Source organism: Streptomyces griseoruber (assembly GCF_001514205.1).
GTDB lineage: Bacteria > Actinomycetota > Actinomycetes > Streptomycetales > Streptomycetaceae > Streptomyces > Streptomyces griseoruber.
The window spans coordinates 57435-113660 of record NZ_KQ948776.1 but is presented as its reverse complement, the minus strand read 5'-3'; the positions used below and the strand labels follow the sequence as shown (position 1 = coordinate 113660).

Here is a 56226-nt window from a genome sequence, read left to right as displayed (position 1 = left end):
GCACCCACGCTGCACCGGCTCGGCGGCGCCGACTGGACGAAGACCAAGGCGCGCGCGAAGAAGGCCGTCAAGGAGATCGCGGCCGACCTGATCAAGCTGTACTCCGCGCGCATGGCCGCCCCCGGGCACGCGTTCGGCACGGACACACCGTGGCAGCGCGAGCTGGAGGACGCGTTCCCGTACGCGGAGACCCCCGACCAGCTCACCACCATCGCCGAGGTCAAGGACGACATGGAGAAGACGGTCCCCATGGACCGCCTGATCTGCGGTGACGTCGGCTACGGCAAGACGGAGATCGCGGTCCGCGCCGCCTTCAAGGCCGTCCAGGACGGCAAGCAGGTCGCGGTCCTCGTCCCGACGACCCTGCTCGTCCAGCAGCACTTCGGCACGTTCAGCGAGCGGTACGCGCAGTTCCCGGTCAACGTCAGGGCGCTGTCCCGGTTCCAGACCGACACCGAGGCGAAGGCGGTCCTGGAGGGCCTGCGCGAGGGCGCGGTGGACGTCGTCATCGGCACCCATCGCCTGTTCTCCTCGGAGACGAAGTTCAAGGACCTCGGCCTGGTCGTCGTCGACGAGGAGCAGCGCTTCGGCGTCGAGCACAAGGAGCAGCTGAAGAAGCTCCGCGCGAACGTCGACGTACTGACGATGTCCGCGACCCCGATCCCGCGCACCCTGGAGATGGCGGTCACCGGCATCCGCGAGATGTCGACGATCACCACCCCGCCGGAGGAGCGCCACCCGGTGCTCACCTTCGTCGGCCCGTACGAGGAGAAGCAGATCGGCGCCGCCATCCGCCGTGAACTGCTGCGCGAGGGCCAGGTCTTCTACATCCACAACCGGGTCGAGTCGATCGACCGCGCGGCGGCCCGGCTGCGCGAGATCGTCCCGGAGGCGCGGATCGCCACGGCCCACGGCCAGATGTCCGAGTCGGCTCTCGAACAGGTCGTCGTCGACTTCTGGGAGAAGAAGTTCGACGTGCTCGTGTCGACGACGATCGTCGAGTCCGGCATCGACATCTCCAACGCCAACACCCTGATCGTGGAGCGCGGCGACACCTTCGGTCTCTCCCAGCTGCACCAGCTGCGCGGCCGGGTGGGCCGCGGCCGCGAGCGCGGGTACGCGTACTTCCTGTACCCGCCGGAGAAGCCGCTGACGGAGACCGCGCACGAGCGTCTCGCCACGATCGCCCAGCACACCGAGATGGGCGCGGGCATGTACGTGGCGATGAAGGACCTGGAGATCCGAGGGGCCGGAAACCTGCTCGGCGGCGAGCAGTCCGGGCACATCGCGGGCGTCGGCTTCGACCTGTACGTCCGGATGGTCGGCGAGGCGGTCGCGGACTACCGGCGTCAGCTGGAGACCGGTGAGATCGAGGAGGAGCCGCCGCTCGAGGTCAAGATCGAGCTGCCGGTCGACGCGCACGTCCCGCACGACTACGCCCCCGGCGAGCGGCTGCGCCTGCAGGCCTACCGTGCCATCGCCTCGGCCGACTCCGAGGACGACATCAAGGCCGTACGCGAGGAACTCGTCGACCGCTACGGCAAGCTGCCCGAGCCGGTGGAGAACCTGCTCCTCGTCGCCGGGCTGCGCATGCTGGCCCGCGCGTGCGGGGTCGGTGAGATCGTCCTCCAGGGCACCAACATCCGCTTCGCACCGGTGGAGTTGCGCGAGTCGCAGGAACTGCGCCTGAAGCGCCTCTACCCCGGCTCCGTCATCAAGCCGGCCGTCCACCAGATCCTCGTACCCCGCCCGAAGACGGCGAAGGTCGGCGGCAAGCCGCTGGTCGGCCGGGAACTGCTGGGCTGGGTGGGGGAGTTCCTGGCGTCCGTGCTGGGGTCGTAGGACGAGGGCGGCGAGGTCAGGCCACCGGCCGGATCCGTACGGGTCCGGCCGGTGGCCTCGGCCGGTGCCGCCGCCAGCCGGTCACGGACCGCGGCCTGGGCCGTGATCCGCTCGTCCATCACCGCGAGCCGCCGCAGCGCGACGCCGAGGGTCCGCGCGGTCGGCGGGGACGTGGCCAGGTCCCCGTGCAGACACGCCAGGAACACCCGTACGTCGTCCAGGGTGAGCCCCGCGCGGACGAGGTCGCGGATGGTGCGGACCCGGACGGCGGTGGCGGGGTCGTGGAGCCGGTAGCCGTCGGCGGCGCGCTCGGAGGCGATGAGTCCCGCCTGCTCGTAGTGCCGCAGGGCGCGCGCGGAGACGCCGGTGACCCGGGCGAGCTCGCCGATCCGCAGGTGGGTGCCGGTGCCGGTGCCGGTGCCGCGGCTGGCCGGCCGAGCGGTGGGCGGCGGCCCGGGAGCGCCTGGTCGCCCGCCCGGGGCCCCGTCGAGCCGGACGGTACGGCGACGCAGGCGGGCCGCGACCTGCGCCGTCCGGCTGGCCGGCCTCCTCGGTGACTACTGGCTCACACCTTGCCCATCCCCCAGGTGGATTCCGAGGGCAGCAGGCCGGAGCCGATGACCGGCAGGGGGCGGTGCCGGCGAGTGGCGAGGCCGGGCGCCGGGGTGTGCGGGAAGCCGCCCGCGGGAGGTGAGGCTGCGCGGACGGCTTCTCGTTTCAGGTGGTGTGCGGGGTCCGGCGCGCGCGCCGGACGTTCCTCCGTGGTCTCTTCGGCGATCGCGTCAGCGCCGTTGGGGGGTCATTGCCCCTCGGGCCGGTCGGGCCGTTCGCGGTCCATGCCGAGCGAGCCCTCGATCCGCTGCTGGGCTTCGTCGGTCTGGCCCTCGTACTTGTTGCCCGTCCTCTCGTTGACCTTCCGTTCGGCGGCGTCGGACGTGTCCTTGGCCTTGTCCTGTGCCGCCCGGTTGTGCCTGAACCTGTCGAGGATGCCCATGCAGAGCTCCTTCCGGAGGTGATTCACCATCGACGATATTCCCGAGATGTGGGACATGCCCACTTGAGGCCGTGGTGGTCTGGACCTCCCGGATGCCGCGGAGTGCCCCATCGGTACGGTGTGCACCGACGTCCGCCGGGGAAACCGCCCTGTGCGGGGTTGGCAGCGGGCAGGCAAGGGGAGGGGCGCACGGGATGCGTCTGAGGGGTGGGGCGGCGACCGCCGCCATGCTGATGAGCGCGGTGACCGTCGCGGCGGTGGCCGGCTGTGCCGGCCAGGGCACGGGAGACGGCCTCGGATCCGGGTCGGGTTCCGGTTCGGGACCGAAGGCGGGCGGGGGAGCGGCTCTCGCGGCCGCCGGGGAGCTCACGGTGAAGGGGCGCGCGCCCCAGACCGGCTACGAGCGGGACAGGTTCGGCACCGCGTGGGCCGACACGGACTCCAACGGCTGTGACACACGCGTTATCTCTATGGTTCGCGCTGTGGTGAGGCTTTTCTCGCAGCGTATGCAGGGTGTGGTCGGCTGTGCGTAGTGAGAGGCACATGAGTCACAGGACGCTGTCTCCTCGCGGGAAGAGGGTCGTCCTTACGGTCGCCGTTGCCGCCGCGCTCGTCGCGGGCTGTGATGACCTGGAGCCGGGCGGAACCTCCGCAGGATCCGGACCGGACGCCGCTGCCGGGCGGGCGGCGAGCCCGCTGACGAATCCGAACGGAACGAAGCCGGGGCTCGGCGCGCTCACGTCGGAGGCGGACAAGGTGAACGCGCGCAAGCTCGTCGAAGGACTCACAGTCAAGGGGCGTGGGCCGAAGACGGGCTACGAGCGGGACAAGTTCGGCCATGCGTGGATGGACACGGCGGATGGGGTGCCGCTGGCGAGGAACGGTTGTGACACGCGGAACGACTTGCTGAAACTCCATGGACGGGACGTCCAGTTCCGTAAGGGTTCCGACTGCGTGGTCGTGTCGATGGACCTGTACGACCCGTACACCGGCAAGGACATCGCCTGGAAGAAGGCGAAGGCCACCGAGGTGCAGATAGACCACGTGGTGCCGTTGTCGTACGCCTGGCAGATGGGTGCCTCGCGTTGGAGCAAGGAGAAGCGGGAGCAGCTGGCCAACGACGTGCTGAACCTTCTGCCGGTCTCGGGCTCCACGAACTCCGCCAAGCGGGACTCGGGCCCGGCGTCCTGGCTGCCCCCGAACAAGTCGATCCGGTGCTCGTACGCGGTGCGGTTCGCGCAGGTCGCGGAAAAGTACGGGCTCCCGGTGACAGCCCCGGACAAGAGCATGATGCTCAAGCAGTGCGGGACCTGAGGACTGCGGTGAACTGGGAAAATGCCCTCGCCTTCGGACTGCGGGGCGCATAGGCTCCATTGCCGTGGTCGACCGCATACAGAAGATCGTGACGAAGCTGCCCGGCATGAAGAGCGTCACCGACGTGTGGAAGACGGCTGACCGCAGTCTCGGGCAGGGAGACGCTGCTTTCGTCGCGGATCTCGCTATCGCGCTCGCCGGGGTCTATGCCTCTGACGCCGGGCGGATATGGCAGTACAGGAGCGTCTTCGACTACCTGCTTCGGCTGCTGGCCACCACGCCCGGTCCCGGCAGCGTCGCCCAAGCACTGCGGCTGGTTTCTTCCACGGAGGCCGCTGACAGGAAGCTGGACCGCTATACCGCCTCCCTGCTGGCCTCCAGCCAACCGGCCGAGGAACTCGCAGTGGCGTTCACTGGACACGCCTCTGAGGAACTTCGGGCGTGCCTGGTCCATGAGCTGGTTCTCAGAGGCGTCGACGTCACGGAGTCACCGGGGATCGCCGGGTGGGCGACGTCGTCGCACTGGAGGCTCCATCCGCTGGGATGGCTGCCGTTGGCGCTGTCGGAGCTGGAAGGCCGGCCGGATCTGCCGATCTACAGCACGCGCGGTGGCAGCCACTCGATGCCGTATGGGCCGCCGGCGAACCGCGAGGTGCCGCGTGATGACCGGGCACCCGTGCCGCCGGTCGAGGAGACGACGACCGAAGCCGTTGCCGAGGCCACCGGTGTTGCTGTGACGAACTGGGCCGAGGAGTCGAACGGCCGGATCGAAGCACGAGTCTTCGATCTGGCAGCTCCTCTGGGGGCCGAGTCGGTGCCGAGGACGCTGTTGGCACTCGGGCTGAAGTGCCTGGAAGGCGCGGGGACGAAGAAGGCCGCCCTGTCGGTTGCGGCCTGCCCGCCGGAGCACCCATGGCGGGTTCTCTTCGCTGCCGCGTCCACAGGCGGTGCCTACAACTCCGGCGCCCGTGGTGCCTACGGCCGGCTGGCCGCCTGGCAGTCCGTGGCCGGCCTCTCCGGTACGGCGCAGGGCTGCCTCATGGAAGAGGTCGAGGCGAGGGCACGGGCATGCACTTGGTATGCCTTTGGCGCCGACACCAAGTGGTTCGAGCGTGTGGCCTGGGACATCGGCCTCGTCGCGATCTCTCCAGAACGCCGACGGCTGGCGATGCTGGCCGCGACGGACACCGACTGAGCGCGGTCCTGACCGGTGCGTGGGGTCAAGTCCTGCCCACTTCGCCGACCTTCCTCGCGGCTGTCCGGAAGACGGCATGAAAGCCGGACAGCCGAGAGTGGGCGGTATCGCGAGGGCTATGGAGACGGCACAGCCCGCATGGCACGGCGGAGACTGGCTCGTGCCGCGGTGAGGTTGTCCTCCGCCTCACGCAGTTGGCCCTCCAAGGCGGCGACCTGATCCCTGGCCTCTGACAACGCTTGCTCCAGCGCGGTATTCCGCTGCTCGATCTGCTGCACCCGCTCGATCAGCTCGTGCTGGTTCACGCCCTCCAACTCGGCGCCGAGAGACAGCCTGACCCGGTCACGGAGCCGATCGCGCTCCTTCTTGAGGTCCTTGATCTCTTCGCGGGCCAATGCAAGGTCCGTCCGCAACCCGGCCGGGGACACCTGAGGCTCCTCGGAAGCGTGGGAGTTCTGGCGTCCCCGCGTTCGCTGGGCGGTGATGCCGTCCTGAACGGCTTGGTGCACCTGGTGCTGGTTGTAGACGAACCACGTGGACACCGAGGCTTCCCGGGCTACTTGGGCGACGGTGAGCCGTCGTCCCGAGCGGAGAAGGGCGTCCACGGCGTCGAGCGCACGCCTCGTCTTGTCTTCGCTGTCCTTGGAGCGGCTGACGCGCAGCCGCTCGACCCGGGCGTTCCGGTCGTTGCCACCGGAAGTAGCAGGGATTTTCATTCGGAGCTCCGTGTCGTCAGCCTCTGCAGAGGGATGAAGGCCGCTGCCGAACGTGCCTTGCGCAACTCGCGTGAGGCGGATTCGACAACGGCCCGCTCCTCGGCGGGCAGCGCGTCGAGTTTCCGCCGCATCTCGCCGGCCGACTTCGAGTAGGCGCGGATCTGGTCATCGAGATTGCGCACGACCCAGTCGGCGGCCTCCATCGCGAGGGCGGATTCCTTGTCGGCGCGCAGGTCCGCGATCTGCTGTTCCAGGGCGGGGAGGTAGGAGGGATCGGGGCGGTAGAAGTCGCATCCGGCGCACTGGAAGCGGATGCGGCAGTGCCCGCCGCCGGCCTTGACGTTGCTCGGCTCGGTGCAGCCGCCGTAGGGAACCCCGACGCTTTCCACCTCGTAGGCGAGGGGATCGCCGAATCCGCGGGCTGCTCCGTGTCGGTCGACGGCGAGTGCCGCGACCGTTCGCACGGCCTCCTGCTTTCGGCTGAGGGAGACCTTGTAGTAGCCCATGGTCACGTCTAGCGAACGGTGGTCCATGAGTTCCCGCAAGACGTCGGGGCGAGTGCCCGCGTCCGCATGACGCTGGGCGTAAGCATGGCGGAAGCCGTACGGGACGACCTGGGTCCGGTCGTAGGCGAGAGGGGCGCCGTCCTCGTCGAGCCGGTCGTCCACAAGGTCTGGGATCAGTTCGTCGACCCAGTTCCGGAAGATCCGGTTGCAGAAGTGCGCAGTGTTCAGATGCCTGCGGCGCGGACGGTTGCGCTGTCCCGGCGAGGGAAAGAGCCACTGGGCGCAGGCTGGTACGGCCGGTAGCGCATTGAGCTCTTTCTGCCAGGTTTCGATCAGTTGGGCGGTGCTCTCCGAGATGGGCAGCCGACGGCCGTGGCGTCGCCGCTTGTGGTTGTCGTAGATCAGCGTCGGTTTGCCGTCGACCCGCTCCAGGCAGTCGCGGCGCAGGCTGGTGACCTCGCCCGGACGGCGGCCGGTGTCCCGGAGGACCGCATAGACCACCTGGTACATCCGTGCGAAGTCGGCGGCCGTCCAGCCGCCGCTCGCGTACCCCGTCGAGGTGCCCAGTAGACCGAGATGCACGTCGAGCTGGGCGATGATGTGTTCGGGGATCGCACGGCCGAGATCTTCCTCGGCCACTTCCACGGCGGCGATGCTGTGGAAGCGGGGATTGAGCGCGAACCCGCCGGGCACGTGGTCCATCATCCCGGCCTGACGGGCGTAGTCCAGGAACGTGCGCCAGTGGCGGAGCAGGGCTCTGCGGTGGCTGGTGGAGTAGTCGTGACCGTCCTCGGGACGCTTGGTGATCCGGAACAGGTCCACTACGGCATTCATGTCGGCCATGGCGAGGAGCCCCGGCTCATCCCCGTGGGGGCGACCTGCCAGCGCGGAGGACGCGATGGTCGCTGCGTAGACGGTCTGCCGCAGGTCCATGACGTTGGGGCGTGCCGTGCGGCCGTACTCCTTGACCAGTTCTCGCAGCCAACGCTGCCGTACCGGACGGAAGTCGATGTCACCGTGGACAGCGGCGTACTTGCGACCGTGCCCTGCCGTCAGCCCGATGAGAGCGCACTCCCATACGTCGCCCAAGGTCGGATCGGTGCCCTCGAACTCAACGCGTGCGCGTCGGACGTGCAGGAGAACACCGTTCAGGACGCCGGAGGCCGCAGCCGGAAGCCCGGAGGAGAAGGAGGCGTCCAGGTCGAGGAGCGAGCCGAGTCCAGCGGGGAGGCCGGCCACAATGCGGCGTACCCGCTGGGGGACCAGGCTGATTCCGGCATCGTCGCGCTGCTGGAGCCCGTACAAGAGCTCCTGGCGGACCGCGGGGCTTACACCGGCGAGCGAGAACTGGGAGACGCCCGGCATGGCCCCGTTCGCGGAGGTGTTGGGCCGACGGCGGGACGGGTCCGGGATGTGCATGGCGTCGAAGTCCGCGGGATTGCCCAGAAGGTAGCGGGCTTTACGGCAGGCGTCGCAGCGGGATCCGTTACTTGCTACATGGGTGCAACAGGCTCCTACGGAGCATACGAACACGCTGGTCGTAGGGTTGCCGGGATCGGCGGTGAAGAGCGCCTGAACGGGGTCCCACTCACCCGTGCGCCAGCCCGACGGCAGGCGTGCCGCGAGCCACGACGGCCACTCCGGGGCACCGGGGACGGCAGGAAGGGCAGGGGAGCGGAGGAGCGCAAGGGTCATCGCAGCAACTCCGACGCGAGACTTTCGACGGCCTCAACGGCCGCGCGGAGATCCTCGTCCTGGGCGTGCACGTAGACGGCGGTACTCGCCGAGGAGGCGTGCCCCAGCAGGGCCTGTACGACGTCCGGGGCGACCCCGTTACGGATCCAGCGAGTGGCGGCTGTGTGCCGCATCATGTGCGGTCGGGCGGTGAATCCGCAGCGCTTCCCGATGCGTTCGATCACCTGCTTGGTGTTGGAGTAGGAGAGCGGGCGCCCCGCGTACACGCCGACGAGGTTGAGGAAGACGTAGTCACAGTCGGCGGAGCCGACTACCTGTTCACGCTCGGCGAGATGATCGCGGTATCGGTGCACCACTTCCGGCGTGAGCGGAACCATGCGAGGGCGCCCGGCCTTGGCCCGCGCCCCGTTGACGTTGTCCCGCCGGGGCCTGACGTGCAGGTGCGCGCCAGCGGTTCGGCAGCCCAGGTGCGTGGAGTCGGGGAGCAGATGCATGTCCTCACGCCGCAGTCCAAGGGCTTCGCCGATGCGAAGGCCGCCTTCCACCAAGACGGTCAACAGCAGCCGGTCACGCGCAGTGCGAGCGGAGTCGATGACCTGCTCCGTCTGGACGCCGGTGAGTGTCTGTGGTGCCCGCTCGATCTCGGGCGCCTTCAGGACGCGGGCTTTGACCATCAGGTGCTGGCCGCCCTCGCCGGGATCGAAGCCGGCCGGGGCGTGGGCGAGGAAGCGCGGCTCGCTGAGACGCGCGGCGACTTCGTGATCCACATGTCCCTGGACTGCGCAGAAGCGGAGGAACTCACACACCGCAGTGAGCGTGGCGTTGACCGTCTTGCCGGACGGAAGCCGCCCGTACTGGGTCGGTGTCCGTTCGACGTGGAACTTGAACAGGCTCATGTCCCCGAGCCGGACGGTCCTCCAGCCGGTGCCCCGCTCTGCGCACCAATTGAGGAAGCGGCCGATTCTGGGGATGTACGCGCGCTGTGTCTGCGGTGACCGCCCGGCTCCGCGCAGATACAGGGAGAACTCACGGGCTTCGAGGTGAGGCGCGTACGTCTCCTCGTCGACCAGGAGCCAGGTGGTCTCGCCGGTGGTGGGCGAGACGGCCTTCTCTGTGCACAACGTCATGGATCTGTTTTCTGTCTCCACTGTCGCTCATGTGCCTTATGGCATGACCGATAACGGTGAGGGACAGGAACGGGTTACGGCTGTGCCTCATGTGCATCGCATCGATGAAAGAGCTGCAGATAACACGCGACGACATACTCAAGCGCGATCTGAAGGAGGTGAGGTTCACCGGCGGGGACTGCAAGGTGTCGTACGGCGTGCTGGAGTCGGACCCGTACTCCGGCAAGGACGTGACCTACCGGCGCGGCGCGAGCAAGGTCGACATCGACCATGTCGTCGCCCTGTCCGACGCCTGGCAGACGGGGGCGAAGTACTGGGACGCGAGCAAGCGGACAGCGCTCGCCAACGACCCGCTCAACCTCCTGGCCGTCGACGCCAGCACCAACCGTTCCAAGGGGGACGGGGACACCGCGACCTGGCTGCCGCCCAACAAGGCCTACCGGTGCACCTATGTCGCGGCGCAGGTGGCCGTGAAGAAGAAGTACGGGCTGTGGGTCACGGCGGCGGAGAAGTCCGCGATGCGGAGGGTCCTCACCTCCTGCCCCGACCAGAAGCTCCCGACGGGCGGCAACCCCACGAAGGCGCCGGAACGCTTCCACGCGGGCTGACGCCCGTACGGGTCCTAGCGCCCGTACGGATAACCCTGCTGATAGGGCGGCTGCCCGTACACCGGCATGGGGGGTGTCCTCGGGGTCTTCTTGTCGAACAGCCAGAAGAGCAGCAGCGCGGTCGCCACCAGCAGGGTCACCACGAAGGCGACGCCGAGGAAGGCGTCACCGTCGTCGTCGTTGGAGTTCGCCGCCCACGGCAGCGTCACGCACTCGTACAGCACGAACGAGGCGCAGGCGCCCCAGTCGGAGGGGCGGCCGCGGCGCAGCGCCACATAGAGGAAGGGCACCCACACCAGGAAGCCCAGCGAGAACCATCCCAGGGCGGCCCAGGCCAGCCGCTGGAACCAGCCGGCCTCGAGCCGCTTCTCCGCGCGCGTCGTCGTCACCATGTTCATCCCGCCCCCAGGTCATTTGGGGGAAAGGGTAGGTCATGGCCGCTGGTTCCGGTCCCTCCGCTTTCTTTACTGTGACATGAGCGAATCTTGTGGCTATGGGGAACCTGTGTTTCCCGATCACGGGATCGACGCACGTTACGGTGCGATCCGTTTCGCACACGCATGCGTAGGTGCATGCACGACATCGACAGAACGGGTGGGGTGGGGATGGCCGAGCACCGGCAGTCCAGGAAGCGCAGGTACATCACGTGGGGCGTGGCCGGGGCGGCCGTCGTCGCCGGTGCCGGGATCGCCGCCCAGCAGTCCATGGCGGCGACCACCTGGCCCGCGCAGAAGACCTACACGGGCCGTGCCTTCGACGCCTGCACCGCGCCCTCCCTGTCCGCGATGAAGGCCTGGAAGACCGACGGCTTCTACGGGGCCGCCGCCGTCTACGTCGGTGGCAAGAACCGAGGCTGCAACCAGCCCAACCTCACCGCCTCCTGGGTCAAGTCGGTCAACGCCGTCGGCTGGAAGCTCATCCCGCTCTACGTCGGCGCCCAGCCGCCCTGCCAGACCGGCTCCAGCCCCGAGAAGATCACCGCCGCCACGGCCACCTCCCTGGGCGCCACCGACGCGGCGGACGCCGTCGCCAAGGCCTCCGCGCTCGGCATGAAGACCGGCAGCCCGATCTACCTCGACATGGAGGCGTACGACATCACGGACAAGTCGTGCAACGACGCCGTCCTCGCGTACGTCCGCTCCTTCAGCAAGACCCTGCGCGCCAAGACCTACCGCGCCGGCTACTACGGCTTCAGCAGCTCCAGCGCCAAGGCGATCGCCAACGCGACCGACAAGACGGACCTGCCGGGCAACCTGTGGTACGCGCTGTGGGACAAGAAGAACACCACGACCACCGACTGGCCGTGGGGCGCCACGCAGTTCACCGGGCACAGCCGCGGCCACCAGTACCTGGTCAACAGCAAGGAGACCCGCGGCGGCTACACCATCACCGTGGACCGCGACGCCTGGGACGCCCCGGTCGCCCTCGTCGGCTGACCGCCGAGCCGCACGGGGGCTGGGGGCTGACCCCTCGCACCGACGAGCGGGCGGTGTCCGAGCGCGGCGGTGCCCGAAGTCCTGGTGAATCGTTGGTCGAATGGGTTGGCCCCAGGCGCCCCACTGCCTACCATCGATCACCGCAAGACTTTGTGCACCGTCGCACAATCTCCGACCGGGAGGTTCCCTTGCACCGCCGTCGTCGTCGCACCGCGTTCCTGCTGTCCGCCGCGATCATGGCGGCCCCCCTCCTCACCGCCTGCGGGAACGACGCGCATCCCGGCGCGGCGGCCGTCGTCGGCGGTCAACGGATCACCGTCGCGCAGCTCGAGAGCCGGGTCGACGAGGTGCGCGCGGCCCAGCGGGCGGCCGTCCCCGACCAGGCGCAGTACGCCCAGGTCCTCGCCCAGACCAGCACCCTCACCCGGGACACCCTGCACGGCATGGTCCTGGACAAGGTGCTGGACCGGGCGGCCGAGGACGCGGGCATCACCGTCAGCCGCCGCGAGGTCCAGCAGGTACGGGCCGGCCTGGAACAGCAGGCGGGCGGCGCGCAGGGCCTGGAGACCTCCTGGCTCCAGCAGTACGGCGTCGCGCCCGAGCGCCTCGACGACAACCTCCGCCTCCAGCTGGAGGCCCAGAAGCTCGCCACGCAGCTCGGCACGACCACCGGCGACGCCGCGTTCTGGAGCGTGCTGTCGGTGACGTCGAAGGAACTCGGCGTCGACGTCAACCCGCGCTACGGAAGCTGGGACGCGAAGAAGGTCAGCCGCGTGGACGCGAAGACGCCGTGGGTCCGCGAGGTCACGGCGGCGGGCACACAGCCGACCTGACCACAGGGCGCATGAAGGTGTGACGGTATGACGGTGTGACCGGCCGCCCTGCCTGTGGACAACGGAGCGGAGCGGCCGGCGGGTGTGGGTTACGTTCGGGGTGTGAACGATGTGACCGCACCCACCGGCTCCCCGACGGGCCGAGTCGTCCTGCTGACCACCAGCCACCGGGTCGCCCCCGGTCTGCTGTCCTGGCCCGCCTGGCAGGCCCTGCGCGAGGCGGACCGGGTGCTGTGCGCCGACGGCGCCCACCCGCAGCTGCCGTATCTGCGCGAGGCGGGGATACGGGTGGAGGAGTCCTCCCCGGCCGCGGAGGACCTGCTCACCGCCTGCGCGGGCGGACACACGGTCGTGGTGGTCGCGACCGGCGAGGGTGAACCGGCCCTGACGGACGGACTGGCCCGGCTGGCCGGCTCCGGCCGGGTCGCGATGCCCGAACTGGAACTGCTCCCCGCCTCCTACGACCTCCCCGGCGCCCGCCTCCTCGACCTGATCCAGGTCATGGACCGCATCCGCCGCGAGTGCCCCTGGTCCTCCCGGCAGACCCACAAGGGCCTCGCCAAGTACGGCATCGAGGAGGCGTACGAACTCGTCGAGGCCATCGAGGACGGCGACCGCGAGGAGCTCCGCGAGGAACTGGGCGACGTCCTCCTCCAGGTCGTCTTCCACGCCCGGATCGCCGAGGAGGACGAGGACGCCCCCTTCTCCATCGACGACGTGGCCGCCACCATCGTCACCAAGCTCATCCACCGCCACCCGCATGTCTTCGGCGACGCCACGGCCACCACCCCGGAGGAGGTCAAGGCGCACTGGCTGCGCACGAAGGCGGTGGAGAAGCAGCGGGAGTCCGTCACGGACGGCATCCCGCTCCACCAGCCCGGCCTCGCCCTGGCCGCGAAACTGTCGTCGAGGGTCCGCTCGGCCGGCCTCGACGTCCCCCTCCCCGCCGCCGAGGGCATCGGCTACGAACTGCTCACCCTCGCCGCCCGGGCGGAGGCGGAGGGCATCGACCCGGAGGCGGCGCTGCGCGCGGCGGCCCGTGTCTACCGGGACGCGATCCGCGAGCGCGAGAAGTAGAAACGCGCGCACCCGAGGAACAGCCAGCCCATCGAGAAACAGCCGGCCGCTCGAGAACAGCACGCCGCTCGAGAAACGGGAAGCAGTGACCAGCCAGCCCCACCCCCCGATCACCACCCCACCCGCCCCCGAGCTCTTCACCTGGGAGTTCGCCACCGACCCCTACCCGGCCTACGCCTGGCTGCGCGAGCACGCCCCCGTGCACCGGACCCGGCTGCCCAGCGGGGTGGAGGCCTGGCTGGTCACCCGGTACGCCGACGCGAAGCAGGCCCTCGCCGACCAGCGGCTCTCCAAGAACCCCGCGCATCACGACGAGCCCGAGCACGCCAAGGGCAAGACCGGCATCCCGGGGGAGCGCAAGGCCGAGCTGATGACGCATCTGCTGAACATCGACCCGCCCGACCACACCCGGCTGCGGCGGCTCGTCAGCAAGGCGTTCACCCCGCGCCGGGTCGCCGAGTTCGCCCCCCGGGTGCAGGAGCTGACCGACGACCTCATCGACCGGTTCGCCGGCGAGGGCGAGGCCGATCTGATCCATGACTTCGCCTTCCCGCTCCCTATTTACGCGATCTGCGACCTCCTCGGCGTGCCCCGCGAGGACCAGGACGACTTCCGGGACTGGGCGGGCATGATGATCCGTCACGGCGGCGGGCCCCGGGGCGGTGTCGCGCGGTCCGTGAAGAAGATGCGCGGCTATCTGCTGGACCTCATCCACCGCAAGCGCGCGGACCTCCCCGAGCGGCCGGAGCCCGGCGAGGACCTCATCTCCGGTCTCATCCGCGCCTCCGACCACGGCGAGCACCTCACCGAGAACGAGGCCGCCGCGATGGCCTTCATCCTGCTGTTCGCCGGCTTCGAGACAACGGTCAACCTCATCGGCAACGGCACCTACGCCCTCCTCACCCACCCCGAGGAGCGGGACCGGCTCCAGCGGTCCCTGGCGAAGGGCGAGCGCACCCTCCTGGAGACCGGCGTCGAGGAACTCCTGCGCTACGACGGCCCGGTCGAACTGGCCACCTGGCGCTTCGCCACCGAACCCCTCACCCTCGGCGGGCAGGACATCGCCCCCGGCGACCCCGTCCTCGTGGTCCTCGCCGCCGCCGACCGCGACCCCGCCCGCTTCGCCGGCCCCGACACCCTCGACCTCTCCCGCCGCGACAACCAGCACCTCGGGTACGGCCACGGCATCCACTACTGCCTCGGCGCCCCCCTCGCCCGGCTGGAGGGCCAGACGGCCCTCGCCACCCTCCTCACCCGGCTCCCCGACCTCCGACTCGGAGCGGATCCGGCCGACTTGCGATGGCGCGGCGGGCTCATCATGCGCGGACTGCGCACCCTGCCCGTGGAGTTCACTGCGGTGCGTGGCCGACCGGTGGCGCACGGAGAGCTGACCTGAGGTCAGCCGCAGTGTGACCGTCCGATGGAGTAAAGGTGACCGACCCTCAAGTCTGTGATCTTCACGTGATCTGCGCGGCATTAACTTGTGACAAGTGATCGTCTGCCGATACGTTCGGTCGTCAGCGCGGCGAACTCATGTGCGCTCACGTCGTCCGTCGCGCCGGTCACTGCTGTCCAGAGAAAGGCCCTCGCATGCTCTCCGGGAACGGTCGGCACCGTCGCCCCCGTCAGGCTCCGGCCCTCCTCGTCGCGGCCGGAGTGACCGGCTCCGCCATCGCCATCCCGCTTCTCGCCGCCGGCGGCGCGAGCGCGGCCGACGGCACGGTGTGGGACAAGGTGGCGCAGTGCGAGACCGACGGGTCCTGGAGCGCCAACAAGGGTGGCGGCGAGTACGGCGGCCTGAGCCTCTCCCAGGAGGACTGGGAGACGTACGGCGGCCTCGACTACGCCACCCGCCCCGATCTGGCCAGCCGCAACCAGCAGATAGCGGTGGCCCAGCAGCTTCTCGCCAAGGAGGGCGTCGGTGCCTGGGGCACCTGTGGGCTGACGTCCGGGCTCACCCAGCTGAACGGCGCGGCGGAGGGTGTGGACACCGGAGTGGCGGACGACGAGTCCGACTCGTCCGTGTCCTCCGGATTGTCCGACCTGTCCAAGGGGTCGTCCGACTCCGGCGACTCCGACGGGTCCGGTGACTCCGGCGACTCCGGCGACGGTGCGTCCACCCCTTCGACCGATCCGTCCGCTTCGGCCTCCGAGTCCCCTTCATCCGCTTCCTCCTCCGAGGCGAACGACTCCGGCAAGTCCGACACTTCGGGTAAGTCCCAGGATGACGCGCAGGGGTCCGACGGCTCGGCCGCGGCCGCCCCCGAGGCGGACGACTCGGACAATACGGTCCAGGACGCGGGAACTTGGAGCCTGGTCGACACCGGCTCCCTCGGCTCCGGCCGGCATCGCGGCGCCACGGCCGACGAAGGCGCCGCGGGCGGCGCCTCGACCGCCACCGCCGGCCGCCACGCCGCCTCCACCTACACGGTCCGCGAAGGCGACACCCTCGCCTCCATCGCCGACTCCCTTGGCGTCGAGGGCGGATGGCGCGCCCTTTACGCCGAGAACGAGGACCGTATCGGCGCCGACCCGAGCGACATCATGCCCGGTCAGATCCTCGACACAGTGGTTCAATAGGGTCGGAACGCCCCTAAAAACACCGGGAGTTCACGCCCCACTTCGCGCCGATTGTCCGGTTTGGTGAAAGTGTGGGATGAGTCTCAGAAGTCGTGATCGTCTTTGATATTCCCCGGATCGGGTGTCTACGGTCAGGACCGCTCGGCAATCCGGGCCCCGGCCGCCGCAACGCCGAATCCTGCCAGTGGCGGCCCGGGAACAGTCGTCGCGTCAAGCGCCGTAGGCAGGAGCGGGGGACCCAAGGTAAGTGCCGGGCCCGGCGGTTGACCGCCGGAACCGGCTCGGGGTGAAGCCGCGCACCGTGAGGTGCGTGGCCGGGCAACTCAACCGGCCCGAACCCGACAGCTCACCTCGCAGGCGTCGGTGAGGGGATGAACCATGCTGTTTTCCGGCAAGGGCAAGCACCGTCGTCCGTCCAAGGCCACCCGGGTCGCCGCTCTCGCGGGCGTCACCGGTGTCGCCATCGCCGCCCCGCTGATGGCGGCCGGCAACGCCTCCGCCGCCACCGCCTCCGAGTGGGACGCGGTCGCCCAGTGCGAGTCGGGCGGCAACTGGTCGATCAACACCGGCAACGGCTACTACGGCGGCCTGCAGTTCTCGGCCTCCACCTGGGCCGCGTACGGCGGCACCGCCTACGCCGCGCGCGCCGACCTGGCCAGCAAGGACCAGCAGATCACCATCGCCGAGAAGGTCCTCGCGGGCCAGGGCAAGGGTGCCTGGCCGGTCTGCGGCACCGGCCTGTCCAGCACGCCGTACGGCGGCGGCTCCAGCACCGGCAGCACCGGCTCCTCCTCTTCGGGCTCCAGCAGCTCCAGCAGCTCGAACGGCTCCACCGCCACCCGCTCCACCGAGCAGCAGACCGCCTCCCGCTCCGCCGAGCGCCCGGCCGCCTCCAGGACGGTCACCACCCCGACCGGCAAGAAGGTCAAGAAGGGCGACGGCGAGTACAAGGTCGTCAAGGGCGACTCCCTCAGCTCGATCGCCGAGAAGCACAAGGTCAAGGGCGGCTGGCAGAAGCTGTTCCAGCTCAACAAGGACATCGTCGAGGACGCGAACCTCATCTACCCGGGTCAGCAGCTGCACCTGAAGTGACATCCGCTGCGCAGCGGGGCCACAGGCCGCTCACATGAAGGCCCCGCACACTGAAGACCTCGTGAGGGTCACCCCCCGTCCCCACGGGCTCCCCGCTCCGGTGCGCGTTCCCCCGTACGCACCGGAGCGGGGTTTTCTTTGCCCAGGTGTTCGCCTCCGCGCCACCCCTTCTTTGTTCCGATGGGGAACAATGTGTACGGTCAGTTTGTCCACGGGGCGGTCGGTCGGCTGCCGACGGCCCCGGGGCGGATAGGCTCTAGGCGCAAGGCCCACCAAAGGCCGACAAGGCCCCTGTGCCCCGCACAACCAGCGTCACATCCCAAGAAGGAGATGCTCGTGCCGTCCATCGACGTCGTCGTAGCCCGGGAAATCCTGGACTCCCGAGGCAACCCCACGGTCGAGGTCGAGGTCGGCCTCGACGACGGCAGCACGGGTCGTGCCGCCGTTCCGTCCGGCGCCTCCACCGGTGCCTTCGAGGCCATCGAGCTCCGTGACGGCGACCCCAACCGCTACCACGGCAAGGGTGTCGAGAAGGCCGTCCTCGCCGTCATCGAGCAGATCGGCCCGGAGCTCGTCGGCTACGACGCCACCGAGCAGCGCCTGATCGACCAGGCCATGTTCGACCTGGACGCCACCGACAACAAGGGCTCCCTCGGCGCCAACGCCATCCTCGGCGTCTCCCTCGCCGTCGCCCACGCCGCCTCCGAGGCCAGCGACCTGCCGCTCTTCCGCTACCTGGGCGGCCCCAACGCGCACCTGCTGCCGGTGCCGATGATGAACATCCTGAACGGCGGCTCGCACGCCGACTCCAACGTGGACATCCAGGAGTTCATGATCGCGCCGATCGGCGCGGAGTCCTTCTCCGAGGCCCTGCGCTGGGGCACCGAGGTCTACCACACCCTCAAGAAGGTCCTGAAGTCCAAGGGTCTGTCCACCGGCCTCGGCGACGAGGGCGGCTTCGCCCCGAACCTCGGCTCCAACCGCGAGGCCCTCGACCTCATCCTCGAGGCCATCAAGGAAGCCGGTTACATCCCCGGCGAGCAGATCGCCCTCGCCCTCGACGTCGCCGCCTCCGAGTTCTACAAGGACGGCAAGTACCTCTTCGAGGGCAAGGACCGCTCCGCCGCCGAGATGACGGAGTACTACGAGGAGCTCGTCGCGGCCTACCCGCTCGTCTCCATCGAGGACCCGCTGTTCGAGGACGACTGGGCCGGCTGGAAGGTCATCACCGACCGCATCGGCGACAAGGTGCAGCTGGTCGGCGACGACCTGTTCGTCACCAACCCCGAGCGTCTCGCCCGCGGCATCGAGGAGGGCACGGCCAACGCCCTGCTCGTCAAGGTGAACCAGATCGGTTCGCTCACCGAGACCCTGGACGCCGTCGAGCTGGCCCAGCGCAACGGCTTCAAGTGCATGATGTCCCACCGCTCCGGCGAGACCGAGGACGTCACCATCGCCGACCTGGCCGTCGCCACCAACTGCGGCCAGATCAAGACCGGCGCCCCGGCCCGCTCCGAGCGCGTCGCCAAGTACAACCAGCTGCTGCGCATCGAGGAGATCCTCGACGACGCCGCGGTGTACGCCGGCCGCTCGGCCTTCCCGCGGTTCCGTGGCGGGGTGACCAAGGGCTGACCCCGCCCGGGTCAAGCGACAGCCAGTCGTACGTACGTCCCCGTACTCGGTCCCGTACCGTGTGCGGGGACGTACGCGCGTGTGAAAGGGGAGGCGCGAAGCCGATGGCCGCGAGGGACCGGGACCGTTTCTCCACCGCGACGAGACTGCGGGTGCTCGGCGAGCAGACCGCGGCCCGCGTCTACCGCTCCCAGACCAAGCGCCAGGCCCGCCGCTCCCGTCTGACCGGCCGCGCCGCACTGCTCGCGCTGGTCCTGTGCACCCTGATCGTGGCCCTCGCCTACCCGATGCGGCAGTACGTCTCGCAGCGCGCGGACATCGCCGATCTGGAGCGGGAGAAGGCCGAGGCCACCCGGCGGGTGGAACAACTGCGCGATCTCAAGGCACGCTGGCAGGACGACGCGTACGCCGAGCAGCAGATCCGGGAGCGGCTGCACTACGTGATGCCGGGGGAGACCGGCTTCATCGTGATCGACCCGGACGCGGTCAAGAAGGCCCGCGCCGATCTCGGGGCGGCCGACCGCCCCTGGTACTCGAACGTCTGGGACGGGGTCGACAAGTCCGACGCCTCCGACCAGTGAACCGACAGAGAGACAGTCCCCGAAGCATGGAAACGCCCCCGCCGACCACCCCGCGCACCGAGCCCACCGACGCCGACGTCGAGGCCTTCAAGCAGCAGCTCGGCCGCCCGCCGCGCGGACTGCGCGCGATCGCGCACCGCTGCCCGTGCGGTCAGCCGGACGTCGTCGAGACGGCGCCCCGGCTGCCCGACGGCACCCCCTTCCCGACGCTGTACTACCTGACGTGCCCCAAGGCGAACTCCGCGATCGGCACGCTCGAGGCGAACGGCGTGATGAAGGAGATGACGGAGCGGCTCCAGAGCGACCCGGAGCTCGCGGCCGCCTACCGCGCCGCGCACGAGGACTACGTCCGGCGCCGGGACGAGATCGAGGAGCTGAAGGGCTTCCCGAGCGCGGGCGGTATGCCGGACCGGGTGAAGTGCCTGCACGTCCTCGTGGCGCACTCCCTGGCGGCGGGCCCGGGCGTGAACCCGCTCGGCGACGAGGCGCTCGCGATGCTGCCGCAGTGGTGGGCCAAGGGGGCGTGCGTGACGCTTCCCGGGCCGCCGTCCGGCGAGGGGTGGCAGGTGGAGAGCTCCGAGGACGGCGCCGGCCACTTCGCCTTCAAGCCGGTGGACGGAGACGCCCGGTGATCCGCGTCGCCGCCGTCGACTGCGGTACGAACTCCATCCGCCTCCTCGTCGCCGACTGCGACCCGCAGACCGGTGAACTGGTCGATCTGGACCGCCGTATGACGATCGTTCGTCTCGGGCAGGGCGTCGACCGGACCGGCCGGCTGGCGCCCGAGGCGCTGGAGCGGACCTTCGCCGCGTGCCGGGAGTACGCGGCGGTGATCAAGGAGCTGGGCGCGGAGCGGCTGCGGTTCGTCGCCACCTCCGCCTCCCGGGACGCCGAGAACCGCGACGACTTCGTGCGGGGCGTGCTGGACATCCTGGGCGTCGAGCCCGAGGTCATCACCGGCGACCAGGAGGCCGAGTTCTCCTTCACGGGGGCCACGAAGGAGCTCACGGGCCGCGCGGACCTGACCCGGCCCCATCTGGTGGTGGACATCGGCGGCGGCTCCACGGAGTTCGTGGTCGGCGAGGAGCACGTACGGGCGGCCCGCTCGGTGAACGTCGGCTGTGTGCGGATGACCGAGCGCCACCTGGTCGTGGACGGCGAGGTCACCGACCCGCCGACCGCCGGGCAGATCGCGGCGATGCGGGCCGACATCGAGGCGGCCCTGGACCTCGCCGAGGAGACGGTCCCGCTGCGCGAGGCACACACGCTGGTGGGCCTCGCGGGCTCCGTGACGACGGTCTCGGCGATCGCGCAGGAGCTGCCCGCGTACGACTCGGTGGCCATCCACCACTCGCGGGTCTCCCAGGAGCGGGTCCGCGAGATCACCGAGTGGCTGCTGCGCTCCACCCACGCCGAGCGTGCGGCGATCGGTTCGATGCACCCGGGCCGGGTGGACGTGATCGCGGCGGGCGCCCTCGTACTGCTGTCGATCATGGAACGGATCGGCGCGCGGGAGGTCGTGGTGAGCGAGCACGACATCCTCGACGGCATCGCGTGGTCGGTGGCGGAGGCACTGGGAACCCCCCAGGAGCACTCTGCTGAGCAGCCCGAATGACGTATGAGCGTCCCGGCGGGGTGCCCGTGGTGGCCCGAAACGGTTCTCCACGACACCCCGTCGGAAAAGTTCGTGAAGTTCTTCACAAGGATTTCGGCCCTGGTGGGGGCCCCATGAGGGCCGGTTGACCCTTCCGGGGGGACAACGCCCGTGTGAACATGTTCAAAAGAGGCGCGCACGGACGTTTCGAGGAGGCCGTCCGAGGGTGTGTTTCCGACCCCTCACCCCACCCCCCGACACCCGGAGAGGCAGCTCACGCGGCATTGACAACGCCCCGCCCCACGCGCTGGTTCCCCCTCCGCGCCATGATGTGGATCACGCGGATCGCGGAGGATAGCACACACCCTCCACAAGCTTGTGAAGGGGCGCACGAGCGACCCCCCTGAGGCGGGTGGATACTCGATGCCATGAGCACCACGGAGCGTCCCAGGATCCTCGTAGTAGGCGGTGGGTACGTAGGCCTGTACGCAGCTCGGCGCATCCTCAAGAAGATGCGCTACGGCGAGGCGACCGTCACGGTCGTCGACCCCCGGTCGTACATGACCTACCAGCCCTTCCTCCCCGAAACCGCCGCCGGCAACATCTCCCCGCGCCATGTCGTCGTCCCGCTGCGACGCGTGCTGCCCAAGGCGGAGGTCCTCACCGGCCGGGTCACCACCATCGATCAGGACCGCAAGGTCGCCACGATCGCCCCGCTGGTCGGCGAGGCGTACGAGCTGCCCTTCGACTACCTGGTGATCGCGCTCGGCGCGGTCTCCCGCACCTTCCCGATCCCCGGCCTCGCCGAGCAGGGCATCGGCATGAAGGGCGTCGAGGAGGCCATCGGCCTGCGCAACCACGTCCTCGAACAGCTCGACAAGGCCGACTCCACCACCGACGAGGAGATCCGCCGCAAGGCGCTCACCTTCGTCTTCATCGGCGGCGGCTTCGCCGGCGCGGAGACCATCGGTGAGGTCGAGGACATGGCCCGCGACGCGGCCAAGTACTACAAGACGGTGTCCCGCGAGGACATGCGGTTCATCCTCGTCGACGCCGCCGACAAGATCCTGCCCGAGGTCGGCCCCAAGCTCGGCCAGTACGGCAAGGAGCACCTCGAGGCCCGTGGCGTGGAGATCTACCTCTCCACCTCCATGGACTCCTGCGTCGACGGCCACGTCGTGCTGAAGAACGGCCTCGAGGTCGACTCCAACACGATCGTGTGGACCGCCGGTGTCAAGCCGAACCCGGTCCTGGCCCGCTACGGCCTCCCGCTCGGCCCCCGCGGTCACGTCGACACCGCCCCGACCCTCCAGGTCCAGGGCACCGACTACATCTGGGCCGCCGGCGACAACGCCCAGGTCCCCGACGTCGCCGCCCGCAAGGCCGGTGTCGAGAACGCCTGGTGCCCGCCGAACGCCCAGCACGCGCTGCGCCAGGCCAGGGTCCTCGGCGACAACGTGGTCTCCGGCATGCGGGGCTTCCCGCAGAAGGAGTACGCGCACTCCAACAAGGGCGCGGTGGCCGGTCTCGGCCTCCACAAGGGCGTCGCGATGATCGTCATGGGCAAGATGAAGATCAAGCTCAAGGGCCGTCTCGCCTGGTACATGCACCGTGGCTACCACGGTCTGGCGATGCCGACCTGGAACCGCAAGATCCGCGTCTTCGCCGACTGGACCCTCGGCATGTTCCTCAAGCGCGAGGTCGTCTCCCTCGGTGCGATGGAGAACCCCCGCGAGGAGTTCTACGAGGCCGCCAAGCCCGCCCCGGCCCCGGCCGCCGCCAAGCAGGAGAACGAGAAGGCCAAGGCCTCCTGACCTCCGGCTGACAGCCCGGCACAGCCGGTCACAGCAGTACAGCAGTACAGGCCGAAGGGGCCGCCCGCCATCCGTGGTGCGGGCGGCCCCTTCGGCCTTCCCGGAGCCACTTCCGCAGCTGTGCCGGTGCCAGTGGCTCCGGCAGCCGCGGGCGGTCCCGGCCGTCGAGCGGGGTGCCGTCGGGGTAGCGGGCCCACTCGGCGTACGCGCCGACCAGCAGCCGGTCGCCGTCGAACGCGTCCACCCGGAGAGAGACCGATACCCCGCCGGAGCCGTCCGGCGTCACCCGGAGCGTCCGGTTCGGGGCAGCGTTCTCGTACTCGGTCACCCTCCAGCCCTGCCGGACCAGCTCCGCACGGGCCCGCCGCAACGCCACCGCGGCCTCCTCGTCGGAGACCCCCTTCAGCACCCACTCGGCCGACACGTTCACCACGCCCGGCACCAGCGGCGGCGCGTCGTCGAACCGGTCGGCCCAGTGGCTCAGGCCCCGGTGGGAGCAGCTGTCGTTGTACGCCAGCAGGCCGGCCGACCGCTGCGGGTCCAGCTCGGCGCCGGCCGGCGTCAGCGCGTCGTACGCGGTCTGGGTGTCCTCGTCCAGCCGGGTCGCCGTGGCGGCCGGGTCCGCGACGGGACACGGCTCGCCGTCCCACACCCGCGCGAACCGCACCAGCCCGGTGAGGCCGGTGGCGCATCGGGGGAGTTTGCCCAGCCGTGACGTGCGTGGGGGACTGCTTCCGGGCACACCAGGTGTTTACGTGGAATCAGGACAGTCCGGGATCACCGTCACGGAGGTGTGCTTCATGACCGACGCCGCGCCGCGGCTCCACGCCCTCGTCGAACAGCTGCTGGGAGTACCGCTCCCCGTGCGCGTCCGCGCCTGGGACGGTTCGCAGGCGGGTCCGCCCGACGCGCCCACCCTGGTCGTACGCAACCGAAGAGCCCTGCGCCGACTCCTCTTCAAGCCCGGAGAGCTCGGGCTCGCCCGTGCCTGGGTCGCCGGGGACCTGGGGATCGAGGGCGATCTGTACCACGCGCTCGACCTGCTCTCGGGGCTCGTCTGGGAGCGCGGCGACGACGCCCGCGGTCTCGCCCAGGCCCTGCGCGACCCCCAGTTCCGCGCGGCCGCCCTGGGGCTGCTGAGGATGGCCGGACTCCCGCTGCCGCCCGCCCCGCCCCGCGAGGAGGTGCGCCGCACCCGTCACCACCACACCCGCCACACCGACCGACGGGCCATCAGCCACCACTACGACGTCGGCAACGACTTCTACGAGATCGTCCTCGGCCCGTCCATGGTGTACTCCTGCGCCTACTGGCCGGCCCCCGGCGCCACCCTCGAACAGGCCCAGCACGACAAGCTCGAACTCGTCTGCCGCAAGCTCGCCCTGAAGCCGGATCAGCGGCTGCTCGACGTCGGCTGCGGCTGGGGATCCATGGCCGTGCACGCGGCCCGCGAGCACGGGGTGCGGGTCGTCGGGATCACCCTCTCCCAGGAGCAGGCGGCCTACGCCCGCAAGCGCGTCGCCGACGCCGGCCTCACCGACCGGATCGAGATCCGGGTGCAGGACTACCGGGACGTCACCGACGGGCCGTACGACGCGATCTCCTCCATCGGCATGGCCGAGCACGTGGGCGCCGAGAAGTACCTGGAGTACGCGAGCGGCCTGTACGACCTGCTCAAGCCCGGCGGGCTGCTGCTCAACCACCAGATCGCCCGTCGGCCCGAGCGCGACGAGTCCGCCTACGAACTCGACGGGTTCATCGACGCCTACGTCTTCCCCGACGGCGAACTGGCCCCGCTCGGCACCACCGTCACCCAGCTCGAACGGGCCGGCTTCGAGGTCCGGGACGTGGAGTCCCTCCGCGAGCACTACGCGCTCACCCTGCGCCGGTGGGTCGCCCGCCTGGACGACGACTGGCAGCGCGCCGTACGGCTCAGCGGCCCCGGCCGGGCCCGGGTCTGGCGGCTGTACATGGCCGCCTGCGCCGTCGCCTTCGAACGCAACCGCATCGGCGTCAACCAGGTCCTCGCCGTCCGGGCCCCCGAGTCGGGGGACTCGGGGATGCCCCTGCGCAGCCGCACCTGGAACTGAGCGCGGGAGCAACAGCCGGAAGGGGCCCCGCGTGCCAGGACACGGGGCCCCTTCCGGCCGTCGGCTACTCCGCCTTGATCGCCGCCAGCATGTTCAGCCGGGCCGCCCGCCGGGCCGGCCACAGCGCCGCGAGGACACCCACCCCGGCGGCCAGCAGCAGGAACACGGCCATCCGGTCCCACGGCAGGACGAGTTCGTACGTCGTCATCCTCGTGCCGAGCAGCTCACCGGCCGCCCAGCCGAAGAACACGCCCAGACCGATGCCGAGCACCCCGCCGAACAGGGAGATGACGAGGGACTCCAGCCGGACCATCCGCTTGACCGCGCGGCGGTCCAGACCGATCGCCCGCAGCATGCCGATCTCCTGCGAACGCTCGAAGACCGACATCGCCAGGGTGTTGATGACACCGAGCACGGCGACGATCACCGCCATCGCGAGCAGGCCGTAGAGCATGTTCAGTATCAGGGTGAACATCTGCGCGACGGAGTCGGAGAGGTCCTGCTTGCTCTGCACCTTGATGGCCGGGTTGGAGCCGAGGGCCTTCTCCAGCCGGTCCTTGGTCGCGTCGGAGGCGCCGCCGGAGGTCTTCACCATGACCTGCATGTCGTCCGGGGAGTCCTGGTGCGGGGAGAGTGCCGCGGTGTCGAGCAGGATCCCGCGGAACAGCTCGTTGGCCCGGTAGACCCCGGAGACGGTCAGCCGCTGCCTGGCGCCGTCCTCGTACGCCACCTGGAACGCCGAACCGGCCTTCCAGCCGAACGACTTCGCGGTGTCCTCGTCGACGACGACCTTCGTGCCGCCCACCTCGAACGTGCCGTCGTCGACCGGCAGGTCGGTCAGCTCGGCGAAGGCGGAACCGTTCACGCCGGTGACGTTCTCGGTGCTGTCGTCGATCCGGGCCAGCGCGTTGCGCATCGGGCTGGTGACGGTCACGCCCTCGGCGGCCGTCAGCTTCTTCTCGACGTCCGGGGAGAGCGGGTTGCCGTTCGCCATCGACACCACGTAGTCGGCGCGGATCGCCGCGGACGCCATCTTGTCGATCGACTTCTGCAGGCTGCCCGCCATCACCGTCATCCCGGTGATCAGGGTGAGGCCGATCATCAGCGCCGAGGCGGTGGCGGCCGTACGGCGCGGATTGCGCACCGAGTTCTGCCGGGCCAGCCGGCCGGAGACCCCGAAGATCCGCAGGACCGGCGCGGCGGCCGCGATCAGCGGGCGGGACAGCAGCGGGGTCAGGATGAACACACCGATGATCAGCAGGACCGCGCCGATGCCCATCGGGGCCTGGCCGTCCGAGCCGTCCATCGTCGTCGCGTACAGGACGGTCGCGACGCCCGCCGCCGAGAACAGCGCGCCGAGCGTGTTGCGCAGCACCAGCGACCTGGTGGTCGCCTTGGCGTGCAGGCTGCTCATCGCCGCGACCGGCGGGATCTTCGCGGCCCGGCGGCCCGGCAGCCAGGCGGCCAGCACGGTGATGACCACACCGACGGCGAACGAGGTGGCGACCGTGCCGGCCGACACGATCAGCGGGCCGTCGGGGACGGACGCCCCCAGGCTGCCCATGAGCGTGCGCAGTCCGGCGCCGATGCCGATGCCGACCACCAGACCGGTCGCACCGGCCACCACACCCACCACGAGGGCCTCGATCAGCACCGACCGGGTCACCTGGCGGCGGGAGGCGCCGACCGCGCGCAGCAGCGCCAGCTCCTTGGTGCGCTGGGCGACCAGCATGGTGAAGGTGTTGGCGATGATGAACGTGCCCACGAACAGCGCGATCCCGGCGAACACCAGCAGGCCCTGCTTCAGACCGCTCATCGAGGAGGCGATGAACTCGGCCTGCCGGTCGGCGAGCTGCCTGCCGGTCTCGGTGTCGACCCGGTCGCGCGGCAGCGCCGCGTCCAGGGCCGTGCGCAGCTCGGTCTGCGTGGTGCCGGCGGCGGCCTTCACATCGATCTCGTCGTACGTGCCCGCCTTGCCGAACAGCTTCTGCGCCGTCGGGGTGTCGAACAGGGTGAGGCTGCCGCCGGCCGCGACATTGCCGTCGTCGGTCCGGAAGATGCCGGAGACGGTGGGCGTGAGCACCGGGCCGTCGACGGAGAGCCGCAGCCGGTCGCCGATCCGGTAGCCGGTGCGCTCGGCGGTCTTCAGGTCGAGGGCGACCTGGTCGGGACCCTGGGGTGCCCTGCCCTGCGTGAGGGGGTAGCGGGGGTCGTCGGTGCCCCAGTAGTTGCCGCCCTGGGACTGGAAGCCGTCGCCGACGAGCTTGCCGTCCTTGTCGGCGACGGCGGTGAAGCCGGTGACGACACCGATGGCGGACGCGGCGCCGGGTACCTGGGCGCTCTTCTTCCGCAGGGCCTCGGTCAGATCGGGCGTCTGGACGATCCGGTCGCCGACGTCCGGCTGGGGCTGGGCGGTGACGGCCACGTCGACCTGGTCGAAGCCCTTGGCGGAGCTGTTCTGGAGGGCGTTGGACAGGGTGTTGGTGAAGACGAGGGTCCCGGAGACGAAGGCCACGCCGAGCATGACGGCGAGCACGGTCATCAGGAGCCGGGCCTTGTGCGCGAGGACGTTGCGCAGGGCGGTGCGGAACATCAGCTGGTACGGCCCTTCGCGTCGAACTGCTTCATGAAGTCGAGGACCGTCTCGGCCGTCGGGCGGTACATCTCGTCCACGATCCGCCCGTCCGCGAGGAACACCACCCGGTCCGCGTACGCCGCCGCGACCGGGTCGTGGGTCACCATCACCACCGTCTGGCCCAGTTCCCGCACGGAGTTGCGCAGGAAGCCCAGCACCTCGGCGCCGGAGCGGGAGTCGAGGTTCCCGGTCGGCTCGTCGCCGAAGATGATCTCGGGCCGGGAGGCCAGGGCGCGGGCGACGGCGACGCGCTGCTGCTGACCGCCGGAGAGCTGGGAGGGGCGGTGGCTCAGCCGGTCCTTCAGCCCCACCATCCGGATGACCGAGTCGAGCCACTCCTTGTCCGGTTTCCGTCCCGCGATGTCCATCGGGAGGGTGATGTTCTCCAGTGCGGTCAGCGTCGGCAGCAGGTTGAACGCCTGGAAGATGAAGCCGATCTTGTCCCGGCGGAGCCGGGTGAGCTGTTTGTCCTTCAGCGAGCCGAGTTCGGTCTCGCCGACGCGCACCGAGCCCGAGGAGAAGGTGTCGAGGCCGGCCACGCAGTGCATCAGGGTGGACTTGCCGGACCCGGAGGGGCCCATGATCGCGGTGAACTCGGCCTGCCGGAATGCGACGGAGACCCGGTCCAGGGCGACCACCTGGGTCTCGCCCTGCCCGTAGATCTTCGACAGGTCCGTGGCACGTGCGGCCACGGCGGTGGACCGTTCGGCGAGGGGGCTGGTGGTCACGGGAACGTGCTCCTGTCGGGACGAGGGAGTGCGGGGTCTTGCGGACCTGAACCATCGTTCCGGCGCCGGGCGGTCCTGTAGTCAGTCGCTGTTCCGGTTCTGAAGGCAGACTCCGGTCGGACCGTGGACCGCCGTGTCATACCTGGGGATGACACCCGTCCCTGACGGACGGTTCGTCAAGAACCGGTGGAGCACCCTCGTTCGGGCGGTGAAATTCCGTCATTCCGCATACGCAAGCGGTCGCCCCGCGCCAGGCTACTGGCAAGTGCGGATGGCGAGTTCCAGGTGCTGATGCTCCCTCAGACGTCAATAAAATAAGACAACATCGGTCCACTCTTCCGCTGTTCGGGGGACGGATCCCGATAGGGTCGGAAGCTCAACGCGGAGCCCAAGGCCTGCCCAGATGGTGGAATGCAGACACGGCGAGCTTAAACCTCGCTGCCCCTTCGCGGGCGTGCCGGTTCAAGTCCGGCTCTGGGCACTTCCGACACCTCGTCGATCACTGCATCCTCCATTGAGGCGTTGACATCGCGGTGCCCCCGGCGCACACTCACGCATGGCCAGAGTGAAGAAAACTTCACTATGCGAACACCCGAACCCGAACACCCGAACCCGAACACCTGAACCCCCGAAGGGAACGCCCGATGCGCACCACCGTCGGCATCATCGGCGCCGGCCCGGCCGGCCTCCTCCTCGCCCGTCTGCTCCACAACGCCGGCATCGACTCCGTCGTCCTGGAGAGCCGCGACCGGGCCTACGTCGAGCACCGCCAGCGCGCGGGGATCCTGGAACAGGGCACGGTGGACGTCCTGCGCGCGGCCGGGGCGGGGGAGCGCATGGACCGCGAGGGGCTGCGCCACGACGGCATCGAGCTGCGCTACGACAAGAAGCGCCACCGCGTCGACTTCCCCGCCCTCACCGGCGGCCGGTCCGTGACGGTCTACGCCCAGACCGAGGTCTGCAAGGACCTCATCGCCCTCCAGCTCAAGGAGGGCGGCCCGCTGCTGTTCGAGGCCGAGGCGCTGGCCGTGGAGGGCGCCGACACCGACAGCCCGCGCGTCCGCTTCCGGCACGAGGGCGTCGAGGACGTCCTGGAGTGCGCGTACGTCGTCGGCTGCGACGGCTTCTGGGGAGTGGCCCGGAGCGCGATCCCGGCCGAACTGACCCGCGTCTTCGAACGGACGTACCCCTTCGGCTGGCTCGGGATCCTCGCCGACGTACCGCCCTCGCACGACGAGCTGGTCTACGCCCGCCACGACCGCGGCTTCGCCCTGCTGTCCATGCGCTCCCCGTCCGTCTCCCGCCTCTACCTCCAGGTGCCCGAGGGCACCGACGCCGAGAGCTGGGGCGACGAGGAGATCTGGGACGAGCTGGAGCGGCGCTTCGAGACCGAGGACGGCTGGCGGCTGGAGCGCGGGCCGATCACCCAGAAGTCCGTCACCCCCATGCGGTCCTACGTCCACGAGCCGATGCGGCACGGCCGGCTCTTCCTCGCCGGGGACGCCGCCCACATCGTCCCGCCGACCGGCGCCAAGGGGCTGAATCTGGCCGTCGGGGACGTCGTCACGTTCGCGCGGGCCCTGACGCACCGCGAGGAGACCGGATCGGACGACCTGCTCGACGCCTACTCGGCGACCTGTCTGAGCCGGGTCTGGCAGGCCGAGCGGTTCTCGTACGACATGACGACCCTGCTGCACCGCGCACCCGACGCCACCCCCTTCGAGGACCGGCTCCAGATCGCCCGGCTGGAGCGGATCGCCTCCTCGCGCGCCGCCGAGACCGACCTGGCCGAGGGGTACACCGGGTTCCCGTTCGGGTGATCGACCGGTTGATCTCCGGCCGGTTCCGGCCATGTCGCAGCTTGGTCATGAATGAGGGCCCGCCGTACCGGGAATCCGCCTGCCGCGTAGCGTGTTGCGCAGCATGACGAGGGAAAGATCCTCCCCAAGCACTAGGGTCAATCCTTTGCCTACCCATTACTCTTGACGCCAAGGCCGCGCACGGCGGCCATGGAGGAGTGAAATGAGGAGCAGAAACCCGGTCTTCTCGCGACGGGGGTTCAGCCGCGACAACGGCTACGCGGGCTTCAACGCGACGCCGCAGGCCGGGGGACCCGCTGTCGGCACCCAGGCCAACCCGTACGCGCAGGGCAACCCGTACGCGCAGAACCCTTACGCCCAGCAGGTGGGCGCCCCGCCGCAGGCCCCGGTCACCCCGGGCGCCATGACCATGGACGACGTCGTCGCGCGCACCGCGACCACGCTCGGCACCGTGATCGTCACGGCGGTCCTGTCCTGGCTGCTGCTGCCCGTGGACGAGGCCAACCTCGGCAAGTCCTACGGCATCGCCGTCGTCGCCGGCCTGGTCGCGATGGTGCTGGCGTTCGTCCAGTCCTTCAAGCGCCGTCCGGCCCCCGCGCTGATCCTGTCCTACGCCGCCCTCGAGGGCGTCTTCCTCGGCGTGATCTCGTCCACGGTGTCGACGTACATCGCGGACGGCGTGGTCGTCCAGGCGGTCCTCGGCACCATGGCGGTCTTCGCCGGTGTGCTCGTGGCGTACAAGGCCGGCTGGATCCGCGTCAACCGCCGCTTCTACGGCTTCGTGATGGCCGCGGCGCTCGGCTTCGTCCTGCTGATGGCCGTGAACCTGCTGTTCACCGTCTTCGGCGGCGGCGACGGCCTCGGCTTCCGCAGCGGTGGCCTCGGCATCGTCTTCGGGATCATCGGCATCATCCTGGGTGCCTGCTTCCTCGCCCTGGACTTCAAGCAGGTCGAGGACGGCATCGCCTACGGCGCCCCGCGTGAGGAGGCCTGGCTCGCCGCCTTCGGCCTCACGCTGACGCTGGTCTGGATCTACATGGAGTTCCTGCGACTCCTCGCCATCCTCAACCAGAGCGACTGAGCGCGACCGCGGTCGTAGCAGTCGTACGGCGTGAAAGGGCCCCGGGGTCTTCCCGGGGCCCTTCGTCATGTCCGGTGAACCGTCCTGCCGGTGTGCACGTCCTACCCTGCCGGTGTGCACGTCCTACGGTGTGCGCGCTAGAGGAATTTGCGCGCGGCCCTCCTCAGTTCGTACTCGTGGATGATCGCCTTGGCGTGGCCGTACGCGAGGTTGTGCTCGTGGCGCAGCCAGCTGACCTTCTCCTCGAAGCGGAGAGCGGGGCCTTCGTCGACGGTGCGCAGCCAGTCGGAGACTTCACGGCCGGTGCAGTGGGGGATGCGGGCGAGCAGATTGCGGTGGGTCTCCTCGGAGAGGACATGGGACATCGGCGCCTCCGGTTGCAAAGGGGATGTAAGCCGGTCCTTCAGGTCACGGTGCCTGAGCGTTCGCCCGTTGGCAACAGTCCGGGTACGACGCGTACGCTCACGGCGTGGTGGATACGACGTCTCTGACCCGTGCGGTGGATCACTTCGCCGATCGTTTGCGTGCCGCTCCGCAGAGCCGGTTGCAGAGAGGGGCGGCCGCGGAGGCACTGGGGCTGGCCAGGCAGTTGGCCCGGTGGGCGCAGGCGATCGAGCAGCCCGGGGCGGAGCCCCGGGAGATGCCGGATGCGGGGATGTTCGCCGCCGCCGATCAAATCACCGTGGCGGTGCATGATTTGGCGGTGGTGCTGACCAGTGAGGCCGAGGTGGGGGAAGCGCTGCGGCTGGTCGAGGAGGCGCAGAAGCGGGCGGGGGTCTGAGGTGCGTTCGCGGCCTCGACGAAGCCGTCAGAGGCTCGCTATGACCCGGTCCGCCAGGATGTAGACGTTCTCCTCGCCGCACGCGAAGGTCAGGGTGTACGCGCCGGAGATGCCCGAGCCGCCCAGGAGGTACGGGGTTTCGCCCGCGGTGAGGGCGGTGGCGAGGCGGTCGGCCGTTTCGCGGTGGCCCGGGGTCATGCACAGGGTGGTGCCGTCGGCGAAGACATAGACGTCGAGGGTGCCGAGCGGGCCCGGGCGGACGTCGGTCAGTTCGGTGCGGGACTCGGCCAGTTCCTCCAGGGTGGCGACCGTGCGTTCGTGGTCGTTCACGACGGGTGACTGGACCGGGACGAAGTCCGGGTGGGACGGGTGGCGGCGGCGGGCCGCGGCCAGTTCGGGGGAGTCGCCGGCGAACTCGTCGGCGTCCGCGGTCGGCTCGGTCACCGGCTCCAGCGGCTCCAGGCCCACGAAGTCGGACTGGCGGGGCAGGAACAGCTCGCTGTCCGGCAGACCCAGCAGGGAGGGGGCGTCGGAGGCGTCACGGGCCTCCTGGGCGGCCCAGAAGGCGCGCGCCTCGGCCAGCTCCCGCTCCCGCTCCTCCGCGAGCGCCTCGGCCACGGCCGCGCGTATCTCGGCGGTGTCCGTGGTGCTGCGGGCGGCCGGTACGAAGCCCCGCCGCTCGGCCGCGAGGTTCTCGGCGAGCTGGATGTGCAGGGCGGCGACCTGCCGGCGCAGCTGCAAGAGGGTGCGCAGGACGGCGACGCCCACGGCGCCCGTGGCGGCCGTGGTGACCAGCAAGGCGATCGGCATGGCGCTCACTGACGTACTCCCGGTTCAAAGTCGACCCCCGACTTCCTACATCAGCTTGAAGGGCGGACTATCCCGCTGTCAGTGCGTAACGTCACGAAACGGACAGGAAATTGGGTCTGGGGTTTGGTCGCGAACCGCGCTGAGCTGCGTAAATCCCTGTCAGGGGGAGATAGGTCACATCCTGGGGGAGATTGGATCACAAAACGGCCCGGAGTCCAGGGGCTTCCCGGACTCCGGGCCATGACGTGACGGCAGGTGCCGAAGCGGTTACGCAGAGACTCCCGGAGGGGTCAGCTCAGGCGCTCGATGACCATCGCCATGCCCTGGCCGCCGCCGACGCACATCGTCTCCAGGCCGAACTGCTTGTCGTGGAACTGGAGGGAGTTGATGAGCGTGCCGGTGATCCGGGCGCCCGTCATGCCGAAGGGGTGGCCGACGGCGATGGCGCCGCCGTTGACGTTCAGCTTGTCGAGGTCGATGCCCAGGTCGCGGTAGGAGGGGATCACCTGCGCGGCGAACGCCTCGTTGATCTCGACCAGGTCGATGTCGTCGATCGTCAGACCGGCGCGCCGCAGGGCCTGGTTCGACGCCTCCACCGGGCCGAGGCCCATGATCTCGGGGGAGAGGCCGGAGACGCCCGTGGACACGATCCGGGCGAGCGGGGTCAGGCCCAGCTCGCGGGCCTTGGTGTCGGACATGATGACGACCGCGGCGGCGCCGTCGTTGAGCGGGCAGCAGTTGCCGGCCGTGACCAGGCCGTCGGGGCGGAAGACCGGCTTCAGGCCCGACACGGCCTCCAGGGTGACGCCGGCGCGCGGGCCGTCGTCCTTGCCGACCACGGTGCCGTCGGGGAGGGTCACCGGGGTGATCTCGCGCTCCCAGAAGCCGTTCTTGATGGCCTCCTCGGCGAGGTTCTGCGAGCGGACGCCGAACTCGTCCATGTCCTGGCGGGTGACGCCCTTGGAGCGGGCCAGGTTCTCCGCGGTCTGCCCCATCGCGATGTAGGGGTCGGGGAGCAGGCCGTCCTCGCGCGGGTCGTGCCAGGTGGAGCCCTCCTGGGAGGCCGTGGCGACGGTGCGGGCCTCGGCCTCGGCGAAGAGGGGGTTCTTGGTGTCCGGGAGGCCGTCGGAGCTGCCCTTGGCGTACCGGGAGACCATCTCGACACCGGCCGAGATGAAGACGTCGCCCTCGCCGGCCTTGATGGCGTGCAGGGCCATGCGGGAGGTCTGCAGCGACGAGGAACAGTAACGGGTGACCGTGCAGCCCGGCAGGTGGTCCATGCCCATCTGCACGGCGACGATCCGGCCCAGGTTGTAGCCCTGCTCGCCGCCGGGGAGGCCGCAGCCGAGCATCAGGTCGTCGATGTCCCGCGGGTCCAGCTCGGGGACCTTCGCGAGGGCGGCCTGGATAATCGTGGCGGTGAGGTCGTCCGGGCGCAGGTCCTTCAGAGAGCCCTTGACGGCGCGGCCGATCGGGGAACGGGCGGTCGAGACGATGACGGCTTCGGGCATCACGGCTCCAGTGGCGGAAGGGGTTCGTACGGGCACGGCTGCTTGGGAAGTTACCTGTCCGTACTCTCGCGGTCACCCGTGTCGTGGTGTGACCCTGACCGCACTTTCTAAGCGCTTGCTTGGTCTGGCGCCGGCCGGCTCGGCTCGGTCTCCTCGACCCTCCTCCTGCGGCGCCGCTTCAGCAGGGCCCAGGGGCCCCGCGGGCCCGTCGGCATGGCTGCCGTGACCTCGGTGCCGGCCTCCGACGCCGCCTCGGCCGCGGCGCGGGCCACCGGCAGGAAGCCCTCGCGGCGGGAGACGTCCGGGCGCTCCTCCTCCGCCGGCCAGAGGCCGAGGGCGGCGCAGAGCGTGGGCAGGACGGCCATGGCGGCGGTCGCGTACCCCTCCGCCGAGGGGTGGTAGTGGTCGGGGCCGAACAGCTCGCGCGGGTTCTCCTCGAACTCGGGGCCGAGGAGATCGCCCAGTGACACCGTGCGCCCGCCCTGCTCGATCACACCGATCGTCTGGGCGGCCGCCAGCTGACGGGAGGCCCTGCGGGCCAGCCAGCGCAGCGGCTGCGGGACCGGCTCGATCGTGCCGAGGTCGGGACAGGTGCCGACCACCACCTCCGCGCCGGCCGTGCGCAGCCGCCGTACCGCCGCCGACAGGTGCCGCACCGAGCGGGTCGGCGGCATGCGGTGGGTGACGTCGTTCGCGCCGATCATGATCACGCAGATGTCGGGCACCTGGTCGGAGCTGCCGAGGATCAGCGCGACCTGCCGGTCGAGGTCGTCGGACTGGGCGCCGGGCAGGGCGACGTTGCGCAGCTCCACCGGGCGTTCCGCGACCGCCGCGAGGCCGGACGCCAGCAGCGCGCCCGGGGTCTGGCCGGAGCGGTGGACACCCTGGCCGGCCGCCGTGGAGTCGCCGAGCAGCACCAGCCGCAGGGGCTGCGCGGCCGGGGTGCCGGGGGCGTCGTACGTCCGGCCGTAGCGGCCGTCCGCGTGCGGGGCCCGGTGGTGCTCGCCGACTCCGTTCACATGGCGCCGGGCCAGCCGCGCCTCCGCCAGCAGCAGCCCCACGGCCGCCGCCCCGGCCAGGCCGATGCCGCCGCCGCCGTAGGCCGCGCCGGCCGCGATGCGCCGGGCCACTCTCGCCCTCGACATGCTCGTCATGCCTCGCCGCCACCTCCTCGTGTCCGTACACCCACTCCTTGCCCCGTACGGACCGTCGCCCAATCTCGACGGGGAGTGAACGTCACGGACGGGCCGTAGGCTGGCGTAACCACTACGACCACTGTTTTTGCAAGCAACCGGAGACAACGGTGCGATTCCACGACTCGATGATCAGCCTCGTCGGCAACACCCCGCTGGTGAAGCTCAACAGCGTGACCCAGGGCATCCAGGCCACCGTTCTGGCCAAGGTGGAGTACTTCAACCCGGGCGGCTCCGTGAAGGACCGCATCGCCCTGCGCATGATCGAGGCCGCCGAGAAGAGCGGGGAACTCCGGCCGGGCGGCACGATCGTCGAGCCGACCAGCGGCAACACCGGGGTCGGGCTGGCCATCGTGGCGCAGCAGAAGGGGTACAAGTGCATCTTCGTGTGCCCCGACAAGGTGAGCACCGACAAGATCAACGTGCTGCGGGCGTACGGCGCGGAGGTCGTCGTCTGCCCGACCGCCGTGGACCCCGAGCACCCGGACTCCTACTACAACGTGTCCGACCGGCTGGTGCGCGAGACGCCCGGCGCCTGGAAGCCCGACCAGTACTCCAACCCCAACAACCCGCTCTCCCACTACCACTCCACCGGCCCCGAGCTGTGGGAGCAGACGGAGGGGCGGATCACGCACTTCGTGGCGGGCGTGGGCACCGGCGGCACCATCTCCGGTACCGGGCGCTATCTGAAGGACGCCAGCGACGGCCGTGTCCAGGTCGTGGGCGCCGACCCCGAGGGATCCGTCTACTCCGGCGGCTCCGGGCGGCCGTACCTGGTCGAGGGCGTCGGTGAGGACTTCTGGCCGTCCGCCTACGACCGGACCGTCGCCGACGAGATCGTCGCGGTCTCCGACAAGGACTCCTTCCAGATGACCCGCCGTCTGGCCAAGGAGGAGGGCCTCCTCGTCGGCGGCTCCTGCGGCATGGCCGTCGTCGCCGCGCTGCGGGTCGCCGAGCGGCTCGGGCCCGACGACGTGGTCGTGGTGCTGCTGCCGGACAGCGGCCGCGGGTACCTCTCGAAGATCTTCAACGACGAGTGGATGGCCGACTACGGCTTCCTGGAGGACGAGGGCCCGTCCGCGCGCGTCGGTGACGTCCTGAGCGACAAGGAGCACGGCGCCATGCCGTCCCTCGTCCACATGCACCCGGACGAGACGGTCGGTCAGGCCATCGAGGTGCTGCGCGAGTACGGCGTCTCGCAGATGCCGATCGTGAAGCCGGGCGCCGGCCACCCGGACGTCATGGCCGCCGAGGTCGTCGGCTCGGTCGTCGAACGCGAGCTGCTCGACGCGCTGTTCACCCAGCGCGCCTCCCTCTCCGACCCGCTGGAGAAGCACATGTCGGCCCCGCTGCCGCAGGTCGGCTCCGGCGAACCGGTCGGCGACCTGATGTCGGTGCTCGGCACCGCGGACGCCGCGATCGTCCTCGTCGAGGGCAAGCCCACCGGTGTCGTCAGCCGCCAGGACCTGCTGGCCTTCCTGGCCAAGGGCGGCAAGTGACGGCGAACGTCCGGTGAACTGCCGGTGACGACGCCGAAGTTCCGTTTACCCACCGAAGTGATGGACTTCGCGGAAGTGGTACGAGCGCGTCACGTCCGCGCAGCACACGCTTAACACGGGTCCGGCACATTAGTGGGTGTCGGCAGGGCGGGAGCGGCTCCCCGCCCAGGCCGGCAACCGAACGGCGTCACGGACCTCCGGAGCGGCTCCCGGACCTCCACCGACGCCACGGACGCGCAAGCCCGGCCTGACCCGGCCCGCGTCCCTCGCGGGGACCGCCGTCGTCCCGCCCCCCGGTAACGGGGGTGCGGCGGTCCCCGCGCACAGCTCTTTTCTCCGTGGCCCCGTCAGTCCTTCCAGTCGTCGTCCTTCGACGACCGGCGGCGGGCGGCGCCGAACAGGCCGGGGTTGCTGCGGGCGGCCTGGACGGCGTTGACGCCGACGATGCCCACCCAGGTGACGATCAGCCCGGGCAGATGCGCGGTGCCCGCACCGATCGCGGACAGCGGGACCGCCAGCACCAGCGAGACGATGCCGAAGCCGAACCGCTCGCCCCAGGAGTCCGTGGCCCTCGGGGAACGGGAGTCACGGGCCGTCGCCGTCTGCGCCTGCGCGAACCCCCTGCGCACCCGGCGCTCCACCGCCGCGTCGATGCGCTGGTCGACCTTCTCCAGGAAGGAGTCCACCAGCGCGGACTCGTACTCCTCGCCCAGCTCCCTGCGCGTCTGCAGAGTGGCGTCGAGTTCCTTCTTCAGGTCGCTGTCGCGCGCGTCCATGGTGGTCTCCCATCCCGTCATGGACCCACGGTAGGCAGTGGGGGCGCCCCGCGCACTGGGGGCAGCCCCCGTCTTCGGGGTCGGGTCCGCCGGGGTGGACGGACCCCGTTCCTATGCCAGGCCGTGCTGCTTCGCGTACGCGTTCGCCACGTCCTCGGGGTCCTCCTTGTCCGTGTCCACCTGCTTGTTGAGCTGGGTGAGGTGCTCGGTGGTCAGGACGTTGCCGAGCCGGGCGAGGGCCTTGCGGACGGTGGAGTCGGCCTTGCGGTCGGCGATCAGGGGCACGATGTGCTGGCCGGGGATGAGGGGTCTTGCCGCAACCGGAGGACCCGACCAGGACGGTCACCCCGCCTTCCGGCATTTCCAGGGTGAGGTCGTGGACTGCTGTCGTGCCGTTGGGGAAGCGCTTGTGGACCGCGTCGAACTGGATCATGAGATGTCCCTTGCCCGGCTGTATAACGTCATGCAGAGTTCTCCGTAGTTGAATAATTTGTCAACGCTTCGGTGTGAATCCGAGGTAATGGATGACCGAGGAGCAAGATCAGGCGTCCGAATTGAGGAGGATCGAAGCCTTATGTCGTCTCGGATTGTGGACATGTCCGAGGTCGCCCCGGCCGCGCACAGCGGGCTGGTGGTCCTCGACGGAGTCGCCCTCGGCGTCCCGGACGTCGTACGCCTCGCCGACGGCACCGCCCGGCCGGTGCCCGGCACCGACGCGATGCGCCGGATGACGGAGGTCTGGGACGCGGCCCGGATGATCGCCGCCACCGGACGCGTCTACGGCCGCTCCACCGGCGTCGGCGCCAACCGGAACGAGGACGTGCCCACCGAGGAGGCCGCCCGGCACGGGCTGCGGCTGCTGCGCAGCCACGCCGGCGCCATCGGCGAGGAACTCCCCGCCCGGCAGGTCCGCGCCATGCTCGCCGTCCGCGCCAACCAGCTCCTCGCCGGCGGCGCGGGCCTGCGGCCCGGCGTCGTCACCGCGCTCTGCCAGGCCCTGGAGAGCGGGGCCCACCCGGTCGTCAACGAGTTCGGCTCGGTCGGGACCGGGGACCTGGCCGCGCTGGCGCAGGTGGGGCTGGCACTGGTGGGGGAGCATCCCTGGCGGGGCACGCCGGCCCCCGAGCCGCAGACCCTCGACAACAACGACGCCCTCGCCCTCATCAGCAGCAACGCCCTCACCCTCGGCCAGTCCGCCCTCGCCCTGCACGAGCTGCGCGGACTCCTGGAGGCCACCCAGGTCGTCGCGGCGCTCTCGCTGCTCGCCGTGGACGGCTCGCACGAGGCGTACGCCGCCCCCGTGCACGCCGCCCGCCCGCACCGCGGCTCCGTCGACGTGGCCCGCCGGATGCGGGAGCTGACCGGCGCCGAGGACCGGCCCACCCCACCCCTCGGCCGGATCCAGGACCCGTACGGCTTCCGCTGCCTGCCCCAGATCCACGGCCCCGCGCACGACGCCGCCGACGCCCTGGAGCAGGTGCTCGGCATCGAGATCAACGCCGCCGCCGAGAACCCGCTCATCTCCCCCGAGGACATGGCCGCCTACCACCACGGCGGCTTCTACCAGGCCCAGCTCGCCCTCGCCCTGGACCACTTCAGGCTCTCGCTGATGCAGGTGGCGCGGCTGTCCACGTCCCGGCTCTCCACCCTGAACGAGCCCGCCTTCACCCGGCTGCGCCCCTTCCTCGCCGACGACCGGCCCGCCTCCTCCGGTGTGATGATCCTGGAGTACGCCGCCGGAGCCGCCCTCGGTGACCTGCGGGCCTTCGCGGCCCCCGCCTCGCTCGGCCACGCTGTACTCTCCCGGGGCGTCGAGGAACAGGCCAGTTTCGCCTCGCTCGCCGCCCGGCAGACACTGCGTGCCTGTGGCGCGTACCGTCTCGTGGTCGGCTGCGAACTCGTCGCCGCCGTACGGGCGCTGCGTCAGCGCGAGCTGCGGCCCGAGCCGGGCCTTCCGGCCGGCCGGGCGCTGGAGCTCGCCGAGGCGGCGCTCGACGCCGAACAGGCCGACCGGCCGCTCACGGACGACGTGGGCGCGGCGGCCCGGCTGCTGGACCGGTTCACGGAGATCTGGAGGGGGAGCGGGGCATGAGCGCGGAGACCGACATGGGCGGCACGGGTGCCGGCCGGACCGGTGCGGGCGGGACGGGCGCGGGCGGGACCGGTGTGGCGGACACTCCCGCCGGACGGCTTCAGGCGCTCTTCGAGGGGCACCGGCTGACGCCCACCCAGCGGCGCATCGCCCACAGCATGGTGCGGCGCGCCGCCGACGTGCCGTTCCTCTCCAGCGTCGAACTGGCCGAACTGGCCGGGGTCAGCCAGCCCTCCGTGACCCGGTTCGCCGTCGCCCTCGGCTTCGACGGCTACCCGGCCCTGCGCAGGCATCTGCGCGAGGTCGCCCCTGCCGAACAGCCGCCCGGCTCGGCCTCGTACAACGAGTACCAGCAGGCCGTCGAGGCCGAGATCGAGAACCTGAGGCATCTCGCCGAACTGCTCGCCGACCCCCGCCCGGTGCACCGGGCCGGCCGGCTGCTCGCCGCCTCCCGGCCCCTTCCGGTCCTCGGACTGCGGGCCGCCGCCTCCCAGGCGTACGGCTTCGCGTACTTCGCCGCCAAGGTCCACCCCGACGTACGGCTGCTCAACGAGGGCGGCACGATGATCCAGGACCGGATCGACGCCGCCGTACGGGCCGGTGCCACCGCGCTGCTGTGCTTCGCGCTGCCCCGGCATCCGCGCGAGGTCCTCGACGCGCTGAGCTGCGCGAAGGAGGCGGGGCTGACCGTCGTCACGGTCGCCGACTCCGCGTTCGCGCCGGTCGCCAAGGTCTCCGACCTGCTGCTGCCCGCCGCCGTCGGCACCGGGCTCGCCTTCGACACGGCGTGCGCGCCGATGCTGCTGGGCCGGGTCCTGCTGGAGGCGATGTGCGACGACCTGCCCGAGGCGCAGGCCCGGCTGGAGGAGTTCGACACCCGGGCGGCGGCACGGGGGCTGTTCGTCGAGTAGCGCCGCTCCGCTCTCAGACGGGTCTCACGTTCGCTCGCTAGCCTGACCGGTCACCAGAACTGTGCCGGAGCGAGGAGGAGACGGACGTGGCACGCGGAGGTCAGGGGCTGGCCCGGGTGGCCGTCGTCGTACGGGCCGGGGCCGCACCGCTGTGGTGGTGCGGGGTGTTCACGGCGGGGGTCGGCGTCCTGCCGCCCGGAATCACCGGACGCCGGATCGGGGTCATGGCGGGGGCCGCGCTGTTCCTCGTGGCCGCGGCCGTGGTGGCGCTGTACGGCCGCAAGCGCTACACCGCGCTCGCCGGCGGTGCCGCCCGGGCCGGCAAGCACGATGTGCTCCAGGACCGGGCGGTCACCGTCCGCACCTGGCGGCACGGCCACCGCTGGTGGCTGCTGCTCGCCTTCACGGTCGCGCTGGGCAGCTCCTTCGCCGTGCCCGCCGCCGTCGGCATGCTGCTCGCCGGCTGCGGCACCGGGCTCAGGCTGAAGGCCGCCTGGCTCGGGAGGCGCGAGCGGGCCGGGGACGTGCTGCTGTGGGCGCGCGTCGACTGGCTCGGCCGGTACGGCGGCCGTCCGGCCGGAAAGGCCGTCAAGGCGTACCGCAGCACCGGCATCGGGGCGGGCGACGCGGCCCCGGGGGGAAGCCGCCGCCGCACCGAGCTGTACGCGTAGTCAGACCTCCAGGTCCTCCTCGATCTTCCGGAGCTGGTGGCGGGCCATCGCGAGGTTGGCCCGCTTGGCGTCCAGGACGAGGTACAGGAAGAGCCCGTTGCCGCCGCGCCCGCTGATCAGACGGATCAGGTGGTACTGGTCGGACAGCGTGATCAGGATGTCCTCGATCTGGGCCTTCAGCCCGAGGTGCTCCATGGTGCGCATCTTGGCGCGCACCACGTCGGTGTTGCCGGCCGCGGCCACATTGAGGTCGAAGGTCTTGCTGCCGCCCAGCGTGCCCAGCGCCATGCCGCTGGTGTAGTCGACCAGGGCGGCGGCCGACGCTCCCTCGATGGTGGCGAGCGCCTCTTTCAGTGCGGTTTCGGTGTTGGCCATGACGTGTTCCTCGGTTCCTCTCGACTTTCCGTGGTGGTGCGCGCGTCCGTGGTGGTGTCGCGCGCCGATCTGGTCCATAGGGGTGCCGCGGTGGGCCGGGCCGGGGTCCGCACGGGCGGCTGCGCCGGCGGTTTCGGGGGCAGCGCCTTGGGCTCACGCGCCCGCGCCTCGCGCGCCTTCGCCTCGTGCGCGTCGACCAGCTCCCCGATCCGGGCCCCGGCCCGGCGCCCCTCCAGGTGCAGCCGGCCGACGTTGACGCGGTCCTGGGCGAGCACGGTCAGCACGGCGTGGCCGCCCGCCGCGTACGTGGCGACATAGCCGTACCGCCCGCGCACGAGCAGCTCGCGCAGATCGCCCTGGCCGGTGCTGTCCGTCAGCCGCACCGCGACGCCCAGGGCGGCGGCGGTCAGTGCGGCCACCCCCTCCGGCTCCACGCCCGGGGTGTCGTGGGCGAGGACGAGCCCGTCGACACCGGCGGCCAGCGCGCCGGTCAGCTGCGGCACCCGGGCCCGCAGCCGGCGGAGCTCGTCGAGGATCTCGGGCCCGGCGGCCATCAGCTCGCTCCTCCCGTCGCGCGGTCGCTGCCGCTCAAAGGGCCTCCAGCGCATCTCTGAGCCTCTTCAGCAAGGTGATGTCGGGGTCGTTGACACGGGGCAGGGAGGCGCCGGGCGGGGGGTTGGCGGCGGGGGGCGCGCCCGCGGCGCCGGCCGTGCCCGCTCCCCCCGGCGCTCCCGGCGCCCCCGGCGGGAGGTGCGGCTGGGGCGCCGGGGGCGGTGGCGGGAACAGCGCGGTCAGCAGGCCCGCCGCGGCCAGCCGGCGGACGTCCACCAGGGTGTGGAACGCCTGCCGGCCCAGCTCCCGGGCGATGTCCGACGCGGTGCGCACCCCGTCCACCAGCGCCAGTACGGCGCGCTGCCGCGCGGTCGGTGCCGGGGCGGCGAACGCCTCGGCCCGCATCAGCGGCGCCCCGTCGGCCAGTGGGTCCGGCCACAGCCGGTCCAGCAGCTCGCGGCGGCGCAGCGTCTCGCGCTCCAGCGCGCCCACCGCCACCGGCCGCAGCCCGCCGAACGGATGCCCGGCGCCGTAGCGGAAGCGGCCCGGGGTGCTGCTGGGGGCGAGCGCGAAGTACGCCGCGTCGTACAGCGCCCCCAGATGGCACACCTCCAGCGCGCCGCGCGGGATCCGGTCGGCGTCCAGCAGCAGCCGCAGCGCGCCGTGGTCCGCGTCGGCCCGGTCCAGCGCCTGCTGCCAGGAGGCGCCGTCGAGGGTGCCGTGGGTCAGGAGGAGCACGTCGAGGCCCGGAGCGAGGGGGCTCTCGGCGTGCACCACACGGCCCTCGGCGAGGTAGAGCGCGCCGGCCTCGCGTTCCAGGACGCCGGTGGCCCGCTCGGCGGCGAGCCGGGTCAGCATCGGCGACAGCCCGCCTCCCGCCTCCCGGGCCGCCGATCTCTCCCGCACCGGCAGCCGCGGCGGCGGGGTCGTGTTCTGCGGTGTCGTCCCCACCAGCGTCATCCCAGCACCAGCCGTCCGGCCATCTCGCCCAGCCGGATCCGGGCCAGCGCGAGATTGCCGTCCGACCGGCCCAGCCATACGTGCAGGAAGACACTGCTGTCGAAGGTCGTCGGCACGAACCGCAGCAGGTGGTAACTGTCCCGGTTGCTGATGATCAGGTCCTCCACCGGAGGCTCGGCCGCCCCCTCCGCGCCGCCCTCGTGACCGGCGGTGTAGCCCTCGGGCGTGAACGCCCGCTGCTCGGCCGTGAGCCGGGCGACCTCGGCGGCCTCGGCCGCGGCCGCCTCGTGGTCGCCGCCCGGGAACTCCCCGACGGCGCCCAGCGCCAGCCCGCTGGTCCAGTCGACCAGTGCTGCTCCCCGGGCCCCGGGCAGCCGCATGGCCTCCAGTAGGCACTCGTCGATTCCGGGCACCGTTCGGCTCCCCTCCCGGCCGCAGTTCGGATGAGTGAGGGAGACGCTACGCAACGTATGCGCCAGGGGTGAGGGATCTGGCATTTTCCAGCGGAACATGCGGCCGACTGACTAGGGTGGGTCGGCTGGCCCCGTTTCGGGGCGCGACGCCCCATGCGTCCCTATCAACACCGTGAGCACGGTTTACGTCAACGGCGCGCGTGCCCGCCCGGGTGGTGAACGGAGCTCCGCGCTCCCCTTCTTCGCGCCGCGTGCCCCCGCCCCGCCCCGCCCTCCCGTTGCGCCGTTTCCCTCCCGATCCCCTCCCGATTCCCTCTCGGGGGGCGCCGCGACCTATTGACTAGTTCTATTCAGGAAGACAGGATGTGAATAGAGAGAGCAACAGTCCGTCGGGACGACCCATCCGCAAGGAGGCAGACCATGTCAGGACCCCGCCCCGTACGAGCGTCGCGCGGTACGGAACTGAGCGCCCTGGGATGGCAGCAGGAAGCCGCCCTGCGGATGCTGCAGAACAACCTCGACCCCGAGGTCGCCGAACACCCCGACAAGCTCGTCGTCTACGGCGGCACCGGCAAGGCGGCCCGCGACTGGCGCTCCTTCGACGCCATGGTGCGCACGCTGAAGGGGCTGAAGCAGGACGAGACGATGCTCGTCCAGTCCGGCCGCCCCGTCGGCGTCATGCAGACCCACGAGTGGGCCCCGCGCGTCCTCATCGCCAACTCCAACCTCGTCGGCGACTGGGCCAACTGGGAGGAGTTCCGCCGCCTGGAGGCCCTCGGCCTGACCATGTACGGCCAGATGACCGCCGGTTCCTGGATCTACATCGGCACCCAGGGCATCCTCCAGGGCACCTACGAGACCTTCGCCGCCGTCGCCGCGAAGAAGTTCGGCGGCACCCTCGCCGGGACCATCACCCTGACCGCCGGCCTCGGCGGCATGGGCGGCGCCCAGCCGCTCGCCGTGACGATGAACGACGGTGTGGCGATCTGTATCGACTGCGACCCGCGCGCCATCGAGCGCCGCATCGAACACCGCTACCTGGACGTCAGGGCCGACTCCCTCGACCACGCCCTCCAGCTGGCCGTCGAGGCCCGTGACGCCCGCCGCCCGCTGTCCGTCGGCGTCCTCGGCAACGCCGCCGAACTCGTCCCGCAGCTCCTCGCGATGGGCGCCCCCATCGACATCGTCACCGACCAGACCTCCGCCCACGACCCGCTGGCCTACCTGCCCACCGGCATCGCCTTCGAGGACATGGCCGACGCCGCCGCCAAGGACCCGGCGGGCTTCACCACCCGCGCCCGCGAGTCCATGGCCCGCCATGTCGAGGCCATGGTCGGCTTCCTGGACGCCGGCGCCGAGGTCTTCGACTACGGCAACTCCATCCGCGGCGAGGCCCAGCTCGCCGGCTACGACCGGGCGTTCGCCTTCCCCGGCTTCGTCCCCGCCTACATCCGCCCCCTGTTCTGCGAGGGCAAGGGCCCCTTCCGCTGGGCGGCCCTGTCCGGCGACCCCGCCGACATCGCCAAGACCGACAAGGCGATCCTCGACCTCTTCCCCGAGAACGAGTCCCTGGCCCGCTGGATCAAGCTGGCCGGCGAACGCGTCCACTTCCAGGGTCTGCCCGCCCGGATCTGCTGGCTCGGCTACGGCGAGCGCGACAAGGCCGGCGAGCGCTTCAACGACATGGTCGCCAGCGGCGAGCTGGCCGCCCCGCTGGCCATCGGCCGCGACCACCTCGACTGCGGCTCCGTCGCCTCCCCGTACCGCGAGACCGAGGCCATGCTCGACGGCTCCGACGCGATCGCCGACTGGCCGCTGCTCAACGCCATGGTGAACGTGGCCTCCGGTGCCTCCTGGGTCTCCCTCCACCACGGCGGCGGCGTCGGCATGGGCCGCTCGATCCACGCCGGCCAGGTCACCGTCGCCGACGGCACCAGGCTCGGCGGCGAGAAGATCCGCCGCGTCCTGACCAACGACCCCGGCATGGGTGTCATCCGCCACGTCGACGCCGGCTACGACATCGCGGAGACCGTCGCCGACGAGCGGGGCGTGCGGGTGCCGATGCGTGAAGGTGACGACGCGTGACGTTCCACAGCATGTGGGCGGAGCTGCTGCCCGTCGGCCGCGACTCCGCCTCCGGCGGCTACCGGCGCTACGCCTGGACCGCCGCCGACGCCGACTGCCGGGCCTGGTTCGAGGAGCAGGCCGTCTCGCGCGGACTGGCCTACGAGGTCGACCGGAACGGGAACCAGTGGGCGTGGCTCGGGGACCCGGCCGCCGGGGACGCCGTCGTCACCGGATCGCACCTCGACTCCGTACCGGACGGCGGCGCCTTCGACGGGCCGCTCGGAGTGGTGTCCTCCTTCGCCGCGCTCGACGAACTGCGCGCCCGGCAGGTGACGTTCACCAAGCCCCTGGCGCTCGTCAACTTCGGTGACGAGGAGGGCGCCCGCTTCGGTCTGGCCTGCGTCGGCTCCCGCCTCACCGCCGGACGGCTCACCGTGGAGCAGGCACACCGCCTCACCGACGGCGACGGGATCACCCTGCCGCAGGCCATGGAGGCCGCCGGCCACGACCCCGACGCCATCGGCCCCGACCCGGAGCGGCTGGCCCGCATCGGCGCGTTCGTCGAACTGCACGTCGAACAGGGCCGTGCGCTGGACCTGTCCGGCGACCGGGTCGGCATCGCCAGCGCCATCTGGCCGCACGGCCGCTGGCGGTTCGACTTCCGCGGCGAGGCCAACCATGCCGGCACCACCCGCCTCGTTGACCGCCGCGACCCGATGCTGTCCTACGCCGAGACGGTCCTCGCCGCCCGCCGCGAGGCCGCGCTCGCCGGTGCCGTCGCCACCTTCGGCAAGATCTCCGTCGAGCCGAACGGCGTCAACGCCGTCCCCTCCCTGGTGCGCGGCTGGCTCGACTCCCGCGCCGAGGACCAGGCCACCCTCGACACCGTCGTCGGCGGCATCGAGAAGGCCGCCCGCGAGTACGCCGCCGCCCACGGCATCGACCTCGACGTGGTCCGCGAGTCCTTCACCCCGGTCGTCGAGTTCGACCACGCCCTGCGCGACGAACTCGCCCGCGTCCTGGGCCGGGACACCGACCTCAAGGTCCCGGTCCTCGGCACGGGCGCCGGACACGACGCCGGGATCCTCTCCGGACGCATTCCGACCGCCATGCTGTTCGTGCGCAACCCCACGGGTGTCTCGCACTCCCCGGCCGAGTTCGCCGCCGAGGACGACTGCGTGGCCGGGGTGCACGCCCTCGCCGACGTACTGGAAGGACTGGCCTGCACGTGACCTCCACGCAGCGGACACGGACCTACTGGCTGGAGCACGCCTGGCTCGACCCCCAGGTGGAGCCGGGCGTCGCCCTCGACGTCACGGACGGCCGGATCACCGCCGTCCGCACCGGCGTCGACTCCCCGCCCCCGGGCGCCGAGATCCTGCGCGGCCTCACCCTGCCCGGCCTGGCGAACGCCCACTCGCACGCCTTCCACCGCGCCCTGCGCGGCACCGTCCAGGTCGGCTCCGGCACCTTCTGGACCTGGCGCGAGATCATGTACTCCTTCGCGGACCGGCTGACCCCCGACACCTACCACGCCCTGGCGCGCGCGGTGTACGCCGAGATGGCGCTGGCCGGGATCACGGCCGTGGGCGAGTTCCACTATGTGCACCACGCCCCCGGCGGCACCCCGTACGCCGACCCCAACGCGATGGGCGAGGCCCTGATCGAGGCCGCCGCCGACGCCGGCATCCGCATCACCCTCCTCGACACCGCCTACCTCTCCTCCGGCTTCGGACAGCCCCCCAACGCCCACCAGCTCCGCTTCTCCGACAAAAGCGCGGACGCCTGGGCCGAACGCTGTTCACTTCTCAAGGAACGGGATCACGCACGGATCGGGGCCGCGATCCACTCCGTACGGGCCGTGCCCGCCGAGCAGCTGGCGACCGTGGCGGGCTGGGCCGGGGAGCGCGGGGCACCGCTGCACGTCCACCTCTCCGAGCAGACGGCCGAGAACGAGGCCTGCCACGAGGTCCACGGCTGCACCCCGACCCAGCTCCTCGCCCTGCACGGTGTCCTGGGCCCGCGCACCACCGGAGTCCACAACACCCACCTCACCGCCGAGGACATCTCCCTCCTCGGTGGCAGCGGCACGGGCACCTGCATGTGCCCCACGACCGAGCGGGACCTCGCGGACGGCATCGGACCGGCCGTCGCCCTCCAGAACGAGGGCTCGCCGCTCTCCCTCGGCTCCGACAGCCACGCCGTCATCGACCTCCTGGAGGAGGCCCGCGCCATGGAGCTGAACGAGCGACTGCGCACCCGCACCCGCGGTCACTGGACGGCGGCCGCCCTGCTGCGCGCCGCCTCCGCCGACGGCCACGCGGCGCTGGGCCGCCCGGACGCGGGCATCCTGGCGACCGGCGCCCCCGCCGACTTCACCACGATCGCCCTCGACTCCGTCAGGACAGCGGGCCCGCTGCCCCGGCTCGGCGCCGAGACCGCCGTATTCGCGGCGACCGCGGCGGACGTACGGCACACGGTCGTCGCGGGCCGGCACGTCGTGCGCGACGGGGCGCACACGCTCGTACCGGAGGTGCCGCAGGCCCTGGCACGGGCCGTCGAAGCCCTTCGAGCCTGACGACGACCACCCACGAGGACACGATGAGCAGCAGCACCGTCATCACCAACATCGCCACGCTGGTCACCAACGACCCCTCCCTCGGTGACGGTTCCCCTCTCGGTCTGGTCCGGGACGCGGCCGTCGTCATCGAGGGCGACCGCGTCGTGTGGACCGGTGACTCCAGCAAAGCACCCGCCACTGACAATCGGGTCGACGCCGACGGCCGGGCTGCCCTCCCCGGCTTCGTCGACTCCCACTCCCACCTGGTCTTCGCGGGCGACCGCACCGAGGAGTTCAACGCCCGCATGTCCGGCCGCGGCTACACCGCGGGCGGCATCCGCACCACGGTCGCCGCCACCCGCGCCGCCACCGACGAGGAACTCGAGGCGAACCTCACCCGTTACCTCTCCGAGGCCCTCCACCAGGGCACGACCACCTTCGAGACCAAGTCCGGGTACGGCCTGACCGTCGCCGACGAGGCCCGCGCCCTGCGCATCGCCGCCCAGCACACCGACGAGGTCACCTACCTCGGCGCCCACATCGTCTCCCCCGACCACGCCGACGACCCGGCCGCCTATGTCGCCCTGGTCACCGGCGAGATGCTCGACGCCTGCGCGCCGTACGCCCGCTGGATCGACGTCTTCTGCGAGCAGGGCGCCTTCGACGGCGACCAGGCCCGCGCGATCCTCACCGCCGGCCGGGCGAAGGGCCTGCACCCCCGCATCCACGCCAACCAGCTCTCGTACGGCCCCGGCGTGCAGGTGGCGGTCGAACTGGACGCGGCGAGCGCCGACCACTGCACCCACCTCACCGACGCCGACGTGGACGCCCTCGCAGGCGGCCGCACCGTGGCCACCCTCCTCCCCGGCGCCGAGTTCTCGACCCGCGCCGCGTGGCCGAACGCCCGCCGTCTCCTGGACGCGGGCGTGACGGTGGCCCTGTCGACGGACTGCAATCCGGGCTCTTCCTTCACCTCCTCGGTCCCCTTCTGCATCGCCCTGGCCGTACGGGACATGGGCATGACCCCGGACGAGGCGGTCTGGTCGGCGACCGCGGGCGGAGCGGCGGCCCTGCGCCGGGACGACGTCGGACGTCTCACCCCGGGCGCGTACGCCGACCTGACGCTCCTGGACGCCCCGAGCCATGTCCACCTGGCCTACCGGCCCGGCGTACCGCTGGTGTCGGGGGTGTGGAAGCGGGGCGTACGGGCGGTCTGAGGCCGGGCGTCAGAACGGGCGGGCGTACCCCTGCCCGTCCACGCGGTCGAAGATCCCGCGCAGCCATGGCTCACGTACGGCGGGCAGCCGGGCCAGCGTGCCGAGGAGCACACGTGCGTCGGCACGGAACAGCCACTGCGGGCGCAGCGGCAGGGGGTCGTCGCGCAGGAAACCGTCGGGCAGGCCACCGGTCACCGGTATCGGCGGAACCTGTTCCTGCGGGAAGGCGAGGTGCATCCAGACGCCGGCGGCGAGGGGCACGCCGACGGACGGGGGCCGCGGCTGCCACGCCTGGCCGGTCTGCGGATGGAGCGGAACGAGGACGATGTCGGCGTCGGTGCCGGGCAGCCCCGGCCCGGCCAGGGCGAGCCTCTTCGCCGGCGGCCCCTTCGGCAGCAGGGCGTCGAGAGCGCGGCCGAACGTGTCCGCGAGGAGGCCGCCGGGGACGGCGAGGGGCGCGCCGCCCGAGGCCACCAGCACATGGGCCAGCGCCACGCCGACCGCCGCTTCCCACTGGGGGTTCCAGTACCCGAGCTGTTCGACGGGCGGGGTGCTCCGGCGTTCCTGCGCCAGGGTCTCCCAGTCGAGGATCCGGTCGGCGGGGCCCTCGACGGGAAGCCGGCGTACGGCGTCCGGCGCGAGCCACACCACCTGCCAGAGCGAGCAGTCGTCGACCCGCGTCGCCACCGGCCGGCCGCAGCGCGCGCACGCCAGGTTCGGCCCGTCCCGCCCGTCGAGCCCCAGGCAGTAGCCGTCGCACCGCTCCGGAATCAGCACCATGGCGCGGGTGTCACCCGGCGCGACGGCGACGGCTCCTGACGCGCCGCACGGGAGGCTGTGGAAGCGGCGAGCGCGCGCGAACACCCCGCGTGCCGCCGCCTCGTCCTCCCCGATCTCGCTCCACGGCTTCCACGGCGGCCCGTGCGGCTCGGGGTCGACGGCGTACGTCCCCGGCTCCATGAGCGGGGGGAGCATGTCGTGCCCGAACGAATGGTGCGCATGCGCGGGCAGCGCGACCTCCGACACCGGGGCGGTCAGCACGGCGTCACACCGCGCACACACGAAAACAGCCACACAACCCCTCCCCCTGGACTCTCGGATTCTCCCCGTCAGGGGGCGAGGGTCCAACGGGTTTTGCGTGGCGGGCGGGGTCAGGCCGCCCCCGCCCGCCACCGCTGGTCGCCGCCCGCGTCCAGCGGCTCCAGCGACACCCCGCCGCCCGTGTCCGCCGTCATCCCCGTCAGGATCGCGATCTGCGGGCGGACCGTCCCGTCGGCGTCCACCGTGAAGCGGAGGTTGTCGCCGTGGTCGCCCTCCACCGAGTCGCACTCCCAGACGCCGACCCCCTTGTCGACGGATCCCCGGCTGTCGAGGCAGAAGTCGGGGTCGGCGGCCGACTGCACCACCCCGCGCCCCGCGTCCACCCGCCATCTCTGGCTCGGCGACGACGTACACGGAACCGTCACCACGTCCGTGCCGTTGTCGAAGTCCCCGGCCACCTCCAGACAGCGGCCCGTGGCGACGTTCACGACCTGGGCGTACGTCCCACCCGGCGCCCGCGTCGGGGACGGGGAGGGGGTCGGCCGGGCGCTCGTCCGGGACGGGGACGGAGTCGCGCTCGGCGACGGCGACGTGGTGCTCGGCACCGGGGTGGGCGCGGGCGCCGACACCGTCGTCGTCACCGTCACCCGAGGGGCCGTCGACGGGGCTGCCGCTGCCGCGCCGGTCGGGGTGCCCGTGTCGTCCGAGGGGACGAGGACCAGCCACAGGGGGATCAGCGCCATCACCGCCACCGCCGCCGCCGAGGCCATGGTCAACCGGCGCGGGAGTCGTCGTACCGGCGCCGTCACCCCGGCCAGGGGCTCCTGGGCGCGTTCCTCCCTCACGTACGCCGTCCCGCCCCAGGGCAGCAGCCCCTCGGCGAGCGCCGTGCGCGGCGCGTCCCGCAGCGCGCGCTGCTCCTCGTACGCCGTCGCGCAGTGCGGGCAGTGCGCCCGGTGGGCCTCCAGGTCGGGGCTGCGGCGGGCGCCCTCGGGGCGTACGGACTCCTCGATCAGCCGGCGGAAGTCCCCGCAGCGGGGGTCGTCGGAAGCGGCGAGGCGCAGCCGGAGAGCCGCCCCGGCCAGGGAGTGCAGGGCGGGGGCCGTTCCGTAGGTCACGTCCTCGGGGGTCAGGCCGAGGAGTACGGCGATGCGCGCCGGCGTCTCCCGCTCCACCACCGCGTACCAGATCAGGCCCTGCGCCCGGGGCGGGAGGGAGTGGAAGGCGGCCGGCAGGGGCGGCACCGGGCCGCCGGGGGCCGGGGTCGTGCGGAGGACCAGGAGCAGGCCCGCGTCCAGGCCGCTCGCCCGGTCGTCCCCGGCCCAGTCCGCCGCCACCCGTCCGACCTGCGAGAGGAGTTGGTGCCGCCAGGCGCCGCCCGGTTCGCTGCCGCGCGCGGTCTCGCGGGCCGTGAGGGTGAACGCCTCCGCCGCCAGCCGGCGCGCGGCCGGTTCGCTCGTCGTGCAGAGGCGGGCGTAGGCCAGGACGGCGGGCTCGTGGCGGGCGCGGAGGGTGCGCAGCGCCGGGTAGGCCCGGGCGGGAGCGCCGCGCAGCAGGTCGGTCAGGCGCGCGTCGGAATCACCGGAATCACCGGAATCACCGGAAGCGGTGGGGTCCTCTCCGCTCGCTCCATCCGCACGGACCACGATCCGCCTCCTCGCCGTTGCTGACGTACTGGTCAGTCTGGGGTGGGGGTGACCCTAGTGGCGAGAGAGGTGTCGTGGGGAGGTTTCCGTGGGTAAGCCCATGCGTCCGGGGAGCGTACGCGGGTGCATGGGCTCACGGGGGCCTACTCCTCGACCGTCAGCCCCTTCCGCAGCCGCACCAGCGTCCGTGACAGCAGCCGTGACACGTGCATCTGTGAGATCCCCAGTTCCTCGCCGATCTCCGACTGGGTCATGCCCGCGACGAAGCGGAGCGAGAGGATCTGGCGTTCGCGCGGCGGGAGTTCGGCGATCAGGGGTTTCAACGACTCGACGTACTCGATGCCTTCGAGGCCGTGGTCCTCGTAGCCGATGCGGTCGGCGAGGGCGCCCTCCGCGTCGTCCTCGTCCGGCTGGGCGTCCAGGGAGGACGCCGTATAGGCGTTGGCGGCCGCCATGCCCTCCACGACCTCGTCGTTGGTAATGCCGAGACGTTCCGCCAGTTCCGCCACGGTGGGGGAGCGGTCCAGCTTCTGGGCGAGTTCGTCACCCGCCCTGGCCAGGTCGAGCCGCAGTTCCTGGAGCCGGCGCGGGACGCGCACGGACCAGGACGTGTCCCGGAAGAAACGCTTGATCTCACCGACGATGGTCGGCATCGCGAAGGTGGGGAACTCGACGCCGCGGGACAGTTCGAACCGGTCGATCGCCTTGATCAGGCCGATCGTGCCGACCTGGACGATGTCCTCCATCGGTTCGCTGCGCGAGCGGAAGCGGGAGGCGGCGAACTTGACCAGGGCGAGGTTGAGTTCGACGAGGGTGTTGCGGACGTACGCGTGGTCGTGCGTGCCCTCCTCGAGGGACTCCAGCCGCTCGAACAGCGTCTTGGACAGGGCCCGCGCGTCGACGGCGCCGATCTGTGCGATCTCCTCCTGCGGAGGGATCAGCTCGTCGTACGGAGGGGGCGCGTCGGGGTGACGGGGCCCGGGGAGCTCCGCGATGGGATTCAGCTGGTCCTGTACCGGTGGGGGTGTCGACGTCGCAGTCGGGGAGGGCGATGCGTCGAGCCGGGGTGACATGATGTCCTCCATCGTTCTCGGCATAAGGCTGCCGAAGCCAGTGAGCGCACTACGGTGTGCGGCGCCTCCAAAGCCGGCCGTGTCGGTTGCGTGTTCCTTACTAGCCCTACCGGCTGCACGAAGCCATCCGCAAGTGTGAATTGGTGGCTTATGTCCGTTTGTGTGTGATTGTTCGGGTGTTGGAGCACGTGACGAAGGCGTAGTGTTCGAGGTCGGCCGACGGGGAATTGAGCAGGCTGTCGGCAGGTGATCACCCAGCAGTGAGCGAACCCGGGAGAGAGACGCATGGACCGCGGGACGGTCGGCAGCGCACAGTCGGGCCGGCTTCTGGTCGAGGTGCGGGAAGAGGGCTCCAGTGCCGTCGTGACTCCGGCGGGGGAGTTGGACCACCACACCGCCGATCTGTTGCGTGAACCACTCGAGGACTGCCTCTCCAGGGGGTTCGGCAGGCTGGTCGTGGACTGCTCACGGCTGGAGTTCTGCGACTCCACCGGGCTGAACGTCCTGCTCGGCGCCCGGCTGAAGGCGGAGGCGGCCGGGGGCGGGGTCCATCTGGCGGGGATGCGGCCCGTGGTGGCCCGGGTCTTCGAGATCACCGGGGCGGACGCGGTGTTCACCGTGCACGAGAGCCTCGCGGCCGCGCTCGCCGACGAGGACGGCTGAGCCGGCCGGAGATCGCCGCCGCGTCCGGCGCGACGGGAACGGGGGGTGTTCCGTCCGTTCCGCCGGGCAGGAGACATCCTGGACCTGAACATGTCGGTGGCACGTTCGTGAATGTTGAATTGTGAACCGGTGAATCGGTGAGGTGAACCGCTGATGAGCACCACCCGGCCCTACTCGCCGGGCGACCGCGGTCCGGAGCGGGAGCCGGAGGCCGGCGGCGCTTCCGGGGGCCCGGCGGGTCGCTCCGGGGCCCCGGCGGGTCGCCAGGTCCGCGGGCTGAGTTTCGAGGGCGTCAGCGGGGTCGTCCCGGCGGCCCGCGACTTCGCCCGGCAGGCGCTGTACGCGTGGGGCTGGCTGCCCGCGGCCACCGCCGACCAGCGGGCCGCCGCCGAGGATGTGCTGCTCGTCGTCTCCGAGCTGGTCACCAACGCCTGTCTGCACGCCGAGGGGCCGGAGCGGATGGTCCTGGGCTGCGACAAGAAGGTGATCCGCGTCGAGGTCTCCGACCGCGGCACCGGCCAGCCGGCACCCCGCACCCCGCACCGGGCGGGCCGCCCCGGCGGTCACGGCATGTTCATCGTCCAGCGCCTCTGCCTGGACTGGGGGGTCGTCCGCACCCCGGGCCTGGCCGGCAAGACGGTCTGGGCGGAACTGGGCGCCCCGGCCTGACGACGGCCGCCGGATGATCGCCGCCCGGCGATGACCTTTGCCCGCGGCGATGATCCTTGCCCCGGCGATGATCCTTGCCCGGCGACGGCCCCTGCCCGGGTGCGGCCGCCGCCGGCCGCTCTGCCCCTGCCCGGGAGGCGGCCTCCGTCTGGTGGGCGGGTGCTTTTGGGCGTCTCTGCCTGGTGGGTGGTGGCTTGCTCGGTGAGTGGCCTCTGTCTGGTGGGTGGTGGCTTGCTCGGTGAGTGGCCTCTGCCCGCTGGGTGGTTGCTCGCCCGGTAGGTGGCCTCTGTCCGGTGAGTGGCCTCTATCCGGTAGGTGGTTGCTCGCCCGGTGAGTGGCCTCTGCCCGGTGGATGGTTGCTCGCCCGGTGAGCGGCCTCTGCTTGGTGAGTGGCCCCTGCCCGCTGGGTGGTTGCTCGCCCGGCAGGTGGCCTCTGCCCGGCAGGTGGCCTCTGTCCGGTGGGTGGTTGCTTGCTCGGGAGCGGTTCTTGTCCTGGGGGCGGCCTCTCGGGAGGCAGTCCCTGGCGGGGGCTCGGGGTGCGCTCTCTGTCGAGCGGGCGGGCGACCGCACCCCGCACCGAACCCTCACCCCCGCCCCCCGGATCCCCACAACTCCGGCTCTCCCCTTCTCTTCCCTCCTCAACCTGCCCGGCGTACCTTGACGGCTCGATCTGATGGCTCGTCAGGAAATGGCCGGCAGGCGACTGGCAGGAATGAGGGGACCGTGTCGAACCGGAAGCGAAGTGCCGCGCTCGTGACCGCCGCGGCCCTGGCCGGGGCGGCGGTCTGGGCGTCCGCCCCCGTCGCCACGGCCGAGGTCGTCGACGTCGCCTACTCCTGCAAGACACCCATCGGCGACAAGAGCGCGGTCTCGCCGATCGACATCAAGGGCGTCAAGAGCGGCAGCGGTTACCGGATCACCATGTCCTGGCAGAAGGGGGTCTCCTCCAGCCCGGTGGAGCTCGGCGCGGGCTCGATGGTCCCCAGCGCCACCATCAAGCTCGGCGGCGACGACAGCGGCACCATGACCGTCACCGGCGCCGCCAACCAGGCCGCGATCCCCGAGAACACCCCCATCAAGATCAACGATCTGAGCGGGACGTACACCCCGAAGAAGACCGGCAAGGTCACCTTCACGGCCGCGGTCCTCACCATCAAGGCGCTCGGCACGACCACCACCTGCACGCCCACCAACAGCCCCGGCCCCTCCCTCACCCTCGACGTGACGGCGTCGGACGGCGGCAGCGGAGGCAGTACCGGCGACGGCGGCAGCGGCGACGAGCTTCCGCAGACCGGGCCCGAGGACTCGGCGATCGCCCTGGGCACTCTGGGCGGAACCGTCCTGCTCGCCGGCGCGGCGGGCGTCCTGTGGCTGACCCGGCGGAATCAGCAGCCTCGCTGACCGCCGCCACGCCCACCCCTCGTCACCGGAGCCGCCGATGCCGTACGCCTGCGCCGCCCGTGCCGCCCGCACCCTGCTGCCGGCCCTGCCCCTGCTCGTGGCCGCCGCTCCCGCCGCCCCCGCCGGCGGCTGGTCGGCCGAGCCCTCGGGTGGCGGGCGGCCCTCCTTCTACGCGGAGGGCGCGCCCGGCGCGGTGCTCCAGGACACCGTCGCCGTCACCAACCGGGGCACCCGCCCGCTGGCCGTACGTCTGCGCGGCACCGGCCTCGGCTCTCTCCCGCTCGCCTTCGCGGAGACGGCCGTGGACGTACCCGCCCGCACCCGCGCCGAGGTGCCGTTCACGGTGACGCTCCCG

At 71.3% G+C, this 56226-nt stretch carries 50 protein-coding genes, 1 tRNA gene, 5 pseudogenes and 1 riboswitch (2 of these 57 running past the window's edge); of the genes and pseudogenes, 33 read left to right on the top strand and 23 right to left on the bottom strand.

Annotation, left to right across the window (positions count from 1 at the left end):
• A protein-coding gene (gene mfd / locus AQJ64_RS30950; protein WP_055637165.1) for a transcription-repair coupling factor crosses the window boundary here: on the top strand, nucleotides 1-1842 show its 3' portion. Its footprint begins 1692 nt before the window's first position; only the last 1842 of its 3534 coding nucleotides appear in the window; the start codon falls outside the window, past its left edge; the stop codon is at nucleotides 1840-1842.
• A 47-nt stretch (nucleotides 1843-1889) separates the two neighbouring features.
• On the opposite strand, the pseudogene AQJ64_RS46665 reads toward mfd, so the two are convergent.
• Nucleotides 1890-2237, bottom strand: a pseudogene (locus AQJ64_RS46665) (MerR family transcriptional regulator); the annotation flags it as partial.
• 404 nt (nucleotides 2238-2641) lie between these two features.
• Nucleotides 2642-2836, bottom strand: coding sequence for an antitoxin (locus AQJ64_RS30945; RefSeq protein ID WP_055637166.1), 195 nt, complete (start codon nucleotides 2834-2836; stop codon nucleotides 2642-2644).
• Nucleotides 2837-3030: 194 nt separating this feature from the next.
• Between AQJ64_RS30945 and AQJ64_RS52575 the strand changes: the two are divergent.
• The 3 genes and pseudogenes from AQJ64_RS52575 to AQJ64_RS30930 form a co-directional block, all read left to right on the top strand.
• Nucleotides 3031-3297: pseudogene (locus tag AQJ64_RS52575) on the top strand (hypothetical protein); the annotation flags it as partial.
• 82 nt (nucleotides 3298-3379) lie between these two features.
• Nucleotides 3380-4150, top strand: coding sequence for an HNH endonuclease family protein (locus tag AQJ64_RS30935; RefSeq protein WP_055636079.1), 771 nt, complete (start codon nucleotides 3380-3382; stop codon nucleotides 4148-4150).
• A gap of 64 nt (nucleotides 4151-4214) precedes the next feature.
• Nucleotides 4215-5345: a DUF6183 family protein gene (locus AQJ64_RS30930; RefSeq protein WP_055636080.1), complete on the top strand. Its 1131-nt coding sequence runs from the start codon at nucleotides 4215-4217 to the stop codon at nucleotides 5343-5345.
• 116 nt (nucleotides 5346-5461) lie between these two features.
• On the opposite strand, the gene AQJ64_RS30925 is transcribed toward AQJ64_RS30930, so the two are convergent.
• Genes AQJ64_RS30925 through AQJ64_RS30915 form a run of 3 tightly spaced genes read right to left on the bottom strand, consistent with a single transcriptional unit; the run spans nucleotide 5462 to nucleotide 9389 of the window.
• On the bottom strand, nucleotides 5462-6061 hold the full coding sequence (locus tag AQJ64_RS30925; protein WP_055636081.1) for a DUF6262 family protein: 600 nt from the start codon (nucleotides 6059-6061) through the stop codon (nucleotides 5462-5464).
• A complete protein-coding gene (locus AQJ64_RS30920; protein WP_079062047.1) occupies nucleotides 6058-8262 on the bottom strand; it encodes a tyrosine-type recombinase/integrase in 2205 nt (734 codons plus the stop codon). The genes AQJ64_RS30925 and AQJ64_RS30920 overlap by 4 nt, the downstream gene beginning before the upstream one ends.
• Nucleotides 8259-9389: a tyrosine-type recombinase/integrase gene (locus AQJ64_RS30915; protein ID WP_055636083.1), complete on the bottom strand. Its 1131-nt coding sequence runs from the start codon at nucleotides 9387-9389 to the stop codon at nucleotides 8259-8261. Before AQJ64_RS30915 ends, AQJ64_RS30920 begins: the two co-directional genes overlap by 4 nt.
• Nucleotides 9390-9511: 122 nt before the next feature.
• On the opposite strand from AQJ64_RS30915, the pseudogene AQJ64_RS30910 reads away from it, so the two are divergent.
• Nucleotides 9512-9997: pseudogene (locus tag AQJ64_RS30910) on the top strand (HNH endonuclease family protein); the annotation flags it as partial.
• Between the two features lie 14 nt (nucleotides 9998-10011).
• On the opposite strand, the gene AQJ64_RS30905 reads toward AQJ64_RS30910, so the two are convergent.
• The gene (locus tag AQJ64_RS30905; protein ID WP_244902697.1) at nucleotides 10012-10389 is read right to left on the bottom strand and encodes a hypothetical protein; all 378 of its coding nucleotides are present in this window, start codon (nucleotides 10387-10389) and stop codon (nucleotides 10012-10014) included.
• A 213-nt stretch (nucleotides 10390-10602) separates the two neighbouring features.
• Between AQJ64_RS30905 and AQJ64_RS30900 the strand changes: the two genes are divergently transcribed.
• From AQJ64_RS30900 to AQJ64_RS30850, 11 genes are all read left to right on the top strand, one after another.
• Nucleotides 10603-11433: a glycoside hydrolase domain-containing protein gene (locus AQJ64_RS30900; protein ID WP_055636085.1), complete on the top strand. Its 831-nt coding sequence runs from the start codon at nucleotides 10603-10605 to the stop codon at nucleotides 11431-11433.
• A 236-nt stretch (nucleotides 11434-11669) separates the two neighbouring features.
• Entirely contained in the window at nucleotides 11670-12266 is a 597-nt protein-coding gene (locus AQJ64_RS30895) for a SurA N-terminal domain-containing protein (RefSeq protein ID WP_055636087.1), read from the top strand.
• A 102-nt stretch (nucleotides 12267-12368) separates the two neighbouring features.
• A complete protein-coding gene (locus AQJ64_RS30890; protein ID WP_055636086.1) occupies nucleotides 12369-13343 on the top strand; it encodes a nucleoside triphosphate pyrophosphohydrolase in 975 nt (324 codons plus the stop codon).
• A gap of 85 nt (nucleotides 13344-13428) precedes the next feature.
• Nucleotides 13429-14739, top strand: a complete 1311-nt coding sequence (locus AQJ64_RS30885; RefSeq protein WP_059203189.1) for a cytochrome P450 family protein — start codon at nucleotides 13429-13431, stop codon at nucleotides 14737-14739.
• 194 nt (nucleotides 14740-14933) lie between these two features.
• Complete coding sequence (locus tag AQJ64_RS30880; protein WP_059203188.1) at nucleotides 14934-15923, top strand: LysM peptidoglycan-binding domain-containing protein; 990 nt, start codon at nucleotides 14934-14936, stop codon at nucleotides 15921-15923.
• A gap of 205 nt (nucleotides 15924-16128) precedes the next feature.
• Nucleotides 16129-16298, top strand: a riboswitch (cyclic di-AMP (ydaO/yuaA leader).
• A gap of 3 nt (nucleotides 16299-16301) precedes the next feature.
• Nucleotides 16302-17015 carry a LysM peptidoglycan-binding domain-containing protein gene (locus tag AQJ64_RS30875; RefSeq protein ID WP_059203187.1) on the top strand — a complete coding sequence of 238 codons (714 nt, stop codon included), beginning with the start codon at nucleotides 16302-16304 and terminating at the stop codon, nucleotides 17013-17015.
• Nucleotides 17016-17345: 330 nt separating this feature from the next.
• Nucleotides 17346-18647, top strand: coding sequence for a phosphopyruvate hydratase (gene eno / locus AQJ64_RS30870; protein ID WP_055631709.1), 1302 nt, complete (start codon nucleotides 17346-17348; stop codon nucleotides 18645-18647).
• Between the two features lie 104 nt (nucleotides 18648-18751).
• Nucleotides 18752-19228, top strand: a complete 477-nt coding sequence (locus tag AQJ64_RS30865) for an FtsB family cell division protein (RefSeq protein WP_055631708.1) — start codon at nucleotides 18752-18754, stop codon at nucleotides 19226-19228.
• Nucleotides 19229-19254: 26 nt separating this feature from the next.
• Entirely contained in the window at nucleotides 19255-19860 is a 606-nt protein-coding gene (locus tag AQJ64_RS30860) for a DUF501 domain-containing protein (protein ID WP_055631707.1), read from the top strand.
• Entirely contained in the window at nucleotides 19857-20843 is a 987-nt protein-coding gene (locus AQJ64_RS30855) for a Ppx/GppA phosphatase family protein (protein ID WP_055631706.1), read from the top strand. Before AQJ64_RS30860 ends, AQJ64_RS30855 begins: the two co-directional genes overlap by 4 nt.
• A gap of 407 nt (nucleotides 20844-21250) precedes the next feature.
• Nucleotides 21251-22636 carry an NAD(P)/FAD-dependent oxidoreductase gene (locus tag AQJ64_RS30850; protein ID WP_055631705.1) on the top strand — a complete coding sequence of 462 codons (1386 nt, stop codon included), beginning with the start codon at nucleotides 21251-21253 and terminating at the stop codon, nucleotides 22634-22636.
• Nucleotides 22637-22664: 28 nt separating this feature from the next.
• Here the strand turns inward: AQJ64_RS30850 and AQJ64_RS30845 are convergent, their stop codons facing one another.
• Nucleotides 22665-23378, bottom strand: a complete 714-nt coding sequence (locus tag AQJ64_RS30845; protein ID WP_157880811.1) for a hypothetical protein — start codon at nucleotides 23376-23378, stop codon at nucleotides 22665-22667.
• Nucleotides 23379-23436: 58 nt separating this feature from the next.
• On the opposite strand from AQJ64_RS30845, the gene AQJ64_RS30840 reads away from it, so the two are divergent.
• On the top strand, nucleotides 23437-24726 hold the full coding sequence (locus tag AQJ64_RS30840; RefSeq protein WP_055631711.1) for a class I SAM-dependent methyltransferase: 1290 nt from the start codon (nucleotides 23437-23439) through the stop codon (nucleotides 24724-24726).
• Nucleotides 24727-24790: 64 nt separating this feature from the next.
• On the opposite strand, the gene AQJ64_RS30835 is transcribed toward AQJ64_RS30840, so the two are convergent.
• A complete protein-coding gene (locus AQJ64_RS30835; RefSeq protein ID WP_055631703.1) occupies nucleotides 24791-27319 on the bottom strand; it encodes an ABC transporter permease in 2529 nt (842 codons plus the stop codon).
• The gene (locus tag AQJ64_RS30830; protein WP_055631702.1) at nucleotides 27319-28089 is read right to left on the bottom strand and encodes an ABC transporter ATP-binding protein; all 771 of its coding nucleotides are present in this window, start codon (nucleotides 28087-28089) and stop codon (nucleotides 27319-27321) included. The genes AQJ64_RS30835 and AQJ64_RS30830 overlap by 1 nt, the downstream gene beginning before the upstream one ends.
• Nucleotides 28090-28486: 397 nt before the next feature.
• Between AQJ64_RS30830 and AQJ64_RS30825 the strand changes: the two genes are divergently transcribed.
• The 3 genes from AQJ64_RS30825 (at nucleotide 28487) to AQJ64_RS30815 (ending at nucleotide 30990) form a co-directional block, all read left to right on the top strand.
• Nucleotides 28487-28570: transfer RNA gene (locus AQJ64_RS30825), tRNA-Leu, on the top strand.
• 163 nt (nucleotides 28571-28733) lie between these two features.
• Nucleotides 28734-29909, top strand: a complete 1176-nt coding sequence (locus AQJ64_RS30820; protein ID WP_055631701.1) for a 4-hydroxybenzoate 3-monooxygenase — start codon at nucleotides 28734-28736, stop codon at nucleotides 29907-29909.
• 202 nt (nucleotides 29910-30111) lie between these two features.
• Nucleotides 30112-30990 (top strand): Bax inhibitor-1/YccA family protein, encoded by an 879-nt coding sequence (locus AQJ64_RS30815; protein ID WP_055631700.1) that lies wholly within the window; start codon nucleotides 30112-30114, stop codon nucleotides 30988-30990.
• A gap of 137 nt (nucleotides 30991-31127) precedes the next feature.
• Here AQJ64_RS30815 and AQJ64_RS30810 read toward each other — a convergent pair whose 3' ends face one another.
• Complete coding sequence (locus AQJ64_RS30810) at nucleotides 31128-31355, bottom strand: DUF4287 domain-containing protein (protein WP_055631699.1); 228 nt, start codon at nucleotides 31353-31355, stop codon at nucleotides 31128-31130.
• Between the two features lie 104 nt (nucleotides 31356-31459).
• Here AQJ64_RS30810 and AQJ64_RS30805 point away from each other — a divergent pair, with 104 nt between their 5' ends.
• Entirely contained in the window at nucleotides 31460-31771 is a 312-nt protein-coding gene (locus AQJ64_RS30805; protein ID WP_206189606.1) for a hypothetical protein, read from the top strand.
• A 27-nt stretch (nucleotides 31772-31798) separates the two neighbouring features.
• Here AQJ64_RS30805 and AQJ64_RS30800 read toward each other — a convergent pair whose 3' ends face one another.
• The 3 genes from AQJ64_RS30800 to AQJ64_RS30790 all read right to left on the bottom strand — a co-directional run bounded on the left by AQJ64_RS30800 (nucleotide 31799) and on the right by AQJ64_RS30790 (nucleotide 35246).
• Nucleotides 31799-32590: a hypothetical protein gene (locus tag AQJ64_RS30800; protein WP_055631697.1), complete on the bottom strand. Its 792-nt coding sequence runs from the start codon at nucleotides 32588-32590 to the stop codon at nucleotides 31799-31801.
• Between the two features lie 281 nt (nucleotides 32591-32871).
• Complete coding sequence (locus AQJ64_RS30795; protein WP_055631696.1) at nucleotides 32872-34092, bottom strand: acetyl-CoA C-acetyltransferase; 1221 nt, start codon at nucleotides 34090-34092, stop codon at nucleotides 32872-32874.
• A 107-nt stretch (nucleotides 34093-34199) separates the two neighbouring features.
• Complete coding sequence (locus AQJ64_RS30790) at nucleotides 34200-35246, bottom strand: SGNH/GDSL hydrolase family protein (RefSeq protein WP_079062046.1); 1047 nt, start codon at nucleotides 35244-35246, stop codon at nucleotides 34200-34202.
• 149 nt (nucleotides 35247-35395) lie between these two features.
• Here AQJ64_RS30790 and AQJ64_RS30785 point away from each other — a divergent pair, with 149 nt between their 5' ends.
• On the top strand, nucleotides 35396-36784 hold the full coding sequence (locus AQJ64_RS30785; protein ID WP_055631694.1) for a cystathionine beta-synthase: 1389 nt from the start codon (nucleotides 35396-35398) through the stop codon (nucleotides 36782-36784).
• 347 nt (nucleotides 36785-37131) lie between these two features.
• Here AQJ64_RS30785 and AQJ64_RS30780 read toward each other — a convergent pair whose 3' ends face one another.
• The 3 genes and pseudogenes from AQJ64_RS30780 to AQJ64_RS51205 all read right to left on the bottom strand — a co-directional run.
• On the bottom strand, nucleotides 37132-37560 hold the full coding sequence (locus tag AQJ64_RS30780) for a hypothetical protein (protein ID WP_055631693.1): 429 nt from the start codon (nucleotides 37558-37560) through the stop codon (nucleotides 37132-37134).
• A gap of 111 nt (nucleotides 37561-37671) precedes the next feature.
• Nucleotides 37672-37866, bottom strand: a pseudogene (locus AQJ64_RS46660) (glycine betaine ABC transporter substrate-binding protein); the annotation flags it as partial.
• Nucleotides 37861-37993, bottom strand: a pseudogene (locus tag AQJ64_RS51205) (ABC transporter ATP-binding protein); the annotation flags it as partial. The pseudogenes AQJ64_RS51205 and AQJ64_RS46660, both read right to left, overlap by 6 nt.
• 141 nt (nucleotides 37994-38134) lie before the next feature.
• Between AQJ64_RS51205 and AQJ64_RS30775 the strand changes: the two are divergent.
• From AQJ64_RS30775 to AQJ64_RS30765, 3 genes are all read left to right on the top strand, one after another.
• The gene (locus AQJ64_RS30775; RefSeq protein WP_055631692.1) at nucleotides 38135-39652 is read left to right on the top strand and encodes an aromatic amino acid ammonia-lyase; all 1518 of its coding nucleotides are present in this window, start codon (nucleotides 38135-38137) and stop codon (nucleotides 39650-39652) included.
• A gap of 14 nt (nucleotides 39653-39666) precedes the next feature.
• Nucleotides 39667-40563 (top strand): MurR/RpiR family transcriptional regulator, encoded by an 897-nt coding sequence (locus AQJ64_RS30770; protein ID WP_055631710.1) that lies wholly within the window; start codon nucleotides 39667-39669, stop codon nucleotides 40561-40563.
• 86 nt (nucleotides 40564-40649) lie between these two features.
• Nucleotides 40650-41234, top strand: a complete 585-nt coding sequence (locus AQJ64_RS30765) for a hypothetical protein (protein ID WP_055631691.1) — start codon at nucleotides 40650-40652, stop codon at nucleotides 41232-41234.
• On the opposite strand, the gene AQJ64_RS30760 is transcribed toward AQJ64_RS30765, so the two are convergent.
• The 4 genes from AQJ64_RS30760 to AQJ64_RS30745 are packed head-to-tail and all read right to left on the bottom strand — an operon-like array spanning nucleotide 41235 to nucleotide 43534.
• Nucleotides 41235-41609, bottom strand: coding sequence for a roadblock/LC7 domain-containing protein (locus AQJ64_RS30760; protein WP_059203185.1), 375 nt, complete (start codon nucleotides 41607-41609; stop codon nucleotides 41235-41237).
• Entirely contained in the window at nucleotides 41585-42163 is a 579-nt protein-coding gene (locus tag AQJ64_RS30755) for a roadblock/LC7 domain-containing protein (protein WP_059203184.1), read from the bottom strand. The genes AQJ64_RS30760 and AQJ64_RS30755 overlap by 25 nt, the downstream gene beginning before the upstream one ends.
• Nucleotides 42164-42197: 34 nt before the next feature.
• Complete coding sequence (locus tag AQJ64_RS30750) at nucleotides 42198-43121, bottom strand: hypothetical protein (RefSeq protein ID WP_059203183.1); 924 nt, start codon at nucleotides 43119-43121, stop codon at nucleotides 42198-42200.
• Nucleotides 43118-43534 carry a hypothetical protein gene (locus AQJ64_RS30745; protein WP_059203182.1) on the bottom strand — a complete coding sequence of 139 codons (417 nt, stop codon included), beginning with the start codon at nucleotides 43532-43534 and terminating at the stop codon, nucleotides 43118-43120. The genes AQJ64_RS30750 and AQJ64_RS30745 overlap by 4 nt, the downstream gene beginning before the upstream one ends.
• A 420-nt stretch (nucleotides 43535-43954) precedes the next feature.
• Between AQJ64_RS30745 and hutU the strand changes: the two genes are divergently transcribed.
• From hutU to hutI, 4 genes are read left to right on the top strand one after another with little or no spacing between them, the layout of a single operon-like run.
• Nucleotides 43955-45619 (top strand): urocanate hydratase, encoded by a 1665-nt coding sequence (gene hutU / locus AQJ64_RS30740; RefSeq protein WP_059203181.1) that lies wholly within the window; start codon nucleotides 43955-43957, stop codon nucleotides 45617-45619.
• Entirely contained in the window at nucleotides 45616-46833 is a 1218-nt protein-coding gene (locus tag AQJ64_RS30735) for an allantoate amidohydrolase (protein ID WP_055638692.1), read from the top strand. The genes hutU and AQJ64_RS30735 overlap by 4 nt, the downstream gene beginning before the upstream one ends.
• Nucleotides 46830-48179: a formimidoylglutamate deiminase gene (locus tag AQJ64_RS30730; protein WP_099054158.1), complete on the top strand. Its 1350-nt coding sequence runs from the start codon at nucleotides 46830-46832 to the stop codon at nucleotides 48177-48179. The genes AQJ64_RS30735 and AQJ64_RS30730 overlap by 4 nt, the downstream gene beginning before the upstream one ends.
• 23 nt (nucleotides 48180-48202) lie before the next feature.
• Nucleotides 48203-49378, top strand: a complete 1176-nt coding sequence (hutI, locus tag AQJ64_RS30725) for an imidazolonepropionase (RefSeq protein ID WP_055638690.1) — start codon at nucleotides 48203-48205, stop codon at nucleotides 49376-49378.
• Nucleotides 49379-49387: 9 nt separating this feature from the next.
• On the opposite strand, the gene AQJ64_RS30720 is transcribed toward hutI, so the two are convergent.
• The 3 genes from AQJ64_RS30720 to AQJ64_RS30710 form a co-directional block, all read right to left on the bottom strand.
• Nucleotides 49388-50452, bottom strand: coding sequence for a hypothetical protein (locus tag AQJ64_RS30720; RefSeq protein ID WP_055638689.1), 1065 nt, complete (start codon nucleotides 50450-50452; stop codon nucleotides 49388-49390).
• Nucleotides 50453-50529: 77 nt separating this feature from the next.
• Entirely contained in the window at nucleotides 50530-52065 is a 1536-nt protein-coding gene (locus AQJ64_RS30715; RefSeq protein ID WP_079062045.1) for an RICIN domain-containing protein, read from the bottom strand.
• A gap of 143 nt (nucleotides 52066-52208) precedes the next feature.
• Nucleotides 52209-53138 carry an RNA polymerase sigma factor SigF gene (locus tag AQJ64_RS30710; RefSeq protein WP_055638174.1) on the bottom strand — a complete coding sequence of 310 codons (930 nt, stop codon included), beginning with the start codon at nucleotides 53136-53138 and terminating at the stop codon, nucleotides 52209-52211.
• A gap of 285 nt (nucleotides 53139-53423) precedes the next feature.
• Between AQJ64_RS30710 and AQJ64_RS30705 the strand changes: the two genes are divergently transcribed.
• The 4 genes from AQJ64_RS30705 to AQJ64_RS30690 all read left to right on the top strand — a co-directional run.
• Nucleotides 53424-53801 carry an STAS domain-containing protein gene (locus tag AQJ64_RS30705; RefSeq protein ID WP_055638173.1) on the top strand — a complete coding sequence of 126 codons (378 nt, stop codon included), beginning with the start codon at nucleotides 53424-53426 and terminating at the stop codon, nucleotides 53799-53801.
• 153 nt (nucleotides 53802-53954) lie between these two features.
• A complete protein-coding gene (locus tag AQJ64_RS30700) occupies nucleotides 53955-54470 on the top strand; it encodes an ATP-binding protein (protein WP_055638172.1) in 516 nt (171 codons plus the stop codon).
• A 723-nt stretch (nucleotides 54471-55193) separates the two neighbouring features.
• Complete coding sequence (locus tag AQJ64_RS30695) at nucleotides 55194-55871, top strand: LPXTG cell wall anchor domain-containing protein (protein WP_055637027.1); 678 nt, start codon at nucleotides 55194-55196, stop codon at nucleotides 55869-55871.
• 37 nt (nucleotides 55872-55908) lie between these two features.
• Nucleotides 55909-56226, top strand: the start of a protein-coding gene (locus AQJ64_RS30690) for a COG1470 family protein (RefSeq protein ID WP_055637028.1). 522 nt of this gene lie beyond the right edge of the window; only the first 318 of its 840 coding nucleotides appear in the window; its start codon is at nucleotides 55909-55911; the stop codon falls past the right edge of the window.

Coding starts and splice junctions, on each gene's coding strand:
- AQJ64_RS30945 (WP_055637166.1), bottom strand. CDS start 2,836: ATGGGCATCCTCGACAGGTTCAGGCACAACCGGGCGGCACAGGACAAG.
- AQJ64_RS30935 (WP_055636079.1), top strand. CDS start 3,380: ATGAGTCACAGGACGCTGTCTCCTCGCGGGAAGAGGGTCGTCCTTACG.
- AQJ64_RS30925 (WP_055636081.1), bottom strand. CDS start 6,061: ATGAAAATCCCTGCTACTTCCGGTGGCAACGACCGGAACGCCCGGGTC.
- AQJ64_RS30920 (WP_079062047.1), bottom strand. CDS start 8,262: ATGACCCTTGCGCTCCTCCGCTCCCCTGCCCTTCCTGCCGTCCCCGGT.
- AQJ64_RS30915 (WP_055636083.1), bottom strand. CDS start 9,389: ATGACGTTGTGCACAGAGAAGGCCGTCTCGCCCACCACCGGCGAGACC.
- AQJ64_RS30905 (WP_244902697.1), bottom strand. CDS start 10,389: ATGGTGACGACGACGCGCGCGGAGAAGCGGCTCGAGGCCGGCTGGTTC.
- AQJ64_RS30900 (WP_055636085.1), top strand. CDS start 10,603: ATGGCCGAGCACCGGCAGTCCAGGAAGCGCAGGTACATCACGTGGGGC.
- AQJ64_RS30895 (WP_055636087.1), top strand. CDS start 11,670: ATGGCGGCCCCCCTCCTCACCGCCTGCGGGAACGACGCGCATCCCGGC.
- AQJ64_RS30880 (WP_059203188.1), top strand. CDS start 14,934: ATGCTCTCCGGGAACGGTCGGCACCGTCGCCCCCGTCAGGCTCCGGCC.
- AQJ64_RS30875 (WP_059203187.1), top strand. CDS start 16,302: ATGCTGTTTTCCGGCAAGGGCAAGCACCGTCGTCCGTCCAAGGCCACC.
- eno (WP_055631709.1), top strand. CDS start 17,346: ATGCTCGTGCCGTCCATCGACGTCGTCGTAGCCCGGGAAATCCTGGAC.
- AQJ64_RS30865 (WP_055631708.1), top strand. CDS start 18,752: ATGGCCGCGAGGGACCGGGACCGTTTCTCCACCGCGACGAGACTGCGG.
- AQJ64_RS30860 (WP_055631707.1), top strand. CDS start 19,255: ATGGAAACGCCCCCGCCGACCACCCCGCGCACCGAGCCCACCGACGCC.
- AQJ64_RS30850 (WP_055631705.1), top strand. CDS start 21,251: ATGAGCACCACGGAGCGTCCCAGGATCCTCGTAGTAGGCGGTGGGTAC.
- AQJ64_RS30840 (WP_055631711.1), top strand. CDS start 23,437: ATGACCGACGCCGCGCCGCGGCTCCACGCCCTCGTCGAACAGCTGCTG.
- AQJ64_RS30835 (WP_055631703.1), bottom strand. CDS start 27,319: ATGTTCCGCACCGCCCTGCGCAACGTCCTCGCGCACAAGGCCCGGCTC.
- AQJ64_RS30820 (WP_055631701.1), top strand. CDS start 28,734: ATGCGCACCACCGTCGGCATCATCGGCGCCGGCCCGGCCGGCCTCCTC.
- AQJ64_RS30815 (WP_055631700.1), top strand. CDS start 30,112: ATGAGGAGCAGAAACCCGGTCTTCTCGCGACGGGGGTTCAGCCGCGAC.
- AQJ64_RS30810 (WP_055631699.1), bottom strand. CDS start 31,355: ATGTCCCATGTCCTCTCCGAGGAGACCCACCGCAATCTGCTCGCCCGC.
- AQJ64_RS30795 (WP_055631696.1), bottom strand. CDS start 34,092: ATGCCCGAAGCCGTCATCGTCTCGACCGCCCGTTCCCCGATCGGCCGC.
- AQJ64_RS30790 (WP_079062046.1), bottom strand. CDS start 35,246: ATGACGAGCATGTCGAGGGCGAGAGTGGCCCGGCGCATCGCGGCCGGC.
- AQJ64_RS30780 (WP_055631693.1), bottom strand. CDS start 37,560: ATGGACGCGCGCGACAGCGACCTGAAGAAGGAACTCGACGCCACTCTG.
- AQJ64_RS30775 (WP_055631692.1), top strand. CDS start 38,135: ATGTCGTCTCGGATTGTGGACATGTCCGAGGTCGCCCCGGCCGCGCAC.
- AQJ64_RS30770 (WP_055631710.1), top strand. CDS start 39,667: ATGGGCGGCACGGGTGCCGGCCGGACCGGTGCGGGCGGGACGGGCGCG.
- AQJ64_RS30760 (WP_059203185.1), bottom strand. CDS start 41,609: ATGGCCAACACCGAAACCGCACTGAAAGAGGCGCTCGCCACCATCGAG.
- AQJ64_RS30755 (WP_059203184.1), bottom strand. CDS start 42,163: ATGGCCGCCGGGCCCGAGATCCTCGACGAGCTCCGCCGGCTGCGGGCC.
- AQJ64_RS30750 (WP_059203183.1), bottom strand. CDS start 43,121: ATGACGCTGGTGGGGACGACACCGCAGAACACGACCCCGCCGCCGCGG.
- hutU (WP_059203181.1), top strand. CDS start 43,955: ATGTCAGGACCCCGCCCCGTACGAGCGTCGCGCGGTACGGAACTGAGC.
- hutI (WP_055638690.1), top strand. CDS start 48,203: ATGAGCAGCAGCACCGTCATCACCAACATCGCCACGCTGGTCACCAAC.
- AQJ64_RS30710 (WP_055638174.1), bottom strand. CDS start 53,138: ATGTCACCCCGGCTCGACGCATCGCCCTCCCCGACTGCGACGTCGACA.
- AQJ64_RS30705 (WP_055638173.1), top strand. CDS start 53,424: ATGGACCGCGGGACGGTCGGCAGCGCACAGTCGGGCCGGCTTCTGGTC.
- AQJ64_RS30700 (WP_055638172.1), top strand. CDS start 53,955: ATGAGCACCACCCGGCCCTACTCGCCGGGCGACCGCGGTCCGGAGCGG.